A 54,782-nucleotide genomic window follows, 5' to 3' on the forward strand; every position below is an offset into this window, starting at 1 on the left:
GACCCCGCCAATCTGATCAAAGACCGGCCAGCGCCACACGCGGGTAGATGGCACGCCAGTTGCTCAGGGCGGCTGCCTGTTGCGTTGTTTGGTTGCGTTGGTGGGGTGGTCCCGTCCCGAGCCGCACCGGGAGCGAGCCACACCCGAGGGGTTGGGTCAAGTCGACGAAAAGCGTGTCGACTTGACCCAACCCCTCGGGCGCGGCAAGGGCCTAGGTACGTCTCGTGACGGGACCACCCCACCCGGCCCGTTCGGGAAAAGCGGCTCGGCTTCGCCTTCGCGTTCCTCAACCTCTCCTGGTCGCGTTCGTCTACGGGGTTCAGAGGGTGAAATGGTCTTGTCCGTGGGTGCCCTACAGCACATTGAGACGGTCAGCAGCTAACGTCTCCCTGTGGCAGATGACCTGAGTACCACCATTGCCGAGGCCGCTCGCTTACTGGCTGGCGCTCGTGATGTGACTTTGCTGAGTCACATCAACCCCGACGCGGACACGCTCGGGAGTGCGTTGGCGGTGGGGCTCGCGTTGCACCGGCGTGGGGTTGCCGTGCGGGTGGCGTTCGGGGAGCCCGAGGCTGTGCCTGAGTCGCTCAAGGCGTTGGACACCGCTGGGCTGCTCGTCCACCGCGACGAGGTGCCGCGTGAGCCTGAGTTGCTCGTTGTCATGGACACGGGGAGTTTGCAGCGGCTCGGGCCGTTGCAGGACCGGGTCGGCAGCTGTCGTGGGCCCGTCATCGTCATTGACCATCACGTGTCGAACACGCGGTACGGGACGTTGCACTGCATCGATGAGCACGCTGAGGCCACGGCGTTGATCGCGTTGAAGTTGCTCGATGAGATGGACGTTGAGGTCGACGAGCCGATCGCGCGGTGCATTTATGCCGGGTTGGTGACTGACACCGGGGGCTTTCGGAAGGCTGGGCCTGCTGCGCACGAGACGGCGGCGCGGTTGTTGGCCACTGGGGTGGACGCGTATGCCGTCGCCAGGCCGTTGATGGACGCGCACCCGTTTGCGTATTTGGGCATGTTGTCGCGTGTGTTGGCCAAGGCTGAGCTCGATCAGGACGCGGCGCACGGGTTGGGGCTTGTGCACGCGGTGGTGGGGCTGGATGACGCGCGTGATGTGCGTAGTGAGGAGGTGGAGAGCGTGATCGATGTTGTGCGCTCTGCCTCTGAGGCTGAGGTTGCGGCCGTGTTGAAGGAGTTGCGGCCTGGGTTCTGGTCGGTGTCGTTGCGGGCCGTGAGCAGGGTCGATGTTCGTGAGGTGGCGCAGGTGCTCGGGGGCGGTGGGCATCGGTTGGCGGCCGGGTTCACGTTCGACGGGGCCGCGGAGCAGGTCGTTGCCGCGCTCAAGGGCGCGTTGGAGCGGGTGGAGTCATGACACGGACTGGGAGCCCGCGGCTGCTGCGGGAGATCAACGACCGGGCGGCTATCGAGACGTTGCTGCGCAGCGGGGCGATGACGCGCGCGGAGTTGGAGGAGGTCATCGGCCTCTCCAAGCCTGCGACCGCGCAGTTGCTGGCGCGGCTTGAAGAAGACGGCATGGTTGTTCGCACCGGGCTGCGTGGTGGTGGGCGTGGGCCGCGGGCTCAGATGTGGGCCGTCAACGGGGGCGTTGGGCACGTTGCGGCGGTGGCGTTGACGCCGGATCTGATCGATGTGGCCATTGCTGACATCACCGGATCGTTGCTGGCTGAGCACAGTGCGCCGATGCCCAAGGACAACACGCTGCAGGTGTTCCGGGAGACCGTGCAGAAGGCGTCGGCGCTGGCAGGGCTGCGTCTGGACGCCCTGTCGCACGTCGTGGTCGGTACGCCTGGCGCGGTCGACCCGGCTACCGGGCACCTCGGCTTCGCGCCGCACCTGCCTGGGCTTGTGGATGTCGACCTGCCTGCGACGTTGCGGGAGTTGCTGGGCACGTCGGTGTCGATCGAGAACGACATCAACCTCGCCGCGCTGGAGGAGATGAGCTCCGGCAAGGCGGTCGGGGTGCGGAACTTCGTGCTGTTCTGGCCCGCGGACGAGATCGGGTCGGCGGTGGTCGTCAACGGCGTGCTGCTGCGCGGTGTCACGGGTGGCGCGGGCGAGATCGACTCGATGCAGGTGCCGGGTGGGCGGTACGGCGACCAGGTCGACAGTGACGCGATCGTGTTGCTGGCGGCGTCGCACGGGATCACGGCGTCTTCGGGGCTGGAGGCCGTCGCGCACGCTTTGACGGTGGGGACCGACGGGCGCGCGTTTTTGTCAGACCTCGCTCGTAGGATTGCTTTGGGGTTGGCGAACGTCGTCTGCGTGCTCGACCCGGAGTTGGTGCTGCTGTCGGGCGGTGTCGCGCAGGCGGGCGGTGAGACGTTGTGCGAGCTCGTGTCGGTCGAGCTGCTGAAGCTGGTGGTGCCGCGCACGCCGGTGCAGCTCGCGCAGATCACGGCTAATCCTGTGCGGTCGGGGGCCCTGCACTCGGCGCTGGCGGTGGCGCGCGAGCGGGTGTTCGGGCTGCCTCAGCGCGCGTAGGCGCGGGGTCGAGTGGGCGTCGTCACCGGTCATGGCGGCGGCTGACCACATAGGTTCGTCGTGTGGAGGATCGGGTTCCCGCGCGGCGGGTGATCGGGTTGGCTGTGCCGGCGCTGGGTGTGCTGGCGGCTGAGCCGTTGTACGTGCTCGTGGACACCGCTGTGGTCGGGCACCTCGGGGCGTTGCCGCTGGCCGGGCTGGCGTTGGGTGGCGTGCTGCTGACGCAGGTGTCCACGCAGCTGACGTTCCTGTCGTACGGCACGACGGCGCGCACGGCTCGGCTCCACGGTGCGGGCAGGCGTCGGGACGCGGTCGAAGAAGGCGTGCAGGCGACGTGGCTGGCGTTGGTCGCTGGTGTGCTCGTGGTGTTGCTCGGGCAGGTGTTCGCGCGGCCGCTGGCGGAGGTGCTCGCTGGTCGCGGTGCGGTCGCTGACGCGGCGGTGGAGTGGGTGCGCATCGCGTTGTTCGGCGCGCCGTTCATCCTCGTCACGATGGCCGGCAACGGGTGGATGCGTGGCGTTCAGGACACGCGGCGGCCGTTGAAGTACATCCTGATCGGCAACGGGATCAGTGCGGTGCTGTGTCCGGCGCTCGTGTACGGCGCGGGGTGGGGGCTGGAAGGGTCGGCCATCGCCAACGTCGTCGCGCAGGTGTTGTCCGCCGGGTTGTTCTTCAGGGCGTTGTTCGCTGAGCACGTGCCGCTCACGCCGCATTGGGGTGCCATGCGCGCGCAGCTCGGCATGGGGCGGGATTTGGTGCTGCGCAGCCTGGCGTTCCAGGCGTGCTTCATCAGTGCGGCGTCGGTGGCGGCGCGGACGTCCGTTGCGGCCGTGGGTGCGCATCAGGTCGTGTTGCAGCTGTGGACGTTCCTGGCGCTGGTGCTCGACTCGCTGGCGATCGCGGCGCAGTCGCTCGTCGGGGCGGCGCTCGGTGCCTCGAACCGGCGGCAGGCCGAGAAACTCGCGTGGCAGGTCACGCGGTACGGGCTGGTGTTCGGGATCGGGCTCGGCGTGGTTTTTGCCGCGCTGGCAACGGTTTTGCCGCAGGCGTTCACGTCGGACGCCGGTGTGCTCGATGAGATTCCGAACGCGTGGTGGTTCTTCGTTGCGCTGCAGCCGATCGCGGGCGTGGTGTTCGCGTTGGACGGGGTGTTGCTGGGCGCGGGGGACGTGAAGTTCATGCGGACGGCGACTCTCGTGTCGGCGGTGGTCGGGTTCCTGCCGCTGGTGTGGGCCGCGTACGCGTTCGGGTGGGGGCTGGCGGGGATCTGGAGCGGACTGTCGGCGTTCATGGTGTTGCGGCTGGTGGCGGTCGTGTGGCGCACGCGGTCGGGGGACTGGGCCGTCGAAGGCGCCATCAGGTAGCCCGAACGGCCGCTGTGTCCGACCTCACGGCATGAAATCGTTACCAAGAAGGTTGTTTAGGCGATGTAACTAATGTCTGCCCGCCTCCGACCTGGGGAGAGTGCCGTCTTGCCGTCGGTCGATCGCGCCACCCGAATCTCGTGGCTGATCTGGACCACCGCCGTCTTCGTCTACTTCGCCGCCGTCTTCCACCGCACCACGCTGGGCGTGGCCGGGCTGGAAGCGAGTGAGCGGTTCGGGCTCGGACCTGCGCAGCTCGGTGTGTTCACCGTGTTGCAGATCGGTGTCTACGCCCTCATGCAGATCCCCACGGGGCTGCTCGTGGACCGGTTCGGTCCGCGCAAGATTCTCACCGTAGCCGCGTTGCTCATGGGCACCGGCCAGCTGCTCTTCGCCGTCGCCGACTCGTACGCCCTGGGCCTCACCGCGCGGGCCGTGCTGGGCATGGGCGACGCGATGACGTTCATCAGCGTGATCCGGATCGTCGCGGCGCACTTCCCGCCGCGCCAGTACTCGCTGGTCGTCGCTGTCACGGCCGCGCTCGGCGGTGTCGGCAACCTGGTCGCCACCGTGCCGTTGACGCTCATGCTCGGCTCGATCGGGTGGACGTGGGCGTTCCTCATCGCGGGTGGCGTCACGGCTTTGTACTCCGCCGTCGCCTTCGCGAGGGTCCGCGACGTGCCCGCCGGCTTCACCGCACCCAAGCCGGAATCCGTGCCGCTCAAGCAGATCTGGCCCAAGGTGCGGCAGGCGTGGAGCGTGCCGGGTACCCGGCTCGGGTTCTGGGCGCACTTCAGCACCATGTCGACGCCGGCCGTGCTCGGGCTGTTGTGGGGGTACCCGTACCTCGTGCAGGCGCAGGGCATGTCGGCCAACGCGGCGTCATCCACCCTCGGCCTGTTGGTCATCGGTGCGATCGTGGCGAGTCCGATCGTCGGTGCGTTGTTCTCGCGCAACCCCGAGTGGCGCATGCCGATCGCGGGCTGGTTCCTGGCGTTCGCGTTCACCGGCTGGGGTGTGCTGCTGCTGTGGCCCGGCGGGCACGTGCCGGTGCCGGTCATCGCGGTCGTGTTCCTCGTGCTGACCGTGGGCGGGCCGATCTCCGGCGTCGCGTTCGCGCTCGCCCGTGACTACAACCCGTCGCACCGCCAGTCGACGGCGAGCGGGCTGGTCAACGTCGGCGGCTTCCTCGCCGTCACGGTGGCCGCGCTCGGTGTCGGCGTGCTGCTGGACCTGCTGGAGAACGTGCTGGCCCCGCAGGCGGCGTTCCGGATCGCGTTGAGCTTCTGCGTGATCGTGCTGGCGCTGGGCGGCTGGCGGATGCTCGTGTGGTGGCGGCGCGCGCGTGCTGCCGTGTTCGCGGCGGAGGAGCGTGGTGAGACGGTGCCGGTGCAGTTGCGGCGCCGCCGTTGGGACGCTCTGCGCGTCGCTTAGGATTTGCCGCCGTGAAACCCTCTGTTGCACCGGGCCTGGTCGTCGTCGACAAGCCGGACGGCATGACCTCGCACGACGTGGTGGCGCGTGTGCGCAGGATCCTCGGCACCCGCAAGGTCGGGCACGCCGGCACGCTGGACCCGATGGCGACCGGCGTGCTCGTGCTCGGCATCGAACGAGCGACCAAACTTCTCGGCCACCTCGCGCTCGACAGCAAGGCGTACCTCGCGACGATCGTGCTCGGCGCGTCCACCACCACGGACGACGCCGAGGGCGAGGTGCTGTCCACTGAGGACGCCTCACACGTCGGCGACGACGCGATCGCCGCCGAGGTGGCGAAGCTGACCGGGCCGATCCAGCAGGTGCCTTCCGCCGTGTCCGCGGTGAAGATCGACGGCAAGCGCGCTTACGCGCGGGTGCGTGCGGGCGAGCAAGTCGAAATCCCCGCACGGCCGGTCACCGTGCATCGGTTCGATGTGCTGTTCACGCGCCGTGAGGACAAGACGATCCTGCTCGACGTGATGGTCGAGTGCTCCTCCGGCACTTACGTGCGCGCGTTGGCCCGCGACCTTGGCGCCGCGCTCGGCGTCGGCGGCCACCTGGGTGCGTTGCGGCGCACCAGGGTCGGCCCGTTCGACCTCCGCGTCGCCAAAACGCTGGAGCAGCTGGAGGAGACGCCCGGTCTGTCGCTGGACCTGGACGCCGCGGTCGCGACGGCGTTCCCGCGGCGCGAGATCGACCCGCAAGAGGCGTCAGCGCTTTCGCACGGGCAGAGGCTGCGGCCAGGCGGGATCGAGGGCACCTACGGGGTGTTCGGGCCGGACGGGCACGTCATCGCGCTGGCGAAGGACGAGGACGACGCCTGCAAACCAGTGGTGGTGCTGAGCCCCGCTGGCTAGCTTCGGCGCATGCCCGACTTCGACCCGGCCGAGCTGCGGCGTCAGGTGCTCGCCGTGCTTGACGGTGAGCCCGGCAACGAGCCCGGCTACTTCGCGATCAAAGCGATCCTGGTCGCGCACCGCGAAGCTGTCGTGCCCGACGAGGCGCTGATCGAGGTGCTGACGAAGCTCATGCTCGATCTCCGCGCGCAGGGCCGCGAGGACGACGACGACCTGATTGCCGACGTGCTGGACTTCCTCACAGGATGGTGAACGGACGCGGCGCCACCCCAAGTCGTAGGCTGATCACCGTGCAACGCTGGCGCGGACTAGATCACCTTCCTGGCGGCTGGGGCCGCTGCGTGGTCACCATCGGCGTGTTCGACGGTGTCCACAAAGGCCATCAGGCCCTCATCGGCCGCGCCGTGCAGCTCGCGCAGCAGCGCGGGCTGCCGAGTGTGCTGATGACCTTCGACCCGCACCCGTCCGAGGTCGTGCGGCCGGGCAGTCACCCGGCCCAGCTCACGACGCTGCGCAGGCGGGCCGAGCTGGTCGAGGAGCTCGGGGTCGACCACTTCGTCGTGGTGCCGTTCAGCCTCGAAACCTCCCGCATGCCGAGTGACGAGTTCGTGCACGAGGTGCTCGTCGAGAAGCTGCACGCGGCCGCTGTCGTAGTAGGTGAGAACTTCACCTTCGGGCACAAGGCGTTGGGTAACGTCGCGATGCTGCGCCAGCTCGGGCAGCGGTTCGGATTCGTGACCGAGGGGGCTGATCTGGTGTCCGCTGACGAGGTGACCTACTCGTCGACCTACATCCGCGCGTGCATCGACGCCGGCGACGTCAAAGCCGCCGCGGAGGCGTTGGGCCGGCCGCACCGGCTCGAGGGCATCGTCGTCAAGGGCGACGGGCGCGGGAAGGACCTGGGGTTCCCGACGGCCAACCTGTCCACGCCGAAGTTCGCGGCTGTTCCGGCTGACGGTATTTATGCGTGCTGGTACACCGACGCGAAGGGTAAGAAGCTCAAGGCCGCGGTGAGCGTCGGGACGAACCCCACGTTCTCCGGGCGGGAGCGGCGCGTCGAGGCGTTCGTGCTGGACGTGGACGAGGACTACTACGGGCAGCGCGTGGCGGTGGACTTCGTCGAACGGCTGCGTGAGATGGAGAAGTTCGACTCCGTTGAGGCACTTCTCGAACAGATGCATCGAGATGTAGACCGAACGAGGGAACTGCTGACCGAGTCGTGACCGTCAGATTGGGCGAAGCGGGCGTGGGGGCGTCCGCAGGCTGGCAGGATGCTGGTCGGAGTGCGGGCTACGAGAGAGGTCGAGGTGGAGGACCACAAGATCGTTCAGCGCAACCTCGCGCTACAGCGGGAGTGGTACGGGGAGCCCCTGGGTGACCGAGTGCGCCGGTTGGTCGTGGCCTTCAACGTGTCGCAGGCTCAGCTCGCGGATGTGCTGGGGATCAGCGCGCCGATGCTCAGCCAGGTGATGAGCGGCCGCCGGGCCAAGATCGGCAACCCGGCCGTGCTGGCGCGAATGATCATGCTGGAGCGCAAGGTGCTCACGCCCGACGTGGCGACCGGTGCTCCCGAGGCACTGCAGCGGGCGCTCGACGACGTGCGCGAGTCCAAGCCGACGGTGTCGCGCGACTCGCTGCCGGTCAACGGCGACGAGAGCGTCGCATACCCGGTGCTGCGCCGTGTGGCCGACCGCACTGAGCTCCAGCAGGCCGCGGACATGCTGCACGAGGACTTCCCGGCGATCGCCGAACTGTTCCGCCGCGCGATTCGGGCCGCCAGCCGGTGAAGTTCTTCACCGCCCTGTTCCCACCCCAGCACGTGATCGACGAGCTCGACGCCGTGCTCGACCGCACACACGACCTCGACTGGACGAAACCGGAGAAGTGGCACATCACGTTGTGCTTCCACGGTGAAACCGCAGATGAGGAACGTTTCAAAGCGCTCGAAGGGTATGAAGCGCCCGAAATCCGGCTGAAGAACTTCGGCGACTTCCGCGGCAAGATCCTGTGGGCGGGAATCGACGGCGACTTAAATGAGTTGGCAAGGGCAGCGGGTGCGAACGACAATTGGCGAGCGCACCTCACAGTGGCGTACGGGTACCAGGGCCAGCCGATGCCGGCCTTCCTGAGCAGCCAGTGGCAGCCTTCCGAAGCGGTGCTCGTGAGCAGCGCCGATGGTGCCTACACACCCGTCGCACGGGTGGGGTTGCGCACGTCAGCGCGCCGCTGACCACCGTGCCTGATAGCCTTCGCAGTTGGGTCTGGCTGCGGTCCGTGGCGGCCAGTACCGGCTACCCCGGCCAGCAATTCGGCGGGCGTGGGGCCGCACGGACCTGAACGAAGTAGGAGAAGTACCTAGTGGCACTGTCCACGGAGCAGAAGAAGTCCATCCTCGGTGAGTACGGTCTGCACGACAGCGACACCGGCTCGACCGAGGCGCAGGTGGCCCTGCTGAGCAAGCGCATCGCTGACCTCACGGAGCACCTCAAGCAGCACAAGCACGACCACCACTCCCGCCGTGGTCTTCTGCTGATGGTCGGCCGTCGCCGCCGTCTGCTGAACTACCTGACCAAGGTGGACATCAACCGCTACCGCGCGCTGATCCAGCGCCTCGGTCTGCGCAGGTGATACTTGCCGAGGGGGAGTGACCGGCCGGTCACTCCCCCTCGGCAAGTATCACCTGCGCAGACCGAGGCGCTGGATCAGCGCGCGGTAGCGGTTGATGTCCACCTTGGTCAGGTAGTTCAGCAGACGGCGGCGACGGCCGACCATCAGCAGAAGACCACGGCGGGAGTGGTGGTCGTGCTTGTGCTGCTTGAGGTGCTCCGTGAGGNGCTGCAAAGAGGAACAAAACAGGGCCCGCATCGCGCGAAGCAGTTATCGCCGGTCCTCGGTAGTGGCCCTCTGGTGGAAAACGCCCCAGGGGACTTCGATCGAAGACCGGCCTCGTCAAGACGCGTGTGCGGTGTCCAAAAGACGAGGAGTAACAAGTAAATGACGGACATCGAGGTCCACGAGGCGACTGCCGTTATCGACAACGGCAAGTTCGGCTCGCGCACGATCCGCTTCGAGACCGGGCGCCTCGCGCGTCAGGCCGCCGGCAGCGTGGTCGCGTACCTGGACGACGACACGATGCTGCTCAGCGCCACCACGGCGTCGAAGCAGCCCAAGGAGCACTTCGACTTCTTCCCCCTCACGGTGGACGTCGAGGAGCGCATGTACGCCGCGGGCCGCATCCCCGGCTCGTTCTTCCGGCGTGAGGGCCGTCCGAGCACGGACGCGATTCTCACGTGCCGCCTGATCGACCGTCCGCTGCGCCCGTCCTTCGTGGACGGTCTGCGCAACGAGATCCAGGTCGTCATCACGGTCATGAGCCTGAACCCGGCCGACCTGTACGACGTCGTGGCGATCAACGCCGCGTCCGCGTCCACGCAGCTCGCCGGCCTGCCGTTCTCCGGCCCGATCGGTGGCGTCCGCGTCGCTCTGATCGAGGGCCAGTGGGTGGCGTTCCCGACCCACGAGCAGCTCGAGAAGGCCGTGTTCGACATGGTCGTCGCGGGTCGTGTGGTCGAGTCCGGCGACGTCGCGATCATGATGGTCGAGGCCGAGGCCACCGAGAACGTGATCGACCTGATCGGCGAGGGCGCCGTCGCCCCCACCGAGGAGGTCGTGGCCGCGGGTCTCGAGGCCGCCAAGCCGTTCATCAAGGTCCTCTGCGAGGCGCAGGCGCAGCTCGCGCAGGTCGCCGCCAAGGAGACCGGTGAGTACCCGACGTACCCGGCCTACCAGGCCGACGCGTTCGAGGCCGTCGAGTCCGCCGCTTCCGGTGAGCTCGCCCAGGCGCTGACCATCGCGGGCAAGCACGAGCGCGAGGACAAGCTCGACGAGATCAAGGCCGCCACGCTGGACAAGCTGGCCGAGCAGTTCGAGGGTCGCGAGAAGGAGGTCGGCGCCGCGTTCCGCTCGCTGACCAAGAAGCTCGTGCGCCAGCGGATCCTGCGCGACAAGGTCCGCATCGACGGCCGTGGCCTCACGGACATCCGCGACCTCGGTGCCGAGGTGGCCGTGATCCCGAGGACGCACGGTTCGGCGCTGTTCGAGCGCGGCGAGACCCAGATCCTGGGTGTCACCACGCTGAACATGCTGCGCATGGAGCAGCAGATCGACTCGCTGTCTCCCGAGACGCACAAGCGCTACCTGCACCACTACAACTTCCCGCCCTACTCGACCGGTGAGACCGGCCGCGTGGGCTCGCCGAAGCGCCGCGAGATCGGCCACGGCGCGCTTGCCGAGCGCGCCCTGATGCCGGTTCTGCCGAAGCGTGACGAGTTCCCGTACGCGATCCGTCAGGTGTCCGAGGCCCTCGGCTCCAACGGCTCGACCTCGATGGGCTCGGTCTGCGCGTCGACGCTGTCGCTGCTCAACGCCGGTGTCCCGCTGAAGGCCCCGGTCTCCGGCATCGCGATGGGCCTCGTGTCCGACGAGGTCGACGGCGAGACCCGCTACGTGGCGCTGACCGACATCCTCGGTGCCGAGGACGCGTTCGGCGACATGGACTTCAAGGTCGCGGGCACCAAGGAGTTCGTGACGGCGCTGCAGCTCGACACGAAGCTCGACGGCATCCCGTCCGAGGTGCTGGCGGCGGCGCTGGGCCAGGCCCGCGACGCGCGCTACACCATCCTGGAGGTCATGGCCGAGGCCATCGCCGACCCGGACGAGATGAGCGCCTACGCTCCGCGCGTCACGTCGGTCAAGATCCCGACTGACAAGATCGGCGAGGTCATCGGCCCGAAGGGCAAGATGATCAACTCGATCACCGAGCAGACCGGTGCCGACATCTCCATCGAGGACGACGGCACGATCTACGTCGGTGCGGCGGACGGCCCGTCGGCCGAGGCCGCGATCGGCATGATCAACGCGATCGCGAACCCGCAGCTGCCGAAGGTCGGCGAGCGCTTCCTGGGCACCGTGGTGAAGACCGCGGCGTTCGGCGCGTTCGTCTCGCTGCTGCCCGGCAAGGACGGCCTCGTCCACATCTCGAAGCTGGGCAACGGCAAGCGCATCGCGAAGGTGGAGGACGTCGTCAAGGTCGGCGACAAGCTCCGCGTCGAGATCGCCGACATCGACCAGCGCGGCAAGATCAGCCTCGTCGTCGTGAACGAGGACGCCGACGCTGCGAAGCCGGCTGACGCCCCGGAGGCCGTCGAGGCCACCGAGGCTGCTGAGGCGGCTCCCGCGCAGTGAGTGCGACAGACAACGTGACGGCCGCGGGTGCATCCACCCGCGGCCGTCCGCGTACCGGAAGGCTGGGGCACCTCCAGCGGCCGGGCAGCACGCGGGTGCTCGAGATGTCCGCGGGGTCCGAGGTGCGGCGCAGCATGCTGCCCTCCGGCCTGCGGGTCATCACCGAGCGCATCCCGAGCGTGCGGTCCGCGTCGGTCGGCCTGTGGGTGCAGATCGGGTCCCGTGACGAACGGCCCGAGGTGGCGGGTGCCGCGCACTACCTGGAACACCTGCTGTTCAAGGGAACCGCGCGACGCACCGCGGCGGCGATCGCCGAGGAGATCGACGCGGTCGGTGGCGAGCTGAACGCGTTCACCGCCAAGGAGCACACCTGCTACTACGCGCACGTGCTGGACGAGGACCTGCCGCTGGCGGTGGATCTGGTGTCCGACGTGGTGTTCGAGGCGATCTGCGGTCCGCGTGACTTCGAGACCGAACGCGGTGTCGTGCTCGAAGAGATCGCGATGCGCGACGACGACCCCGAGGACCTGCTGCACGACGCGTTCATCGAGGCGATGTTCGGCGGGCATGCGTTGGGGCGCCCCGTTCTCGGCACCGAGAAGTCCATTCAGGACATGGAACGGGACGCGCTCTACTCGTTCTACAAGAAGCGCTACACGTTGCCGCGCATGGTCTTCTCCGTCGCGGGCAACATCGAGCACGCGCAGGTGATGCGCCTGGTGCGCAAGTCGATCGGTGACCGGCTGTCGCGGGAGGGCAGCGCGGTCGCACCTCGTGCGGGCAGGGCGCGCATCGCGGACGCCCGCAAGCTGGTGCTGCACACCGACGACACCGAGCAGGCGCACATGATGCTCGGCATGAAGGGCCTGGACCGCCACGACGAACGCCGGTTCGCGCTGAACGTCCTGAACGCGGCGATCGGTGGCGGCATGAGCTCCCGGTTGTTCCAGGAGGTTCGCGAGCGGCGGGGCCTGGCGTACCAGGTGTACTCGTCCGTCGGCCTGTACGCGGACACCGGCACGTTCGCCGTCTACGCGGGCTGCCAGCCGGACCGGCTGGGCGAGACCGCCGGCGTGATCCGCGAGGTGCTGGTGGACGTGGCACGCGGCGGGCTCTCCGACGCGGAGGTCGCGCGCGGCAAGGGACAGCTGCGCGGCGCTCTCGTGCTCGGCCTGGAGGACACCAGCTCCCGGATGTCGCGCATCGGCAAGAGCGAACTGAACTACGGCGATCACCTGAGCGTGGAAGCGACGCTGGCTCGGATCGACCAGGTGTCGGCCGAGGAAGTGGCGCTGCTCGCACGTGATCTGCTGCGCCGACCGGTCGCCGCGGCGGTGGTCGGCCCCTACGATCACGCCGACGATCTGCCGGACCAGGTACACGAGGTGATTGCATGATTCGCGTCGGAGTTCTCGGCGCGCGGGGCCGCATGGGTTCCGAGGTGGTCCGCGCGGTCGAGGCCGCCAAGGACATGGAGGTCGTGGCGGCGATCGACGCCGACGACCCGCTGTCCGCGCTAGTCGATGCGGGCGCTCAGGTCGTCGTCGACTTCACGCACCCCGACGTGGTGATGGGGAACCTGGAGTTCTGCATCGCGGCCGGAATCCATTGCGTGGTCGGCACTTCCGGCTTCGACCAGTCGCGTTTGGACGCAGTGGCGCGCATGTTGGAGTCGCAGCCGTCCGTCGGTGTGCTGATCGCGCCGAACTTCGGCATCGGCGCCGTCCTGCTGATGCGCTTCTCGGAGATCGCCGCCCGCTACTACGAGTCGGCGGAGATCATCGAGCTGCACCACCCGCGCAAGGCCGACGCGCCTTCGGGAACGGCCGCGCACACCGCCCGCCTGATCGCGGCGGCGCGCTCCGGCATGGACCCGATGCCCGACGCGACCACGCAGGAGGAGCCGGGCGCGCGCGGTGCTCTCGTCGACGGCGTGCGGGTCCACTCGCTGCGGATCTCCGGGATGATCGCGCACCAGGAGGTCGTTTTCGGTGGCGAGAGCGAGACTTTGACGATCCGTCAGGACTCGCTGCACCGGACGTCGTTCATGCCGGGCGTGGTCCTGGGCGTGCGGGAGATCGTCTCGCGGCCCGGTCTGGCCGTCGGTCTCGACAAGTACCTGGACCTGTGAAGATCCGGGTCACCGTCGCGCTGCTGATCGCGGCGCTGGCGGTCTACTTCGTCCTGCTCGCCGGCCGCGCGGTGGCGTTGCTGCAGACCGGTTCGCTGGTCGGCGTGCTGCTCGGCGTGGGCGTGCTGATCCTGCCGTTGCTCGGCGTCTGGCTGGTGTACTCCAACCTGCGGTTCGGGTGGGAGACGGAGAAGATGGCCCGCGAGCTCGACGCCGACGGGCTGCTGCCGGACGTCTCCCACCTGCCCCGGCGGCCGTCCGGGCGGGTGGATCGGGACGCTGCGGACTCCTGGTTCGAGGAACGGCGGGCCGAGGTCGAAGCCGCGCCGGAGGACTGGCGCGCGTGGTTCCGGCTCGCGTACGCCTACGACATCGCGGGGGACCGGGGACGGGCGCGCGAGACGATGCGGAAGGCCATCCAGCTGCACTCCTGATCTTGTCGGGGGTGCTGAGTACGTTGAGATGTAGGGGTTCCCGGTTCGAGGGGACCCCTGCGTCAGCGTTTTCAAAGCCTTTCGAGGGCCTCGTGCAGAGGCCGCATCGTGGGGTACGCCTACTGCGCTTCGCTGTCCGGATCGGAGCCCGCCACCAGCCCCGAACTCGGCGATCGACAACCGGCGGACCTGTCGAGGGCTCCCGCCATGACCGCACAGGGGCGACGGCGACCGTCAGCCCGTCTGAACAGAACCCACCTGAGGCGCAACGCCCCGGCGTCGAGTTGAGTCGCCGATCTTGTCGGGGGTGCTGAGCACGTTGAGGTGTAGGGGTTCCCAGCTCGGGGGACCCCTGCGTCAGCGCGCCCGCGCAAGGTCATCGGCGCGTCTGCGAGCACCACCGACTCGTGAGCGAATCGCCGCTAGCGTGGCTTGATGAGCGAGGAAGCCCCGGCGTGGGCGTATGAGCTGGCGGAGATCCGTCCACACGACCCGCGATGGACCGCCCGAGCCGAAGCGGAACGCGCGAAGCTGACCGTCCTCCTCGGACCGTGGCTGGTCGAAGGCATCGAGCACATCGGATCGACCGCCGTCCCCGGACTCGCCGCCAAACCGATCGTCGACCTGATGGCCTCGGTGACAGACCTGGACACCGTCGTCACCGCGGCATCCGAACGCCTCGCCGACGACGGCTGGTCTTTCGTGCCTCCAGTCCTCGACGGACGGCCGTGGCGGCGCTTCTACGTGAAGCCGGACTCCACACAACAGCGACGTGAAGCGCACCTGCACCTCATCCAGGCGCAGCACCCGCGGTGGACCGACCAGATCAGGTTCCGCGACGCGCTGATCGGCGATGTCGGACTCGCGCGACAGTATGAGGACCTGAAGCGCGGCCTGTCCCACGCCAGCGGGCACGACCGCGAGGCGTACACGGAGGGCAAGGCGGCCTTCGTCGCGAACGTGCTGGGCAAACCATCCACAGCGGCCGATTGACAAAAAAGCTTTGAACGTTCAAACTCGTTTTTGCGATGAGAGACGTGATCTACCTGGACCGGATGGAGCAGGCCGAGACCCTGCTCAAGCCGCAGCGCGTGGAGGTGCTGCGGCAGCTCGCCGCGCCGCGCTCGTGCACCGAGGTCGCCGAGGTGCTGGACCAGACGCCGCAACGCGTGCACTACCACGTCAAACAGCTGGTCAAGGCCGGTCTGGCCACCCAGGTCGCCGAGCGCAAGGTGCGCGGCGTCCACGAGGGCCTCTACCAGGCGGTGGCGCGCAGCTACTGGCTCTCGCCACGGCTGGTGGGGCGGATCGGGTCGCGTGACGAGCTGGTGCTCGGGCACCTGGTCGACCTGGCCGAGCAGATCCAGGTCGACGTGGCGGCACTGGATCGGAGCACCGAGCTGCCGTCCGTTGGCGTGTCCGGCGAGATTCGCGTGCGGCCGGAGGACCGGCAGCGGTTCCTGGCCGAGCTGCAGACGACGTTGCAGGACCTCTTCACCCGATACGGCGGCGCGGAGGGGGATGCGTTCCGCATCGCGCTGGCCTGCTACCCGAAGGGAGACGACCGATGAGCACGGGAATCGTCCGCGTGCGCACCAAGGCCACGGAAGAGCGCGTCTACCAGGCGCTGACCAGCGGTGCCGAGCTGGAGGTCTGGCTCTCCGAGCGCGCTCACGTCAATCTTGCGCAGGGGGAGTTCGAGTTCTGGGGCCGATATACGCCCGAGGGGGAGCGCGGGCGGCAGAAGCTGCTCGGCGTGAGCGAGTCGTCGGTGCAGTTCTCGTGGTTCCTGCACGGCAAGGACTACACGGTCGAGCTCGGCGTGGAGAAACGCGGCGACGAGACGGTGATCGCCGTGACGCAGTCGCCGTATCCGGCGTGGGGCGAGGGCCCCACCGACGAGATGCGCGCGGGTGTCGTCCAGACGTTCTGGCCGTTGGTGCTGGCGAACCTGGTCGAGCACGTCGAGGGCAGGCCGGTCTTCGGATTCTGCGACTTCACGACGCCCGTGCAGCGGTTCGAAACCGACATCGCCGCGCCGGCCGCGAGCATCATGACGGCGCTGCTCGACGTGGACGTGTTCGCGCGGTGGTTCGGTGCGCGCATCGAACTCGAACCGGAGGTCGGCGGCCGCTGGTCGATGGGGACCTTTGCCGAGGACCCGAACCCGGCCAAGATCGTCGCGCTGGACGACAGCCGGTTCGCGATCGAGTTCCCGGACGGCATGTTGTCGTCGTGGGAGCTGGCCGAGTCGGACGGGAAGACGCACCTGACGTTCGTGCAGAGCGGGTTCGACGCGACCGAGCCGCCGTACGGCTCGTGGATGGGCTGGCTCAGCGGGTTCGCGGACATGAAGCGGATGCTGGAGCTGTCCGAATGGCGTCCGATGTGGCATTCGTTCGAAATCCCCGGTTTGCCCGATGGAGTTCTCGTACTTGAATAATCGGGTGCCATATGGCGGGTGAGAGCCAGATCATCCGGTTCTCACCCGTTTGCGCCTGGCTTTCGTCGGCGAACGATCGATACCGTCGGACACGTGCTTGATTCAGCCCGAGTCACTGTTGCCGCGCTCGTGATCGCCTTCTCCGTGACGGCGTCGATCGTCTGGTCGTAACTAGAACCAGGCCATGACCATGGCTGGTGAGGCCGCGAGGAAGCTGAACCTGGCGAAGCGGCCCACCATGCCGGTCACGACGAACAACCAGGTGGACATGCCCGCGAGGCCCGCGAGGACGCTCGTCGCCATGAACGGCGGCAGGCCCACCAGCGAGCTCACCGCGTGGGTGCCGGCCATCCAGTTCGGGTGCGCCTTGCACTTCACGTGGACCCAGCCGTACCAGCGGTGAATGCGCGTGCCGGGGCCGAACCAGCGCTGGAACCGCGAGGGCTTGGCGCCCTCCTTCTTCTTGCGGTGCAACCACTTCGGCAGCTGGATGTCGCCGCGCGCAGCGTAGAAGTACAGCAGCTTGCCCAGCACCTGGCCGACGGCCACGACCAGGCCGATAATCCAGAACGAAACACTCGGCCAGTTCGTGCAGAGTCCCAGGACGAACGCTTCGATGCTGATGAACGGGACCAAGGATGAGCCGAGCGCGACCCCGAAGGTGAGGCCAACAAGGGCGAGCACCCGGCCGAGGCTACACAGGTCTCAGGATTCGAGTCGGACAGCCAACGGCCCGGACATCCGGACTTCGCGCAACGGACGCCCGCCTGCGTCCAACGTGCGTACCGTGCCGTCACCCGTCCAGCCGAGTCGTTCGTAGAAGTTCCGCGACGCCTTGTCGGCCTCCGGCACCCACGCGATGCCACGCGTCGCACCGCCTTCTTTCAACCGCCTGGTGGCCTCCGCGACGAGCCGCGTGCCGTGTCCGCGCCGCCCCCACCGCGGTTCCACGAGGACGCTGAGCAGCGCGGTAGTCGCCGCATCCGCTGGCAGCGAACCGTCCGCTTTGGCCACTTCCTCGTCCGGAGCTTTGCTCGCCACAACGAAACCAACCGTCCAGTCGCCTTCGGTGGCTTTGAGCACCGCACCGCTTTGGACAGCAAGCGCCCACGCGTCGTCGGCATCGAGCGTGTCGAGCACGTCCTGCGGCAACAGCTGCGCGTAAGCGAGCCGCCAGGTCTCCCGATGGATGCGGATGATCTCCGAAAGGTCAGCAGCGGTGGCGATGTGCACGCCGGCGTCGGCCATAACCGCACCTTATCGACGCCGTGTCCGAGAATTGTCAGGGGTGCGTGGCAGCATCGGGAACGTGCAGACGATGAGTGCGGACGTGGCCCGGCGAATCGCGCTGGGCGCGCAGGGTTTCACCGACCTGAGGCCAGCGGCAGCCACGCGCAGGCACCTGCAACGGGTGCTCTCGCGCGTGCAGCTGCTGCAGATCGACTCCGTGAACGTGGCCGTGCGCGCGCACTACATGCCGCTGTTCTCCCGCCTGGGCTCCTACGACTCCGCGCTGCTGGACGACGCCGCGTGGTCGCACTCCGCCCGCAAGCCCCGCATGCTGGTGGAAACCTGGGCGCACGAGGCGTCCCTCGTGCCCGTCCTCGACTGGCCGCTGTTCCACTCAGGCGCCAAGAAACGCGGTTGGTGGCAGAACTACCAGACCATCCTCGAACGCTCGCCCCAACTGGTCGACGAGATCCTGGCCGCGATCAAGGAACTAGGCCCGATAGGCGCCGGCGCCCTGGAAAAGGCACTGATCGGCGAGGCGGGCCGCGCGAAGGGCCCGTGGTGGGACTGGTCCGAGGTCAAACGCGTGTGCGAGGTCCTGTTCGGCGTGGGCGTGCTGACCACCGGCACCCGCCGCAGCTTCGAACGCCTCTACGACCTCACCGAGCGCGTCATCCCACCAGCCGTCCTGGCCCAGAAGTGGACCCCGGAGGAGGGCGCCCGCGAACTGATCACCAGGTCCGCCGTCGCCCTGGGCGTGGCCACCGAACCAGACCTGCGCGACTACTACCGCCTTGACCCGCGCCGCTCGCAAGCAGCCGTGGCCTCCCTGGTCGAGGACGGCGTGCTCGAACCGGTGACGGTCGAGGGCTGGCGCGGCGTCGGCTACCGGCACACGTCCGCCACCGCACCCCGCCGCGTCCTCGGCCGGGCGCTGCTGTGCCCGTTCGACCCGCTGATCTGGGAACGCGCCCGCACCGAGCGCATCTTCGGCTTCCGCTACCGCATCGAGATCTACGTGCCGGAGCCGCGGCGCGTGCACGGCTACTACGTGTTCCCGTTCCTGCTGGACGGCCAGCTGGTCGCGCGCGTGGACATCAAGGCCGACCGCGCGGCCGGCGTGTTGCGCGTGCAGTCGGCGTTCGCGGAGGAGGGCGTCGACCGCGGCCGGGTGGCGGCGGAGCTGGCCGGGGAGCTCAAGCACATGGCGGAGTGGCTGGCGCTGGAGGACGTGCTCGTGGTGCAGAAGGGGGACCTGGCGGCGGAGCTGGCGGTCGAGGTGGCCAGCGCCTGAGCGGGTAGGCCCACCTGGCGGTGGCCTGCGGCGGGCAGAGGCGGGCGAGCTGTGAGGGCTGGCTGCGGTGGGTTGGCTGCGGTGGGTTGGCTGCGGTGGGCTGACTGAGGCTGGCGGACTGAGGCCGAGATGGCGTGCGCCGGGCGGGGCCCGGGTTGGGTCAGCCTGCGGAAGGGCCGGGCTGGGCTGTGGCACGGCTGGAGCTGGGCTGTGGCGCGCGGGCTGTGGCGGGGATGGCCTGCGCGCAGGGTCGGGCTCAGGCTGGGTCGACCTGGGGCTGGGCCAACCTGGGGCTGGGCTGCGGCACAACTGTGGCTGGCTGTGGCACGGCTGCGGCTGGCGGGCTTGCGTAGAGCGGTCGGCATCAGCCTTGTTCGAGCTCGCAGCCCAGGTCAGCCCGGCTCGAGCTCGGTAGCCCACGTCGGTTGGGTTCGGCTGGGGGGAGGCCGCGTCGGTTGGGGTTTGGGTGGAGCGGACAGATGACGGCTGACAGATATTGAAATCTGTCAGTTGATGGGGCATGGTGGAGCTCATCGAGAGATGAGGAGTTCGTCATGCAGAGGCGCCAGCTCGGAGCCACCGGCCCGCTCGTGTCCGCCATCGGGCTGGGCTGCATGGGCATGTCCAACGCCTATGGGCCGGCCGACCGTGACGAGAGCATCGCGACGATTCACGCGGCGATGGACGCGGGTGTCACGTTGCTCGACACAGGGGACTTTTACGGGATGGGGCACAACGAGCTGCTGATCAGTGAGGCGATCAAGGGCCGCCGCGACGAGGTGCAGCTCAGCGTCAAGTTCGGCGGGATGCGGGATGCCGATGGGGCGTTCGTCGGGTTCGACACGAGGCCGCAAGCGGTAGCCAACTTCTTGGCGTACTCGCTTCAGAGGCTCGGCACGGACTACGTGGACGTGTACCGGCCCGCGCGGCTCGACCCGAGCGTGCCGATCGAGGAGACGATCGGGGGGATCAAGGAGCAGATCGACAAGGGGCGCGTGAAGCACATCGGGCTGAGTGAGGTTGGGGCGGAGACGATCAGGAGGGCGCACGCGGTGCACCCGATCGTTGACCTGCAGATCGAGTACGGGCTGCTGGAGCGCGGCGTCGAGAGGGAGATTCTGCAGACCACCCGTGAGCTCGGCATTGGCATCACGGCGTATGGGGTGTTGTCGCGCGGACTGATCTCGTCCACGCCGCTCACGATCGGGGACAGCGACTGGCGCGGGCACACGCCCCGGTTCCAGGGCGACAACCTTGAGCGCAACCGGCAGTTGGTTCAGAAGTTGAACGAGATCGCGAACAGCAAGGGCGTCACTGTGGCGCAGTTGGCGATCGCGTGGGTGAAAGAACGCGGGGAGGACGTGGTGCCTCTCGTGGGCACGACGAAGCGTGCGAGGCTGAGCGAGGCGGTTGAAGCCGTTGACGTGACGTTCAGCGAGCGGGAATTGCGTGAGATCGAGGCTGTTGTTCCTGTTGGGGCCGCGGCTGGCACGCGGTACGCCGCGGAGCAGATGGCCCTGTTGGACAGCGAGAGGTGAGATGAAGTGGCGGAGGTGTTGACCGCTGAGGCGATCCTCGTGGCTACCGAAGAGGTGCTGCGGCGGTACGGGCCGGCCAAGGCGACGGTGGTCGACGTCGCCAAGGCGCTCGGGGTCAGCCATGGCAGCGTCTACCGCCACTTTGCCACCAAGGCCGCGCTCAGGGAGGCCGTGACGCGGCGGTGGCTTGACGCGATACACGTGGAGATGGCGTCGGTCATCAACCCAGAAGGCAGTGCGGCCGAAAACCTCAAAGCGTGGTTGCAGCACCTGTTCGACAAGAAGCGGCTGTCGCACACCGACGAGCCGGAGTTGTTCGCGACGTTCCGGGTGCTGGTCAGTGAGAGTTGTGCGATTCCCGAGTACCACGTCGGGCACCTCGTGGGGCAGGTCGCGCGCATCATCCGCGCGGGAGTGGATACCCAGGAGTTCGTGACCGACGACGTTGAGAAGACAGCGCAGGCGGTGTGGGACGCGACCGACAGGTTCCACCACCCGGCTCACGCCAATGAGTGGGGGGATCCTCACATTCAGGACGCGTTCGACGCCGTCGTCTCACTGGTCATCGCTGGACTGCGGTACAACCGAGTACCGAGTGCCGCAGGCGATGCTTGAGGGTCACGGAGGTGAGCGGTGCCGCCTGACGAGTGGATCGATCTGCTGGGAGCGCCAGAACGGCGTCCTGACCCGGTTGACTGGGACGCGGTCAAGGCGCGGGCGGGCACAGCGCTTCCCGGCGATTACGTGCACCTCGCGGAGGCCTATCCACCGCTGGTCGTAGGCGGTTACGTCCGGATCCTGCACCCCACGGCGCGCGCCGGGTTCATGAACTGGATGTCGCAGGCGCCCAAGCTGCTGAGAACACTCCGCAGACAACCAGGCCTGCGGGTGCACCCCGATTCACCAGGACTGTTGCCGTGGGGCACGACGCTCAACGGCGACCACTGCCTCTGGTACACGCAGGGCGAGCCGGACGAGTGGACCGTGGTGATCACCGATCTGCGGCAGAGCTGGTCGTTCGACGGCAGCTTCTCCAGCTTCATCAGGAAGTTCCTGACCGGCGAGATCCGCTGCCCGATCTTCCCGGACGACGTCCCCGGCGGCTCCAAACCGTTCCAGGAGCCCTAGCCGGGGGACGTTTCCTCCGACCCCCGGTCAGCTTGCGGCGGCGGTCACCAGTGCGTTGCCACTGCCCGTTCGGCCCGTGACCGTCAGCGAGGCGTCGCCCAGCGGTTCGGCGGACACGTCGAAGTCGCTGCGGGCGTTGCCTGACGTGGACACCAGGTCGATGCGGGCGAGCGTGCCCTGGCGGATGCCGACCCGGATGTTGCCGGAGCCGGTGCCGAGCTGGATCTCGCCGGAGGCCGCGTCGGCCACGGTGAGGTCGCCGCTGCCGGTGCGGACCTGGACGTTGCCCTGCACGGCGCCCAGCCACACGTCGCCGGTGCCCGTGATCAACGTGGTGGTGCCGCCCACCGACGACACCTCGACGTCACCGCTGCCGGTCTTGGCCTTCAGCGACGCGAGCATCGTGCCCAGGCGCACCGTTCCCGCGCCCGAGTTCACCTTGGCCTCGCCGGTCGCCCGATCCGCGGAGACGCTGCCCGTGCCGGTGTTCAGGTCGAGGCGACCCGCACCGCCCGTCACGATGACGTCAGCCGCACCGGTCCGTGACGTCACGTGCGACCCCACGGGCGCCGTCACGACGACGGAGAGCGGCACCGCGCGCAACGGGAGCGCCTTCGACGACTCGATGCGCAAACGGTTGCCCAGCAGTTCGACGCGTGCCTCGCGCACGGCGTCTTCGGGGCCCGCCGGCGAAGCGGTCTTGTCGGGACCGAACTGACCGCTCACCCAGCTCAGCACGCTGGACAGGCCCTCGGTCCACGAGTTGCCCGCGGTCGGGTCGTGCCGGACCTCGACGTGCACGCCGGGCCCGTCGGCCAAATGCACTTGCACGCGGCCGCTGAGCAGTGAGATGTCGATCTCGGCGACGCCCGCGAACTCGAAGCTCTGCTGACGCACCACACCTGTCGGTTCGGTCATCCCGCTCACCCCTGCACCCATCCGCGGACGCGCGACCCCGAGCCGCCGCCTCCGCTCCACCCCTTGTGCTGATGCTTGTGCTTGCCGTGCACCGACCCCTGCACCGCCTGCTGGATGAACGAGTTCAGCGACACGCCCTGAGCGGCCGCGGCGGCCTCGGCCTTCGACTTGAGCTCGTTGATCATGCGCAGGGTGATGCGGCTGATGTCACCGGTGGCGTCACCGAGCGGCATCTCCTGGCGCGGGGCCGGCTCCGGCTCCGGTTCGGCGGATCCGGTGACGACGACCTGGACGTCCCGGCCGGCCAGCCGAACCTCCACGACCTGGCCGTCCAGGGAGGCGGTGACCTCCGCGGCCAGGTCCGACAGTGCGTTCATGATTGCCAGTCGCGCGGCTGGCTCGAGCGCTGCGGACAACGCGGCGGCCGTTCGACGGGTGTTCTCGTCCCCCGCAGATGCGGCCGTCGCCAGGTCCTCGCGCAGTGACGCGATGTACGGCGACAGATCCATGACACCACTATGACGTCACAAGTGGCGTCGTGCAACCGCCAAGTCATGTCACCGCTAATGTCCGGGCCATGCCGAGAGTGCGGTTGGTGGCGAAAACCGAGTTCATCCCACCGGACGACGTGCCGTGGAGCACCGACGCGGACGGTGGCGCGGCGCTGGTCGAGTTCGCCGGGCGAGCGTGCTACCAGTCGTGGGACCGCTCGAACCCCATGACGAACACCAACGCGACGTTCCTGCACCACCTGCTCGACGTCGGGCACCTCGCCGCGTTCGAGCACGGCAGCGCGACGCTGTACCTGACCGAACTGCCCCGGTCGCTCACCCACGAGCTGATCCGGCACCGGCACTTCTCGTACTCGCAGCTCTCCCAGCGCACCGACCCGACCGACGTCGTCGAACCCGGCCTCATCAAGAACGACCCGGAGCTGCACGCGCGGTTCGTCGCAGCGACCCAGGCGAGCCTCAAGGCGTACGAGGAGCTGGTGCAGAGCCTCGAAAAGACCGTCAACGGGCGGCGCGCGCGTGAAGTCGCACGATCGGTGCTGCCCAACGCCACGGGCACGGAGATCGTCGTGACGGGCAACTACCGGTCGTGGCGGCACTTCATCGCGATGCGCGCGACCGAGCACATCAACGTCGAACTGCGCGAGCTCGCCGTCGCCTGCCTGCGCGAACTGACGAAGGCTGCGCCGAACGCGTTCGCGGACTTCGTCATCTCGACACTCCCGGACGGCACAGAAGTTGCTTCCAGCCCACTGGTGGTTGAAGGCTGACGCCCATGAAGCGGCTCATCGTGGACGTCCGCCCCGGCGAGTACAGCGTCACGCGCCTGGCGCCCGACGCCCCGGTCCCCACCGGGCTGCTCGAACTCACCGACGTGCTGGTCTCCGTCACCAGGACCCCGGACGAGGTGTCGATCATCGCGCCCTCGTCGTTCGAGCTGGCCTCGGAGAGCGCCGAGAAGGGCTGGCGGCTGCTCACCGTGCGCGGGCCGCTGGAGTTCACGCTCACCGGCATCATGGCGGCGCTCGCGGGTGAGCTGGCGGCGGCGGGCGTGTCGTTGTTCGCGCTGTCCACATACGACACGGACCACCTGCTCGTGAAGCACACGGACCTCGGTCGTGCCGTGCTGGCTTTGCGTGCCGCAGGTCACGAACTGGTAGTAGCACCGGAAGCCTAGGAACCGATCACCCATGTGGCGGGTCTGAAGTACCGTCAACGCCCCCCGGTTCCGAGGTCGTAGGAGCGCACGTTGCACGGACAGGCTGTCGAACCACGCGTCATCGCGGGCCGGTACGCCCTGGTGGCGGAGCTCGGCCGCGGTGGCATGGGCATTGTGTGGCGTGCTCAGGACCGCCACATCGGGCGCTTCGTCGCGATCAAGGAACTGCACCTGCCCGACGGCATCGCGTTCGAGGAACGCCGTGTGCTCGAAGAGCGCGCTCTGCGTGAGGCACGCACCGCGGGCAAGCTCAACGACCCCGCCGTCGTGACGGTGTACGACGCGATCAACGAGAACGGCCTGACGTACATCATCATGGAGCTGGTCGAGGCGGCGACGCTGTCGACGTTGATCAGCACCCACGGCCCGATGCCGCAGAACCAGGTCGTGTCGATCGCGCTGCAGGCGTTGTCCGCGCTGGAGACCGCGCACGCGGCCGGGATCGTGCACCGCGACGTCAAGCCCGGCAACCTGATGGTCCGCCCGGACGGCAAGGTCAAGCTCACCGACTTCGGCATCGCCCAGGCCGTCGACGACCCGCGCCTGACGACCAGCGGCAGCCTCATCGGCTCGCCCGCGTACATGGCGCCGGAACGCATCCACGGCCACGAGGCGGGCCCCGCATCCGACCTGTGGGCGCTCGGCGCGACCCTGTGCTATGCCGTCGAGGGCTGGAGCCCGTTCGAACGCTCCTCCACGGCCTCGACGCTGCACGCGATCATGAGCGAGACGCCGCGCCTCACCCGCGCGACCGGCGTTCTGAGTGCCGTCATCACCGGTCTGCTGATCGCCGACCCGAACGCCCGGCTGTCCGGCCCGCAGGCCCGCGCCATGCTCGGCAGCATCGGCAACCAGCCGACGCCGCCCACCGGCATTCCGCCGGCTCAGACGCAGCAGTACCAGCAGGCTCCGGCCGTTGATCCCGCGAAGAAGAAGCGCAACCGCATCATCGCGTTGGTCGGTGCCGTCGTCATCGCCGCGGCGGCGTTCACGGGCGGCATCTACGCGCACAGCTGGTTCACGGCGACGGGCGGTGGTGGCAGCAGCGCGCTGACGTACGGCGAGGGCGGCGACGTGCCGGTGTTCGCGTTGTACGAGAACTCTTGTGGCAACGGCGAGGTCGCGCCGACCAAGCAGCTCGACTCGGACAGCCGCGAGGAGTGCGACAAGCCGCACGACTTCGAGGTGTTCGACGTGGTCAACACGCTGCCCGTCGAGTCGAGCCTGCCCGACGCCGCCTATCCCGGCCTGGACACGTTGAAGTCGCTCGGCCTCACCCGCTGCGAGATGACGCTGAACTCGACGTGGATCAAGGACAACGACAAGGTCAAGCTCACCGTCCTGGTGCCCAGCCAGGCCATGTGGCAGAAGGACAAGAACGGCAACGCCGAGCGCAAGATCTTCTGCGTCGGCGGCAACAAGGACGGCAGCAAGCTCAATAACACCATGAGCGCGAAGAAGAACAACTAGCCTGCCACCCGTGAAGAAGAGGATCGTCTCCGTCCTGCTGGCCCTCGGCTGCGTGGCAGCTCTGCCCGCCTGTTCCAGCAACGAGGACAAGTTCGTCTCCGAGCTCAAGGCCGCCGGCTTCAGCAACCCCGGCGAGCCCAGCACGGAGAAGGAGAAGAAGTCCAAGAAGGTCGGCAAGCGCACGATCAAGTCCTCGTCGAGCACCATCGAGGTGGTCGTGCGGGTGAAGGGATGCGACCTGGAGATGGCCAAGATCTCCGGGCAGTCCGGCTACTGGCTGGACGAGCTGCACGTCAACGGGCAGGAACCGGACTGGCCGAACTACCCGGAGAACCTGAACCGCGAGCAGGTCGTGAAGCTCCTGGCCGACAGCTCGACCAAGCCGGCCGGCTTCAAGGAGTGCTACAAGCCGAACGAGGCCTGAGCCGGCGGTGTGGTGCAATGGCGGGGTGAGTCTCGCCCGCGCTGAGCGCAAGGCGCTCGTCGACCTGATGACCGAGCTCGGCCCGGACGCGCCGACGTTGTGCGGCACCTGGTCGACCAAGGACCTCGCCGCACACCTCGCGATCCGCGAGCGCCGCCCCGACACCTCGCCGGGCATCGTGCTGCCGGTCTTCTCCAAGTGGACCGAGAAGGTCCAGGAGGACTACACGCACAAGGCGTGGAGCGAGCTCCTGGACCTCGTGCGCACGCCGCCGTTCTGGATCGCACCGGTCGACGACCTGATCAACACCGGTGAGTACTTCGTGCACCACGAGGACGTGCGCCGCGCACAGCCCGACTGGGAGCCACGGCCGTACGACGTTCGCCGGGAGAAGGTGCTGTGGAAGCTGCTGCCCTTCACCGCGCGCACGACGTTCCGGTCGTCGCCCGTGGGCGTCACCCTGGTGCGGCCTGACGGCGAGCACGTCGTCGCCAAGCCGGGCGCGAACGGCGTGGTGATCACGGGCGAGGTGTCGGAGCTGGTGATGCTCGCGTTCGGGCGGGATCAGGTGCGGGTGGAGTACAGCGGTGACGCCGACGCGGTCGAACGCGTGCGGTCGTTGAACCGAAGTGTGTGAACTCGGGTAGTTTCTGCGCATGCCCGGAAGCCCGTACGCAGCGCCGAACCGCCCGTTCGGCCGCGTTCTCACCGCTATGGTCACGCCGTTCGACGCCCGTGGCGAGGTCGATCTCGCCAAGGCCCAGGAACTGGCGAAACACCTGGTGGACCTGGGCAACGACGGCCTGGTCGTGAACGGCACGACCGGCGAGAGCCCGACGACGACGGATCGGGAGAAGGCCGCGCTGATCACGGCCGTCGTGGAGGCCGTGGGCGACCGTGCGACCGTGGTCGCCGGTGCGGGCACCTATGACACCGCGCACAGCGTTCACCTGGTGCAGCAGGCCGCGAAGGCCGGAGCGCACGGTGTGCTGGTGGTGACGCCGTACTACTCACGACCGCCGCAGGAAGGCCTGCTGGCGCATTTCACCGCCGTCGCCGACGCGTCGGAAGTGCCGGTGATGCTGTACGACATCCCGCCGCGCGCCGTCGTGCCGATCGAGGTCGACACGCTCCTGCGCCTGGCGGAGCACCCGCGGATCCTCGCCGTGAAGGACGCCAAGGGCGACCTGCACGCGGGCAGCCGGGTGATCGCGAGCACCGATCTCGCCTACTACTCGGGAGACGACCCGCTGAACCTGCCGTGGCTGTCCGTGGGCGCGGTCGGGTTCGTGAGCGTGATCGGCCACCTCGCGGCCGACCGCCTGCGGGATCTCATTGATGCGTATGAAGCCGGAGACGTGGCCCGGGCTAAAGAAATCCACGAGTCGCTGCTGCCGCTGCTGCGACCCTTCCGCCGGGTTCCCGGCGTGACGTACACGAAGGCTGCGCTGCGCCTGCGCGGACTGGACGTGGGTGACCCCCGTCTGCCGCTGGTGCCAGCCGCCGCCGAAGACATCGAGGCCATCGCGGCCGAACTGGGAGTCAACGCGTGACCCACTCGACCGAACTGCCGCCCCCACTGCCGGAAGGCGGCCTCCGCGTCGTCGCACTCGGCGGAATTGGCGAGGTCGGCCGCAACATGACCGTTTTCGAGCACGCCGGCAGGCTGCTCGTGGTCGACTGCGGCGTTCTGTTCCCCGAAGACGATCAACCGGGCGTGGACCTGATCCTGCCCGACTTCCGCGCCATCGAGGACCGGCTCGACGACATCGAGGCCATCGTCCTGACGCACGGCCACGAGGACCACATCGGCGCGGTCCCGTTCCTGCTGAAGCTCCGTCCCGACCTGCCGGTCGTGGGCTCCCGCTTCACGCTGGCGCTGCTCGCCGCGAAGTGCCGCGAGCACCGGCAGAACCCGCAGCTCGTGGAGGTCCGCGAAGGTCAGCGTTCTACCTTCGGACCGTTCGAGCTGGAGTTCTTCGCGGTCAACCACTCGATCCCGGACGCGCTCGCCGTCGCGATCCGCACCTCCGCGGGTCTGGTGCTGCACACCGGTGACATCAAGCTGGACCAGCTGCCGTTGGACGGCCGCCTGACCGACCTGGCCGGGTTCTCCCGGCTCGGCGACGAGGGCGTGGACCTGTTCCTGGTCGACTCGACCAACGCCGAGGTGCCCGGTTTTGTGGTGCCGGAGCGCGAGATCGGCCCGGTGCTGGAGAACGTCATCCGCAAGGCGTCGCAGCGCGTCATCGTGGCGTGCTTCGCCTCGCACGTGCACCGCGTGCAGCAGGTGCTCGACGTGGCCGTGCAGTACAAGCGGAAGGTCGCCTTCGTCGGTCGCTCGATGGTGCGCAACATGGGCATCGCGGCCGAGCTGGGCTTCCTGAACGTGCCGGACGGCCTGTTCGTCGACCTCGACGTGGCGATGCGGATGGAGGAGGACGAGGTCCTCTTCGTGTCGACGGGTTCGCAGGGCGAGCCGCTGTCGGCGTTGTCGCGCATGGCCCGCGGCGAGCACCGGCAGATCTCGATCCGCGCCGGCGACACGGTGATCCTCGCGTCGTCGCTGATCCCCGGCAACGAGAACGCGGTCTTCAACGTGGTCAACGGTCTGGCCAAGCTCGGCGCGACCGTGGTGCACCAGGGCAACGCCAAGGTCCACGTCTCCGGCCACTCGCCGGCCGGCGAGCTTCTGTTCCTCTACAACGCTGTGCGGCCCTCGAACGTGATGCCGGTGCACGGCGAGTGGCGGCACCTGCGCGCGAACGCGGCTCTCGCGGTGGCGACCGGTGTCGCCGAGGACCACGTCGTGATCGCCGAGGACGGCGTCGTGGTGGACCTGATCGACGGCAAGGCGGCCGTGTCCGGACGTGTTGTCGTGGGCCATGTCTACGTCGACGGGCTGTCCGTCGGTGACGTGGGCGAGTCGACGTTGTCCGACCGGCTGGTGCTGGGTGAGGGCGGCTTCATCTCGATCTCGGTCGCCATCGACACGACGACCGGGCGCGCGGTGACGGCGCCGACGATCTCCGGGCGCGGCTTCTCCGACGACCCCAAGGCGCTGGAAGCCGTGGTGCCGCTGGTGGAGATGGAACTGGCGCGGACGGAGGCCGAGGGCATCTCGGACACGCACCGCGTGGCGCAGGCCGTACGGCGCGTTGTCGGGCGCTGGGTGGCCGAGACCTACCGGCGCCGGCCGATGATCGTCCCCACCGTCATCCCGGTCTGATCACTCGATCGTGACCCCGCTGTGATCTGCGGCCCCCTCGTCCGCTAAGGTTTGATCCCAGACCATGGACGAGGGGGTCGCCTCATGGCCGATGATGTCGTCTTCAACCCACCGGGCAAAGAAGACATTCTCCTTCCACCGATCTTCACCTGGTCGCGGCCGCTGGGGCTGCCGTTCGACCTGGCGGTGACCAAGCCGCAGGTGCTGCTGGTCCTGTCGGTGGTGATCATCCTGTCCTTCTTCCTGATCACCACCAGGAACCTGAAGATCATCCCGTCGCGCTGGCAGTTCGCCGCCGAGTCGGTCTACGACTTCGGCCGCAACACCATTGCGCGAGAACAGATCGGCGCGAAGGAGTTCGCGCCGTACGTGCCGCTGATCGTCAGCATCTTCTGCTTCGTGCTGGTGAACAACCTCTACGGGCTGATACCGCTCGTGCAGTTCCCGACGTTCACCCACAGCGGGTTCCCGTTCGCGGTGGCGCTGATCATCATCTTCCCGCTCTACCACTTCGTGGGCATCAGGAAGTTCGGGCTGCGCGGCTACCTGCGCAACCAGTTCATCATCCCGGGCGTGCCTAAACCGGTGCTGTGGGGTCTGCTGATCCCGACCGAGGTCATCCTGAAGTTCTTCTTCGACCCGGTGAACCTCGCGATCCGGGTGTTCGCGGCGATGTTCGCGGGCCACCTGCTGGTGCTGGTGTTCACGCTCGGCAGCGAGTTCCTGTTGCTGCAGGCGCCGATCTGGCTCAAGCCGGTGTCGGCGATCGGGTTCGCGCTCGCGATCGCGCTGTACCTGCTGGAGGCGTTGGTGCAGGTGTTGCAGGCCTACATCTTCGCGTTGCTGTCAGCGCACTTCATCGGCCGTGCGTTGGCCGAACAGCACTAGGGGCGCTGGCACACCAGGTGCAGCGACTCCTCTGGCGTGGCGCCGGGGAACGACGGCGTGAAGACCGGCCGGCTCCGGCGCACCACGCGCAGACCGACGTTGCCGAGGTGCTCCTCGAACTTGTCCTCGGAGAACGAGGACACCTCGATCTCCTGGCCCATCCACGGCAGCCGCACCTGCTCGACGTCGATCGCCACGGTCGCGAGGAAGAAGTGGCCGCCGGGGCGCAGCCACGTCGAGACGCGGCCGAGGGTCTGGATGATCTCGGCCTGCGGCATCTGCAGCAGTGAGAAGACGGCGCAGACGACGTCCCAAGAACCCGCTGGCGATTCGAAGTCGCGGATGTCGATCTTGTGGAACGTGGCTTCGGGGACCTGTTCGGTGGCGAGGTCGACCATCACCGGGGACACGTCGAGGCCGGTGACCTTCATGCCCGCCTTGGCGAGCGTGCGGGCCACGGGGACGCCGGTGCCGCAACCGATGTCGAGCACTCGGGAGCCGGAGGGCTGTGTGGCCGCGAACCAGGCCAAGGTGCCGTGCAGTGCGGGCTGGTGCGACCAAGCGCGTTGGTATTCCAGTCCGAGCGTGTCGAAGACATCGGCCGCGTTCATTCTTCGCCCCCTCATTTCGGCCCAATCCACCTGATGTGAAGTGTGGAGAAGCTCTCTGCACGGACTCTGGATGGCTTCTGGACGAAATCTGACGGTAGGTTGCTAGGTGACTGCGGACAGCGACGAAGTGAGACACAGGGTGCAGAACGAGTTGCGCGTCAGCCTGCTGGGCGCGCTCGCGGCGACGGTGGACGGCCAGGAGCTCACCCTGGGGCCGCCGCGCCAGAGAGCTGTGCTCGCTGTCCTCGCGTTGCGTGCGAACCACGTCGTGTCGCGCAGCGAGTTGATCGACGCGGTCTGGGGTGACGAGCCGCCGGCCAGCGCGGACAACGGCATCCACACCTATGTCGCCGGGCTGCGGCGCCTCTTCGAGCCCGGCCGGGCCTCGCGCGCGCCGAGCTCGGTGCTGCTCTCGACGGACGCTGGATACTTGCTGCGGCTCCCATCCGGTGCGAGCGATGTCGGGCTGTTCCGCACCCATCTGGACGAGGCCGGGCGGTTGCGGTCGCAGCCGGCGGAGGCCATCAGCGCGTTCGACGCCGCTCTGGGGTTGTGGCGCGGCATCGCTCTGGACGGCGTGCCGGGGCCGTTCGCCGCGGTGGAACGCGCGCGCCTTGCCGAACTCCGGCTCACGGCCGTGGAGCAGCGGGCGGCGTTGATGCTGTCCGTTGGGCGTGAGACCGAGGTGGCGGGGGAGCTCACGACGTTGGTCAGTGCGCATCCGCTGCGAGAGCGGTTGCACGGGCTGTTGATGTCCGCGCTGTACCGCGGGGGCAGGCAGGCCGAGGCGTTAGCGGTCTACACGGACTTACGCCGCCTGCTGATCGAAGAACTGGGCATCGAGCCCGGTCCCGAACTCCGCCAGCTCCACGAACAACTGCTCGTCGGCCGGCACGACCCGCAGCCAGAGCCCGCCGCTCCCGCGCTCGTCCCGGTCCAGCTGCCGCACGAGGTCCGCGACTTCACCGGCCGTGCAAAGGAACTCGCCAAGCTCGCCGAAGTCGTTCCGCACGATCATTCGCCCGTTCTCGTCGCGATCACCGGCACCGGTGGGGTCGGCAAGACCGCGCTCGCCGTCCGGTTCGCGCACCAGGTGGCCGCCAGGTTCCCCGACGGGCAGCTGCACGTCGACCTGCGCGGGTTCGACGCGTCCTCACCGCCGGTGCAGCCGGCCGCCGCGTTGCACCAGCTGCTGCAGAGCCTGGGCGTTCCGGCTGAACGGATTCCCGACGACCTGCCCGCGAAGTCCGCTCTGTACCGAAGTGTGCTGGCGGGCAAGCGGGTTCTGGTGCTGCTCGACAACGCGCGGCTCGCCGAACAGGTCCGGCCGTTGTTGCCCGGCCGTTCGTCGTCGATGGTGCTCGTGACGTCGCGCAACCACCTCGGCGGGCTCGTGGCGCGGGACGGCGCGCACTCGGTGACGCTGTCGACGCTGACGCGCGACGAAGGCTTGGCGCTGCTGACTTCGGCCGTCGGGGCCGATCGTGTCGCCGCCGAACCCGCGGCCGCCGCGAAGCTCGTCGAACTGTGCGGGCATCTGCCGCTGGCGGTGCGGATCGCCGCGGAACGTGTGGTCACGCGGCCACATCTGACGTTGACGGACCTGGCGAACGACCTCGCCGACGAGCGCGACCGGTTGAACGTGCTGGCGACCGGCGACGACGAGGACACGGCCGTGCGCGCGGCGTTCTCGTGGTCGTACCTGGCGCTCAAACCCGATGCGGCGCGCATGTTCCGGCTCATCGGCCTGCATCCGGGTGCCGAGATCAGCCTTCCTGCCGTCGCCGCACTGGCCGGCGTGCCGGTGTCACGCGCGCGGACGCTGGTCGACGTGCTGGCGGGCGGGCACATGATCGAGGAGGTCGCGCGCGCCCGGTTCCGGCTGCACGACCTGCTTCGCTTGTACGCCACCGAACTCAGCGCCACCGAGGAGTCGTCCGACGGGCGTGCCGAGGCGGTGACACGGCTGCTGCGGTGGTACTTCGACACCGCGAACGCCGCCGGCACCGTCATCGCACCGCCGGACCACCCGTCGTTCCTGCTGCCGCCACTGTCCACTCAGGACTTCACCTCGCACGACGAGGCGTTCACCTGGTGCCGCACGGAATCCTCGAACCTGCTGGCGGTCACCCGCCTCGCGGAGGACCACCACTCGCCCACGGCGTGGCAGATCCCGGTCGCGCTGTGGAACTACTTCATCGTCTCCAGCGCGCTGGACGAGTGGACCCGCACGTACCGCGTCGCCGAACGCACCGCGGCCCGCGACGGCAACCAGGGCGCTCGCGCGTGGGCGGTGCACGGCCAAGGCCTGGCTGCCTTCCGCGGCCAGCGGTTCGCCGACGCGTTGGAACTCTTCGACCGCGCGCTGGCGATCCGCAGCGAGATCGGTGACGCCGTCGGTGCCGCGTGGAGCCTCACGGGCCTCGGCATGGCGTACGGGGGCCTGCGCCAGTTCGACCTGGCCGTGGACCGCTTCGGTGAGGCCCTTCAACGCCACGCCGAGGCCAGCTCGTGGTTCGGCGAGGCCGGCACGCGGTTGTTCCTCAGCGACATCCTGCGCTCGGCCGGTCAGTACGAGGCCTCGTTGGCGTCGGCGCAGACGGCGTTCGACCTGATGGACTCGCACGACGCCGTGCACGGCAAGGCGATGGCGCTGGTCAGCATCGGCTGGGCGCAGTTCCGCCTGGGACAACGCATCGAGTCGCGTGAGTCGTTCCGGCACGCGTTGGCGTTCCTGCGGGTGCTCGGTGACCGCAAGTCGCTCGCGGAGGCGTTGCACGGGCTGGGGGAGGCGAGCGCCGGCCAGCCCGAGGTCGCGCGGACGCACCTGTTGGAAGCGTTGACGATCTACGAGGACTACGACCACCCGTTGACGCCAGAAGTGCGGGCACGGCTGCACGAGTTGGCATAGAACTACTTCGTGCACTTCGTAGAACTCGGTGCGGGCACTCCGGTGCTCGCGATTCACGGCTGGACCCCTGACCACCGCCTGATGCTGGGCTGCCTGGAACCGTTCTTCGCGACCAGGCCCGGCTACCGGCGCCTGTACCCCGACCTGCCGGCGATGGGGAAGTCGCCGGCGGACGGCATCGACTCCACTGACGACGTCCTTGCGGCACTGGAGAAGTTCGTCGACACCCAGATCGACGGGCCGTTCCTGGTGATCGGCGAGTCGTACGGCGGCTACCTCGGGCGTGCGCTGGCCCACCGCCGCCCCGGCCAGGTGGCCGGGCTGGCGTTGATCTGCCCGACCGGCACGAAGGTCCGGGCGGCTGACCGGACGGTGCCGCCGTTCGAGCTCCGCCGGTCTGACGGCGTCGAGCTGGATCCGGGCCTGGCCGCGCAGTTCGACGGGATGGCCGTGGTGCGGACGGCCGAGACGGCGAGACGGTTCGCGGCCGAGATCCTCCCCGGTCTGCAGGCCGCCGATCGCGACGCGATGGCGCGGATCTCCGAGCGGTGGGAGCTTTCGGCCGGTCCGGAGCTGGGGACCTACGGCAAACCGGCGCTGATCCTGACCGGGCGCCAGGACAACGTCACCGGCTACGAGGACGTCTACGCGTTGCTGCCGCACTACCCGTACGCGTCGTTCGCCGTGCTGGACACCGCGGGGCACAACCTGCAGATCGAACAGCCGGTGCTCTTCAACGCGCTCATGGGGGAGTGGCTGGACCGGGTTGCTCAGTCAGGGTGATCCCTGATGCGCTTCGCCCTGATGCGTAGGCAAGCTACATGTCATGGCGAAGCGCGCGAGAACGTTGGTGGTGTGGCTGCACGTCGTGACCTCGGTCGGCTGGCTCAGCCAGGCCGTGGCACTGCTGGCGTTGCTGCTCTACGGCCTGAAGACGGGTGACGTCAGCGCCTTCAGGATGGCGCGCGTGCTCGACCACCAGGTGCTCGCGTTCATGGGGGCGGCCAGCGCGTTCACCGGCATGATGCTCAGCGCCACGACGCCGTGGGGCTACTTCCGGCACTGGTGGGTGCTCGGGAAGTTCTCGATCACCGTGGTGCAGCTCTACGTCGGCATCTTCATCCTCAGCGACAACCTCGAAGCGGCCGCGTACGGGCACGTCAGCGTGTGGATGCCGATCGGGACCGGGCTCATGATCAGCGCGTTCTCGTTCCAGACCTGGCTCAGCGTCGCGAAACCCTGGGGGCGCACGCCGTGGGCGGACCCGAAGGTCAAGCTGCCCGCGGCGAGCACCAAGGCGTTCGTGCTGACGCTTGTGATCCCGGCGGCCGACTTCGCGATCGGGATCTGCACGAGCAGTCCGGCGCCGTTCCTGATGCTGGTCACCGTGATCGCGTACTCGATCAGGCGGGCCGCCAGGGGGAGGAACCGGTCGTCGGCCGCGTCGGGTCGTGGAAGCGCGGAGCGTCGGGCTCGTCGAGACGCAGCGGCACCAAGCCCTCGGTGATCGCGGTCATGATCCGCTCGTGCGCGCGGCGGGCGTCGCCCATCGTCGACTCGGAGAGGTCCGACAGCTCGACCGGCTTGCCGAAGTGGACCTTGAACACCGGGCGGCGGCGGACCGCCATCAGCCACGACTTGAGGTACGGCCAGAAGTCCGCCCATCCGCCGACGCGCAGGTTGCCCCAGTACACGGCCTCGTGGGCGCCCCACTGGCTGATCGGGATCACCGGGATGCCGCCGCCCAGCGCCATCCTGGCCACGCCGGTCTTGCCGCGCTCCGGCCACATGCCGGGGTCCAGCGTGATCTTGCCCTCGGGGTAGACGGCGATCGGGTCGCCGCCCTTCTGCAACGCCTCGACGGCGCGGTGCATGGCCTCGCCGACGTTCGCGGACGCCCGGTCGACGCGCAGGTGACCACAGGCCTTCAGCGCCGGGCCCATGATCGGTGCGTCGAGCAGGCCACCGGCGAGCATGAAGCGCGGGTTGATGCCGATCTTGCGGCACGCGGCGATGAGCACGAACGGGTCGAGGTTGCCGATGTGGTTGGAAGCCAGCAGCAACGGCTTGCCGAGCAGCTCCGGCGGGACGTCCCCGGACACCTCGAGCTTGCCTGTCAGCGCGACGAAGCCCCGGTCGATCGCCATGAGCACGCGCCAGAAGAGCGGTGTGGACACGCGGGGCAGCGTACGGCGTGTCGGAACGACTCCGTGCCGGATCCGGGGAACCATGAGCTTTCGCACGCGTCCCAGTTGCAAACGGGGCTGGTGAGACGCGAGGGACTACCTTATAGACATGGCCGGGCGTACAGGGACTTCACGCAAGACCACGTCACGCGGCAAAGCACCTGCGAAGCCGCGGGCGCGATCCACCGCGTCCAAAAAGCCCGCTCCGCGCAAGAGCGGTGGCGCCATCAGCGCCGTGTGGGGCGGCATCGGACGTGGCGTCGGCACGGTGGTGCGTGCGATCACCGGGACCAAGGGCCTCGATCCCGAACACCGGCGGGACGGCATCGGGCTGTTCCTCATCGCGCTCGCGTTCATCACCGGCGCGGGTGTGTGGTGGCAGGCGGGCGGTCCGGTCGGCCAGTGGGTCGACATCGCCGTGCGCAGCTCGGTCGGGTTCCCGGCGGTGATCGTTCCGGTTGTGCTGCTCGGCATCGGCGTGACGCTGATGCGCACGGACCCGAAGCCGGAGGAGCGGTTCCGGCTCGTCGTCGGCGGAGTTCTGATCGGCATCGGTGTGCTGGGCATGTTCCACCTCATCGGCGGCCTGCCGATGGATCCGCTGGAACGGCGGGACGCGGGTGGGGCACTGGGCTTCCTCGCCGGAGGGTTCCTCGCGCAGGGCCTCACGCCGTGGGTGGCCGGCCCGTTGCTCGTGCTGATCTTCGTCTTCGGGTTGCTCTGCGTGCTGCACTGGCCTGTTCGTGAGGTGCCGCAACGACTCAAGGCGCTCGTGCATCGCGAACGGCCGGAGGAACCGGGCGAGGAGACCGAGGAAGAGGAACCGAAGCCGGTTCGCCTGCGCCGTCCGTCCCGCCGTCGCCAGGCCGCCGCGCCCGTCGAGGAGGAGACGCAGGCCGAGCTGCCGCTGGAAGAACCTTCTGAACCCGCCCCGGCGAAGCCCGCCGCCAAGGATTCCAAGAAGGCTCCGGCGATGGCCGTGCGGGCGGTCGAGGGCAGCTACCAGCTGCCGCCGCCGAACGTGCTGAAGGACGGCGACGCGCCGAAGACCCGCAGCAAGGCCAACGACCAGATGATCGAGGCCATCACCGGCGTGCTGGACCAGTTCTCGATCGACGCCCAGGTCACCGGCTTCACCCGCGGCCCGACGGTCACTCGCTACGAGGTCGAGCTCGGCCCCGGCGTGAAGGTCGAGAAGATCACCGCGCTGACCAAGAACATCGCGTACGCGGTGGCGACGGACAACGTGCGGCTGCTGGCCCCGATCCCCGGCAAGTCCGCGGTCGGCATCGAGGTGCCGAACAGCGACCGCGAGATGGTGCGCCTCGGCGACGTGCTGCGCGCGCCGTCGACGTTGAAGGACACGCACCCGATGGTGATCGGCCTCGGCAAGGACATCGAGGGCCACATGGTCACCGCGAACCTGACGAAGATGCCGCACCTGCTGGTCGCGGGCTCCACGGGTTCCGGCAAGTCGTCGTTCGTGAACTCGATGCTGGTGTCGCTGCTGGCCCGCGCGACGCCCGACGAGGTCCGGATGATCCTCATCGACCCGAAGATGGTCGAGCTGACGCCGTACGAGGGCATCCCGCACCTGATCACGCCGATCATCACGCAGCCGAAGAAGGCCGCGGCGGCGCTGGCGTGGCTCGTCGAGGAGATGGAGCAGCGCTACCAGGACATGCAGGTCAACCGGGTGCGCCACGTCGACGACTTCAACCGCAAGGTGAAGTCCGGCGAGATCACCGCGCCGCCGGGATCCGAACGCGAGTACCGGCCGTACCCGTACATCATGGCGATCGTCGACGAGCTCGCCGACCTGATGATGACCGCACCGCGCGACGTCGAGGACGCGATCGTCCGCATCACGCAGAAGGCGCGTGCGGCGGGCATCCACCTCGTTCTGGCGACGCAGCGGCCGTCCGTCGACGTCGTCACCGGCCTGATCAAGACGAACGTGCCGTCACGGCTGGCGTTCGCGACGTCGTCGTTGACCGACTCCCGCGTGATCCTGGACCAGCCGGGCGCCGAGAAGCTGATCGGCATGGGCGACGCCCTGTACCTGCCGATGGGCGCCTCGAAGCCGGTGCGCATCCAGGGCGCGTTCGTGGGCGACGAGGAGATCTCCTCGATCGTCGAGTTCACCAAGAACCAGGCGCAGCCCGAGTACACCGACGGTGTCACGGCGGCCAAGGCGGCGGAGAAGAAGGAGGTCGACGCCGACATCGGCGACGACCTGGAGCTTCTCGTGCAGGCGACCGAGCTGATCGTGACGTCGCAGTTCGGGTCGACCTCGATGCTGCAGCGCAAGTTGCGCGTCGGGTTCGCGAAGGCGGGGCGCCTCATGGACCTGCTGGAGACCCGCGGCGTGGTCGGGCCGTCCGAGGGCTCGAAGGCACGTGAGGTGCTGATCAAGCCGGACGAGCTCGAGTCCGTGATCTACCTGATGCGCGGAGGCGGCCCCGCCGGCGACGAGGAGTAGCTACTTCAGGCCGGCCTGCTGGATGCTCGTCGCGGTCGACGAAGCCGTGCCACCGAACTCCCGCACCGCCTTGTAGTACAGGTCGGCGGTCCGCTTGCACGCCCAGTTGCCGTCGCACTGGTAGTACATGTCGGACTTGAAGCGGTTGTCGATGCGCAGCCGGTTCGCCTCGCTGAACCGCGACTGCCGCTTGAAGTTGCGGTAGCCGAAGTCGTGCCGGTGGCAGGCCGGCAGGAACTTGAACCCGAAGGGGTTGTCCGGCGAGTACGAACAGCCGTCCGACGACCAGTCGAGCTGGCCGGCGTAGGGCTGTTGAGCGCGCAGTGTTGTGAACTGGGACAGAGTCTTGCTGAAGACGTACTCGTCGGTCACCGCGACGATGTCCACGGCTACTGCGGGGGCAGCCGTGAAGATCAGGGCCAAGGACGCGGTGGCACCCACGAATGCCGAACGCAGGGTCTTCGACATGGCGAGCTCCTCGGAATGTGAGCAGGGTCTCGCCAAGTTGTAGCGGGTGATCGACTGTCCTCGGTAGACACGATCTGATGAACGTCAGGTGATCATGTGACCGCACGCTATCGCTGTGGCCACGCGAAGTTCGCGCGGTAGGCCGAGTGAGTGAAGCATCTCGTTGTCCGCTACTCCGCCGAGCAGACAGCCGCCGAGTTTCTGCTCCGCCAAACGGAGGCAGATGCTCTGTGCGGCGGCGCCGACCTCGATCAGGCCGAACCTGCCCGCTCGCTCTCCGTACTTCTCGAACGCCTCGTTGTCTTTCAACACCAGCACGATCGCGAGCGGCGGAACTTCAGGCGTGCCGAGGATCTCGGCCAGGTTCGCGGGTGCCGGGCCGATGTCCTGCAGCGCGTGCCGGCCGATGTCGTAGCGGACCGCCCGGCCGTTCACGAACGCGTAGCAGCGCAACGGGTTGAGCCCGCCGGCGGACGGGAAGCTGTGGTCGCCCAGCGCGCCGAGGACTGTGCCGAGTTGCCTGTCGGTCAACGGTTTCGGCGCGAACTCCCGCGTGCTCTTGCGGGCCTGGAACAGCTTCTGCAGCCGGTCGTGCGGGCGTGGCAGCGGAACAGGCGGGGAAGGCAGCTCCAGCGGGTCGATCAACGCCTGCTGCGGGCGGAAGTCGCGCAGCTGCTCGCCGAGCCTGCGCTGGTGCAGCGGGGAGAACCGGCTCGCGGCCCAGAAGTCGTTGAACATCGCCTACCCCAGCGGATGCGGTGCGGGATTGGGGAACACGCCCGGTGAGGCGTGCGGGTAGCGCCAGCTCAGCTCCCGCGCGCGGCCGCCGAGGTCGGGCCAGCGGTGGTCGCTGTGCAGCGGCGCGAGGTCGGGGGAGAGCACGCGGACGCAGTGCAGTCCGACGGCCGACAGCTCCGGCGTGGTCAGCTCGCGGTAGGCGAGCCGGATGCCGCGGCCGGTGAGGGCGTGCACCAGTTCGGTGAGTTCTTCTTCAGCGCCAACGGCTGCGGAGTCGGGCGGTGGGTCGGTCTCGATGCCGTTCCACCACGGCAGCGCGTCCCACTCGTCGGGTCGCGTCGCGTAGTAGACGGCGTGCTTGTCGAAGTCGGTGGCCTCGTCGACGGGCTGGTCGCCGTTGCGCGCCAGCCACACCTCGATGAACACCGTGCCCTGCACCCACTCCTCGTACGCCTTCTGCAGCGCTTCGGCCACGGTGGCGCGGCAGGCGAGGCCGAGGGTGGGCCGCGGCTTGCCTGCGATCGGCAGCGAGCCGGCGACCGCGATCACCGGGTGCGGGCTGTAGTCCGGCGTGAGGTCGAACGCCTGGGCGCCGTGCGGCAGGTCGGCGGCGAACCGTTGCGGTGCAATGGAATGCAGCCAGGTTGTGGTCAACGCGTCGCGCTCGACCAGTTCCTGGGTGGCGCGCAGCAGAGCTCGCGTGGTCGACGGACCGGCCGCGAGACCGGAGGAGGTCGCGGGCAGGCCGTACCGGACGTCGAGGCTGACGAGCCCGGCCGGCACGCGGATCGGTTCGTTGTCCGGCAACGTCCACGCCCGCGTGTAGCGGGTGTCGACGTAACCCTTGCGGTAGCGGTAGTTCGGGTGCACGCGCTGCTCGACCGTGTGCAGGCTGAAGTGCTCCAACGGCCAGCACGGGCCGTCGGTCACGATCTCCAACGGCGACCGCGCGGCAGCGTGGCGTTCGAGTGCCTCGGCGACAGCGGCGACCTTGCTCGTGCCGCCGGAAGTGCCACCGGTCGCGAACGGCTCGGGCACCGCGGCCCAGCCCTCGATGTCCACATCGGACAGACTGTGCGGCACGGGTTGCAGTTGCGACACCACACCCTGCCGCCAGCCGACCGCGCGCTCGACCAGCGCCTCCGCGACGGTCTTCACCGCTTCCCCCGGTAGTGCCGGAAGATCCAGCACCCGAACGCGAGCGCCCCGCCGACGTAGATCGTTCCGATGACGGCGACGTGCGTGGCCTGCGCGAGCGGCCCCAGCGTCAGCAGCACGACGACGGGCTCGAGACACCACAGCAGGGCCCATCCGAGCAACCGCACCGCGCTCATGAACGGCTTCGGTGACTGGGCGATGGCCCCGGTCGCGAGCGCCCACACCAGTGCGAGGAGGAACCCGCCGACCCAGAAAGCCCAGTGCAGTTCGAAGATCGCGCCCATCGTGACGAACGGCAGCACGACGACGAGGAGCGGGTAGATCGCGGCGGGCAGGACCAGCAGGCTGCGCGGGCGTTCGAGCTCCTTGGTGTCCTCGTACAGCGCGGCCGGGATGTGCACGGCCGCGCCGACCGAGGAAACCGCGCAACAGCAACAACAGCAGCAACAGGTGGGCGTCGCCGCGTTGGCCGCGGCAGCACCGGGTGAGAACTGGTCAGGTAACCGAACCGCTGTCGTCATGATTCCCCCAAGGCAAGGACACGCGCCCGACCGAGAGCGCGGGGCAGATCTCGCAGTCGGCGGCGGGCAGCACGCTCTCGCGCGTCGTCGTGAACTCGTCGAGGTTGACGGTCACGACCGCGTCGAGCAGCGCCAGCGAGCCGTTGCGGATGTTGTGGATTGCTTGCATGGCAAGTGAAATCGGGAAGTCGTGCTTCGTCGCTCCCGGATGCGGAGGAGGCGGCGGATCCCCCCACCGCCGCCCCGCCCGCACCGCGAGGCACGCCAGGCACGCGCCCGCGCCGGGCACCACGAAGGGCCCGATCGCGGCCGTGTGGTGGTACGCGAGGTCCAGCAACAGGTGCGGAACCTTCGTCTCGCGCGCCACCTCGACCAGGTCGAGCAACGTGCCGGTGGTCCGCACAACGAGCAAGAGGTCCGGATTCTCGTTGTGCGGCAACAGCTCTGCCAGCCCGGCGGGTGCCTCCCCGACGACGAGCGTGCCGACCCCCATCGGCGTGCGCACGTCTGTTGGCAACCCGGCCGGGCGGAGAGCGCCCAGGGTCCTCAGCTGGGCCACGTGCCGGCGAACCGGTTCCCCCAACCGGCTTTCGTCGACCGTTCGAGTCACTCCCCTCAAAACTGGCTCGAACAGTCCTGCCAGCGCCACGGCCACCGCCCTGGGCAGGTCTGGAATCAGGTACGCGAGGTCCGCCCCCGCGTAGACGACAAGTCCTTCGTCTCTCACTTGTGCGTGCCAAGCGGGATCAGCGACCAGGCTCATCCTCGTCCCCCCTCGCCAGGAAACACTCGATCTCCTGCTCGCTCGGCAGTTCGCCCGCCGGATCCATGAGGTTCTCCGCGATCGGCGGCAACGGCTGCTCCGCCCACGCGGGCTGGAACTCGTCGCTGGGCAGCAACCCGTGCCGTGACGCGAACTCCTCGGCCGCGTCCCGGATCGACTCCCGCAGCGTCCCCACCACCGCGGTCTCCGCCGTGTAGGTCAGCTCGACCAGCAACGCCCTCACGTTCTCGAGCTGGTTGTCGTCACCGGCCTTGCGTGCGAGCTCCGGCCAGAACTCCCGCTCGAACAACCGCACGAAGTCGCTCGCGATCGCATCGGTCGCCGTGCGCAGGCGCGTGAAGCTGTCCATGACGTCATCGCTGGGCACCCTGAGGCCGGCAAGCCTGCCGCCCGCTTCGAGTGCCCAGCGACGCGCGTGCGGCCAGCCGTACTTCCACCGCACCAAGCCCAACCGCATAGCCCGGAGGAGGAGTCGCGGTTGGACGTCTCCCATCGGAATCAGGTGCTTGATGTCGCGCACCTTGATCCGAACCCAGTCGTCGGGCCCCTCGGTCTCGCCCATGCCGAGAACCGCGGCGACCGACTCGCCCTTTTCCCGTGCCGTGATCAGCTCAGCGATCGCCGGCAGCGAGAACCCCCGCTGCTGCAACCGCTGCACCAACGTCAACCGCTCGACGTGCGAGGCGTCGTAGTACGCCACGCGCCCCTGCCGTCTCGGCGCATGCAGCACACCCTTCGTCTGGTACATGCGAATGGTGCTGCTGGGCAGGCCGATCCGGGCAGCGAGCTCGTCGACGGTGAGCGATTCGGGCACGCTGATGATCCTGGCGTGCCCGGGTTAGTCGAGTCAAGACTCTTCGAGTAATTACTCGAAGAGTTACAACTCCAGGAGCATCCGGCTGTTGCCGAGCGTGTTCGGCTTCACGTAGCTGAGGTCGAGGAACTCGGCGACGCCCTCGTCCACCGATCGCATGATCTCCTCGTAGACCTCGGGGCTCACCGGCGTGCCCTCGATCTCCACGAACCCGTGCTTGCCGAAGAACCGCGTCTCGAAGGTGAGCACGAAGATGCGCGCGAGCTGCAGCTCCTTCGCCGTCGCGATGAGCTGCGCCACGATCCGGTGACCGACGCCCCTGCCCAGGGCCATGGGGGAGACGGCGACTGACCTGATCTCGGCCAGGTCCTCCCACATCACGTGCAGGGCGCCGCAGCCGAGCAGCTCGCCGTTCTCCTCGGCGACCCAGAACTCCTGGACCGCCTCGTACAGCGTGACCAGGGGTTTGGCCAGCAGGACCTTGCCCGCGTACCCGTCGATCAGCGCCCTGATGGCGCGCACGTCGCTGGTGCGGGCACGCCGCACGACTACCCCACTGGTCACGATCGTCAAGTATGAGCTTCGCTCCCGTGAGGCCTGCGGGCAGAGGTCACGGCGGCTGCTCCTCGCCATCGTTCGGGGGCGGATCGGTTGGCGGCGGTACGAGGGACGGCCATTGTGGGGCGTTCAGCAACAGGCGGAGTACCTCGAGGCCTTGGGTGCGCTGATCCTTCGAAGGAGCGTCGAGGGCGTGGCCGACGGCTTTCGTCTCGAGGTGCGCGCGGCGCCTAGCCGGGGCAGACCGCACCCACTCGCGGAGGGTCAGCGCCAGCTCCATCCACACCCGTCGAGTGAGCAATGCGACTACGGCAAGAAGCGCTGGTGTCGTATAGCCGGATTTCAACGCTTCGATCAGCAGCTGTTCAATGCCCCGCATGCCTGCTCCTGTCTCATGGCGTGGGAGCAGGACTGCATCGCCCAGCGGCGAGTGCGTCTCCTCCGACGAACGGCTAGATCTGCGCGCCGACCGACCAATGAGGTAGGAGCGGCTTCAGAGGAGTTATGGTCGCCTCGTCCTGTGGTGCTGGCCTACGTCCTGACGAATGTCGTGTGAGCGGCCCCGTTGCTGTTCGCTGTGCGAACCCCGGCAGCGCGATTCCTGCCTCGGGACCTGGGGCGGTTACGCTGAGCGCCGTGTCTTCTCCCACCACTCCGCGACGCGTGTCGCTGCTGACCCTGGGCTGCGCCCGCAACGAGGTCGACTCCGAAGAGCTCGCCGGGCGCCTCGGCGAGGGCGGCTGGGAGCTGGTGGACGAGGACGCGGACGTCGTCGTCGTCAACACTTGCGGCTTTGTCGAGCAGGCCAAGAAGGACTCCGTCGACACGCTGCTGGCGGCGTCCGACACCGGCGCCAAGGTCGTCGCGGTCGGGTGCATGGCCGAGCGGTACGGCAAGGAGCTCGCGGACAGCCTGCCCGAGGCGGCGGCCGTGCTCGGGTTCGACCAGTACAACGACCTGGCCGAGCGCCTCAACGACGTGCTGCACGGCAAGCAGATCGAGTCGCACGTGCCGGTGGACCGGCGCACGCTGCTGCCGATCACGCCGGTGAAGCGCCAGGAGGCCGTGGCCGACGTGCAGGTGCCCGGTCACGCCTGGGGCCCCGGCAAGGTCCAGCGCAAGCGGCTCGACGACGCCCCCGTGGCGCCGTTGAAGATCGCGTCCGGCTGCGACCGCCGGTGCAGCTTCTGCGCCATCCCGAGCTTCCGCGGCGCGTTCGTGTCGCGGCACCCGGACGAGATCGTGTCCGAGGCGATGTGGCTCGCCGAGAACGGCGTCAAGGAGCTGTTCCTCGTCAGCGAGAACAGCACCAGTTACGGCAAGGACCTGCCGCGTGAGCAGGGTGCGCTGGAGCAGCTGCTGCCGCGCCTCGCGAGCATTCCCGGCGTCGAACGGGTCAGGGTCAGCTACCTGCAGCCGGCCGAGACCAAGCCCAGCCTCGTCGCCGCCATCGCGAAGACCGAGAAGGTCGCGAACTACTTCGACATGTCGTTCCAGCACTCCAGCGAGAACGTGCTGCGCCGCATGCGCCGGTTCGGTGACACCGACAGCTTCCTCAAGCTCGTGTGGCAGATCCGCGAGCACGCTCCCGAGGCCGGCATCCGCAGCAACTTCATCGTGGGCTTCCCCGGCGAGACCGAGGAGGACCTGCAGGAGCTGGAGCGGTTCCTCACCGAGGCGCGGCTCGACGCGGTCGGCATCTTCGGGTACTCCGACGAGGACGGCACGGAGGCCGAGGACCTCGACGGCAAGCTCGACGCGGACACCATCGCGGAGCGGGTGCAGCGCATCGGCAACCTCGTCGAGGAGCTGACCAGCCAGCGCGCCGAGGACCGGGTCGGCAGCGAGGTGGTCGTGCTCATCGAGCACGAGGAGGACGACGAGAGCGACTGCGTCGGCCGGGCCGAGCACCAGGCTCCCGAGGTCGACGGCGAGTGCATCGTGCTCGAGGCCGAGGGCCTCAAGCGCGGCGACTTCGTGCGGTGCCGGGTGGTCGACTCCGAGGGTGTCGACCTGATCGTCGAGGTGCTCCCGACATGACAGAGGCCAGGAAGGTCCCGCTGCTCAACGTCGCCAACATCCTCACGATGGCGCGCCTGGCACTGGTTCCGGTCTTCCTGTTCTCCCTGTTCGAAGCAGGCGGTTTCGACACCACCTGGCGCCTCATCGCGTTCGGGATCTTCGCCGTCGCGAGCTTCACCGACCACATCGACGGCACGCTGGCCCGCAAGCACGGGCTGATCACCGACTTCGGCAAGATCGCCGACCCGATCGCGGACAAGGCGCTGACCGGGTCCGCGCTGGTCGGGCTGAGCATCCTCGACGTGCTGCCGTGGTGGATCACGATCGTCATCGCCGTGCGCGAGGTGGGCGTGACGCTGCTGCGGTTCTGGGTGATCCGCTACGGCGTGATCCCGGCCAGCCGCGGCGGCAAGGCCAAGACGATGGCCCAGATCATCGCCATCGGCCTGTTCGTGCTCCCGCAGAACGACGTGCTGGAGATCATCGCGTGGGTGATCATGGCCGTCGCGCTGATCCTCACGGTCGTCACGGGAATCGACTACGTCATCCGTGCGTTCAAGTTGAAGGCAAGGGCAGGTCGCGCCGTCGCATGACCAACGTCGTCGAGCTGCTCAAAGCGAGGCATCAAACCGTCGCCACGGCCGAGTCGCTGACCGCGGGTCTGCTGTGCGCGACGATCGTCGACACACCGGGGGCGAGTGCCGTGGTCCGCGGTGGGTTGATCGTCTACGCGACCGAGCTCAAGCACGAGCTCGCGGGCGTGGATCAGCAGTTGCTCGACGAGCACGGCGCCGTGCACCCCGACGTTGCGATCCAACTGGCCGAGGGAGCCCGGAACCGGTGCAAATCGGACTGGGGGATCGGACTGACCGGGGTCGCAGGCCCTGATCCGCAAGACGGAGTTGCTCCAGGCACGGTCCACATCGGCTTGAGCGGGCCTGGAGTGTCCACAGTGCGGAGCATCACGGTGAGTGGCGACCGGAAAGCGGTGCGTTTCACAGCCGTGGAAAAAGCGCTGGTCCTGCTGTCGGAATACCTGCTGATGACCGTGGACGGGAACAAACGATGACTCCGCGTTCGTTCGCCCTTGGCGGACGTGTTCGGAAGTCACTGCCCGTTGTCGGTGTCGATCGGTAACGTAGGGACACGGCCGGCCGGAAGGAGGCGCGCGATGACCGTGCTGCTACGCGAGGCGATCGGTGATCGACTTCGCCATGCCCGCACCAACCAACGCCGCACGCTGCGCGAGGTCTCTCGGACCGCCCGCGTGAGCCTGGGGTACCTGTCCGAGGTGGAGCGCGGCCGCAAAGAGGCGTCCAGCGAGCTCCTCGCGGCCATTTGTGACGCGTTAGAACTGCCGCTTTCCGAGTTGCTGCACCACGTCGCCTCCGACATCGGCGCCGTCTCGCAGACGCCGGACACGGTGCCGGACACCGTTCCCGACGGTCGTTCGGAGCGCGGCAAGCTCGAGGGTGGCCGCGTGCTGCCGTCCACGCTCTCGGACGACCTGTCCGACCTGCGCCTGCAGCCGATGCTCAGTCACCGGCTCACGAGCAAGATCGGCGAGCCGCCCAAGGCTGTTGTGGCTGCGTGATCCCACTGTCGTTCTCGACCCCGTTCGCCTCGTGGCGAACGGGGTCGCTGGCATTCGGGCGAGCTGAGAACCCCCTGAGACCGCCTGTGGCCCCCGCCACGTGACGGTGTGCAACAAGAGCGGGCCTTCGCACGTTCAACTGGCAACGACGGCAGCACGCTGAACGCCAGGCAACGGGTTGGCCACAGCACGCTGGGTCACCGCGTCCCGGGACGCGGGTGCGGGCAGGATTGGACGCCGTTAGGCGTGTATTCCAAAGTCCCGGGGTAGGTCAGGGTCAACCCGGATATCTCCCCGTGTCGGTGGATACGCCGACGCACAATTGAGACGATGGATCCAACACCGGCACCGAGAAGGCAGGCGTAGGAGATGGCCAGTCCGTTCGTGAAGTTCTGGAAGTACCTCATGGCGGCGTTCTCGTCCAAGATCGACGAGCACGCTGACCCGAAGGTGCAGATCCAGCAGGCCATCGAGGAGGCGCAGCGTCAGCACCAGGCGCTCTCTCAGCAGGCCGCGGCCGTGATCGGCAACCAGCGGCAGCTGGAGATGAAGCTGAACCGCCAGCTGGGCGACGTGGAGAAGCTGCAGGCCTCCGCACGTCAGGCGCTCGTGCTCGCGGACGAGGCGCGCTCGAAGGGCGACGAGCAGAAGGCGACCCAGTTCGAGAACGCCGCGCAGGGCTTCGCCACCCAGCTCGTCACCGCCGAGCAGGGCATCGAGGACCTCAAGACGCTGCACGACCAGTCGCTGCAGGCCGCGGCACAGGCCAAGCAGGCGGTCGAGCGCAACTCGATGATGCTGCAGCAGAAGCTGGCCGAGCGCACCAAGCTCCTCAGCCAGCTGGAGCAGGCCAAGATGCAGGAGCAGGTCTCCGCGTCGTTGAACCAGATGAGCGAGCTCGCCGCGCCGGGCAACGTACCGTCGTTGGAAGAGGTTCGCGACAAGATCGAGAAGCGCTACTCGACCGCGCTCGGATCCGCCGAGCTCGCCCAGAACTCGGTTCAGGGCCGCATGCTCGAGGTGCAGGCCTCGACCACGCAGCTCGCGGGTTCGTCGCGCCTGGAGCAGATCCGCGCGTCCATGCACGGTGGCCAGGCAGCCACGCCGCCGCAGGTCACCGCGGGCAACAGCGCCGCCGCGCAGATCCAGGCCGAGATCGCGCAGCGCGTCCAGCAGGAGCAGAAGACCACGCAGCAGCAGGTCCCGCCGGCTCAGAACTGAGCGGGGCAGGAGGAGTCAGCAGGTGATCATGGAGCCCTGGAGAAACCGTCCCAACAACGAGATCGTCCGCAAGGTCGTCAACGAGTTGGGTGCGTCGCTCCAGGGCCACCCGCTGGCCGAACAGGCGCGGTACCGCCTGCAGAAGTGGAACGACCCCCGCGCGAAGCTGGAGCGCAAGCGCAAGCGCACGAACGCCGTGCTGACGTTCTGGCTGGCGTTGATCACGATCTTCGGCACGCTCGCCGTCTTCGGCTTCACCGGCGTCCTCGGCACGTGGGCGACTGTCTCCGGCACGATCGGTGCGGCGCTGCCCGGCCTGCTCGCCGTCCGCAGCGGGTTCAAGCTGCGTGAGCTCAGCGCCGCGAGGCAACGGCTGGAGCTGGCCCCGCCGCCACCGCCCCGGCCGCCGCTGCCCGCACACATCTCCGCCGCGCGCGTCCCGATGGAGAAGCTGCACAGCGCCGAGGACGCGATGAACCAGCTCCTCGTCCAGCTCGACTCGCCCGCGCTCACGTCGATGCCGACCGAGTCCGTCCAGCACGCCCGGCAGACCGCCCAGGAGGCCTCCTCGGCCATCCGCGCGGTGTCCGCGCAGCTCCAGGCCGTGGAACGCGCACGGGACAATGCGCCGCATCTGGAGCGTGCGCCGTTGGTCGAGGGCGTGCGGGTGCTCAGGATCCAACTGGCGGACGGCGTGGACCGCTACTGTGCGCTGGTGGCCGAAGCCGGGAAGGCGCTGGCGGCGAGCACGCAGTTCCAGGACCCGCGTTCGGTGCTGGACGACGCCACCGACCACCTGGCCGGTCTCGCGTCTGCGATGCGAGATGTCTCAGGCTATTCAGCGTACTGACTGTGACGCTGCGTAGTCGCGTACCGCTATTCGACGGTTCCCCCTGGAGATCTTTACGGCAATCGTGTGATTATCAGACCGTTATCTAGCCGTAGTCACTACATGGCGTGGCAGGATTCCGGGGCCGGTCTGCGGGAAGTCCGGCTGGGTTGCCGGGAGGCAGTGCGTTGGCGTTGTGGACCGTGCACGGGGACGGTCGGATCACCGACAGTGAAACCGTCGCACCGCAGGAGCGGGTGAGCTGGCCGCTCACCATCGGGTTCGGAGTGCAGCACCTGGTCGCCATGTTCGGCGCGACCGTGCTCGTGCCCACCGCCACCGGGCTCCCCGTCGCCACCACGTTGTTGTTCTCCGGTCTGGGCACACTGCTGTTCCTGGTGATCACCAAGAACCGGGTCCCGAGCTACCTCGGCTCCTCTTTCGCCTTCGTGGCGCCTCTCGTGGCCGCCCGCGAACAGGGCATCGCCGCCCAGCTCGGTGGCGTCGTCGCCGCGGGTCTCCTGGTGATCGTCGTGGGCATCGCGGTCAAGGCGCTGGGCGTGCGGCTGCTGGAGTCGGTCATGCCGCCGGTCGTCAGCGGCGCCGTCGTGATCATCATCGGCCTGAACCTCTCGCACCAGGCCACCTCGAACTTCGCCAAGCAGCCCGTGCTGGCCGCTGTCACGACCGTGGTGATCCTGCTGGCCGGTGTGCTGGGTCGCGGCCTGCTGTTCCGGTTCTCGATCCTGCTGGGCTTCATGGCGGTCTGGATGGGCGGCCTGGCGTTCGGCGCCGTGCCGTCGGAGAAGATCACCGCGCTGCGCGAGGCGGCGTGGGTGGGTGTGCCGCAGCTGCACCAGCCGGAGCTGCGACCGTCCGTCGTGCTGCTGATGCTGCCGGTGGTGATCGTGCTGGTGGCCGAGGTCGTGGGCCATGTGAAGGCCGTCGCGGCGCTGACCGGCCGCAACCTGGACGGCAGCGCGGGTGATGCGATCATCGCCAACGGCCTGTCCACCGCGTTGTCGGGTCTTGGTGGTGGCGTCGGGACGACGACGTACTCCGAGAACATCGGCGTCATGGCCGTGACTCGCGTCTACACGACGGCGGCGTTCGCGTTCGCGGGCGTGTTCGCAGCAGCGCTGGCGTTCTCCCCGAAGGCCATCGCGCTGTTCGGCACCATCCCCAACGGCGTGCTGGGCGGCTGCACGCTGGTGCTCTACGGCCTGATCGTGCTGATCGGCGTCCGCATCTGGATGGACCGCGGCGTCGACCTGACGAACCCGGCGAACGCGTTGGTCGGTGGCGCCGCGCTGGTGGCCGGCGTCGGTGACCTGACCATCGAGATCGGCGACCTGTCGATGGGCGGCATGGTCTGGGGTTCACTCCTCGTCGTGATCCTGCATCCGGTGATGCGCTGGCTGCGGGCTGCACGGCGTAACTAGTCGTTACACCATTGTGTGGTTTTCGTCCCTCCACTTCGGACCGATCCCAGTTCCGGTCCACGGAGGGAGTTCCGTCATGGTCGCCGCGTACTACGTGGTGTTGTTCCTGGCCTGCGCCATCATCGCGGGCAGTCTTCTCGCGTCCCGCATTCTCCTGCTGCGCCACCGCCGATGACGTCGCTCGCGTGGCTGATGGTGCCGCTCGCGATGATCGGTGTCGTGCGGGTGTGCGTCGTTCTGGTGGCGGCCGACCTCTACGACCTGTCATTGCACCGCTGGCGCCCGTTGCCTTACGCGCCAACGGTTTGGGTCGTCATTCCGGCGTACAACGAGGAGCTGTGCGCCGCTCGCGCAGTTCAGTCTGTTTTGGACAGTGACTACCCCGATGTCTCGGTGATCGTCGTCGACGACGGTTCCACGGACGGCACGGTGGCGTCGTTGCGCGGCTTCGGCTCGCGCGTTCAGGTTGTGTCGCAACCGAATGCGGGCAAGGCGGCGGCGATCAACACCGGTATGCGTCTCGTCGGCGACGGCCTGGTGATGGTGCTCGACGCGGACTCGACGTTGTCCGCCTCCGCTGTCTCGCGGATGGTCGCGCACTTCGCTGATCCGCTCGTGCTCGCCGCCGCGGCGAACGTGAAGATCGCTGCACCGCGTGGCGTGCTGGGGTGGGTGCAGCGCCTGGAGTACGCGGTGGTGCACCGGCTGAAGCAGGGCTACACGGTGTTCAACTGCGAGTACGTGATCGGCGGCGTCGGCTCGATGTTCCGCACCTCGATCGTGCGCGCGTGCGGCTACTTCGACACCGACACGATGACCGAGGACATCGACTTCTCCATGAAGATCCTGTCCGTGCGCGGCAACTACGACTGGCGCATCATCTTCGCCGCCGACGCCATCGCGTACACCCAGGCCGTGCCGTCACTGTCCGGCCTGCTCCGCCAACGCTTCCGGTGGAAGTTCGGCCGCTTGCAGGCGTTCTACAAACACCGCTCGCTCTTCTTCGGCAACTCTTGCTCGCGCCTTCTCTCGTGGCTGCACCTGCCGTACACGGCCGCAGGGGAGGTGCTCGTGCTGTTCGAGCCGTTGTTCGTGTACGTCGTCGTCAGCGCCACGTTCCAGACCGGCTGGTTCACCGGCATCCTCTTGCTGTGCGCCGTCTACACCGGTGTCGCGGTGTTCACGGTCGTTGGAGATCTGACCGAACCGTGGCGTGCGAAGCTGCGGTTGCTGGCGTTGGCCCCGTTGGCCTATCCGCTGCTGATGGTGATCGTGTTCGTCGATCTCGTGGCTGTGCTGCGCTCGCTGTTCACCGTGCTGCGCGGCTACCGTCCGGCCGGCCGCTGGGAACACGTCGAGCGCACGCTCACCTCAGTGCCCGGTTGATCCGGGAGACGAGCCCCGGCCCCTCGTAGATGAACCCGGTGTAGATCTGCACGAGGCTCGCGCCGGCGTCGATCATGCGCTTGGCGTCGTCCGCGGTCGCGATGCCTCCGACCCCGATGACCGGCAGCTCGCTGTTCTTGGTGATGAACCGGACGACGTCGTTGGCGCGCTGAGTGAGCGGCCGGCCGCTGAGTCCGCCGGTTTCGGTGCGGTGCGCGCTCGTGAGGCCCTCACGGCTGAGAGTGGTGTTCGTGGCGATGAGGCCCTTGATGCCGTTGTCCAGGCACACCTGGATGACCTCTTCGATCGCGTCGTCGGTGAGGTCCGGCGCGATCTTGACGAGCATCGGCTTGTCCGTGGCCGCGGTGAGGGCCTGCACGAGCTCGGTGAGCGCGCCCTTGTCCTGCAGGCTGCGCAGACCGGGCGTGTTCGGCGAGCTGACGTTGATCGCGTAGTAGTCGCCGTGGTTCTTCAACGCGTCGAGCGAGTTCAGGTAGTCCTGCACGGCGTCCTCGACCGGCGTGATCTTGGACTTGCCGAGGCTGATGCCCAGCGGCGCCTTGAGCGTGGTCTGGTCGAGCTTGGCCGCCAGCGCCTGAGCTCCGGCGTTGTTGAAGCCCATCCGGTTGATGATCGCCTCGTCCTCGCGGAGGCGGAACAGCCGCGGCTTGGGGTTGCCCGGCTGCGCGTGCCAGGTGACGGTGCCGACCTCGACGAACCCGAACCCGAGCGCGGCCCAGGCGGGCAGCGCGCGGCCGTCCTTGTCCAGCCCGGCCGCGAGCCCGACGGGGTTGGGGAAGCGGACCCCGAACACGGTGCGCGGGTTGTTCTGGTTGCGCGCGAACTTCGCCAACGGGCTGAGGCGCGCCATGACGTTGAGCGTGGTCTCGTGGACCCGCTCCGCGTCGCCGCCGTGCATGTTGAACAACGCCCTGCGAACCACCTGCTTGTAAACCACGCGCCCACCCTATAACGCCAGCTCAGGGTGGGCGCGCGGCACTCTCTAGTTCCCGACCTCGGCCAGGCAGTCCGGCGCAGGGTCGCGGTGCGGCCCGGTGAACCCGAGCCCGGTCCCGCGGTTCGGCATGGTCGAGATGCCCAGCAGGATCTTGTACCCGGCCGGGACGTCGCCGGGGAACATCGTCACCTTGCCGTCCTCGGTGATGCGCGGCAGCTTGTAGTCGTCGAGGAGATCCATCTTGCTCTCGTCGAGAGGAGCGCAGTCACGCGACATCGGCACTGCCTTCGCGCCGATGCCGTACTCGCGCAGCTTGGCGTTGGCCGCGTCGACCCCTTTGATGTCCCGGATGGTCAACGTGACGCTGCCGTCGGCGTTCTTGGTGACCGCCCACGCCTCCTGCCCGGTGTTCGCGGTGATCGCCACCGTGGCCGCTCCGGCGATGGCGAGCGCTCCGGCCGCCGCCAGCAGCGGCCTCACGTTGCGCCGGCGCTGCTGCGGCACGTCCTCCAGCGAGTGCCCGTGCTCGCGCATCAGGTCGTCCAGCAGGTTGTCCTTGAAGCTCATCGGTCTCCCCCTCCCACAGCCAGGTCGCGGACCTTGCCGCGCGCCCGGAAAAGCCTGATCCGCAGCGCGCCGGACGACATGCCCAGCGCAATCGCCGCGTCTTTCGGTGTCATGCCGACCAGATCGACCAGTTCGATCACCTCGCGGTCGACGTCGGACAACACCGTCATCGCCGCGATCAGCTCACGGCCCGCCCGTTCCGCGTCGATGCGCGTGACCAGGTCGGTGATCTCGTCGGTGTCGAGCGTGCGGTGGCCGTGGATCCGCGCCACCACGTCACGGCCGCGCGTGACGGCCTCGCAGTGCTGTGCGAACACCCGTCGAGCGATGCCGAGCACCCAGCCGCGGGCGGTGCCGCGGGACGGGTCGAAGGTGCCGAACGACGTGATGGCGGCGACGAACGTGTCCGCGGTGAGGTCCGCGGCGGTCTGCGGGTCGGCGGTGCGGCGGGCGAAGTAGGCCATCACCACGTCGAACTCAGACTCGTAGATCTCCTCGAACGCGCGCGCCGCGCGGGTTGGAGATGGTGGTGGTGGTGGGTGTCGTGGGGCTGTCATCGGCTGACTCACGCTAATGGTTGCCGACTTCCAGCAACGCCGTTACGCCTGGGGGCGTCATAGAGGGCATGGGGGATCTTGTCGAAGCAGCCCGTGCCCTGCTCACGGACGGTACAACGCCGGAAGAGGTGTTCGTCGCGCTGGCCGTGGAGAAGCATCGGCACTACGAGGTGGCATTGGCCGTGTGCGTCGCCGTGGGCAACTCGAAGGTCGACGCCATCGAGCGCCTGACCGCCGACGACGAGTTCTGGACCGATGACACCTTGGGCGACGCCGCCAGGAGGGCGCGGGTGCTCCAGGCCGCCGGCGTGTTCGAGCTGCGCTAGCTGGGCTTCGGCACCTTGATCGTCGCCTGCTCGTCCAGCGGCATCGTCGGCTTGGTCCGGAACGTCACCGGCAACGTCCGCAACCCTCGGCTGCCCAGCGACACCCGCCAGATCGGAGACTTGGTGGCGTCCAGCGCCAGCCCGGCGCAGCGCGACAGCAGCGTCCGGAACGCCACCTCGCCCTCCAGCCTGGCCAGCGGCGCGCCGAGGCAGAAGTGCATGCCGTGGCCGAACGCCAGGTGCTGGCGGTCCGCCCGTTCGATGTTGAGCTGGTCCGCCCGCGGGTACCGGTTGCTGTCGTGTTCGGCCGAGGCCAGCGACAGCAGCACGACGTCGCCGGCC

61 protein-coding genes (1 of these 61 running past the window's edge) are annotated in these 54,782 nt (G+C 68.3%); 42 read left to right on the plus strand and 19 right to left on the minus strand.

The window, feature by feature from the left end:
- Positions 1 to 391 precede the first annotated feature (391 nt).
- From LFM09_RS37990 to rpsO (LFM09_RS38035), 10 genes are all read left to right on the plus strand, one after another.
- Positions 392 to 1,378: a DHH family phosphoesterase gene (locus tag LFM09_RS37990; RefSeq protein ID WP_414101455.1), complete on the plus strand. Its 987-nt coding sequence runs from the start codon at positions 392 to 394 to the stop codon at positions 1,376 to 1,378.
- Positions 1,375 to 2,508: an ROK family protein gene (locus tag LFM09_RS37995; RefSeq protein WP_414101457.1), complete on the plus strand. Its 1,134-nt coding sequence runs from the start codon at positions 1,375 to 1,377 to the stop codon at positions 2,506 to 2,508. Before LFM09_RS37990 ends, LFM09_RS37995 begins: the two co-directional genes overlap by 4 nt.
- Positions 2,509 to 2,570: 62 nt before the next feature.
- Positions 2,571 to 3,872, plus strand: coding sequence for an MATE family efflux transporter (locus LFM09_RS38000; protein WP_414101459.1), 1,302 nt, complete (start codon positions 2,571 to 2,573; stop codon positions 3,870 to 3,872).
- Between the two features lie 72 nt (positions 3,873 to 3,944).
- Positions 3,945 to 5,306 carry an MFS transporter gene (locus LFM09_RS38005; RefSeq protein ID WP_414101460.1) on the plus strand — a complete coding sequence of 454 codons (1,362 nt, stop codon included), beginning with the start codon at positions 3,945 to 3,947 and terminating at the stop codon, positions 5,304 to 5,306.
- Between the two features lie 11 nt (positions 5,307 to 5,317).
- The gene (gene truB, locus LFM09_RS38010) at positions 5,318 to 6,205 is read left to right on the plus strand and encodes a tRNA pseudouridine(55) synthase TruB (protein ID WP_414101461.1); all 888 of its coding nucleotides are present in this window, start codon (positions 5,318 to 5,320) and stop codon (positions 6,203 to 6,205) included.
- 9 nt (positions 6,206 to 6,214) lie between these two features.
- On the plus strand, positions 6,215 to 6,457 hold the full coding sequence (locus LFM09_RS38015) for a hypothetical protein (protein WP_414101462.1): 243 nt from the start codon (positions 6,215 to 6,217) through the stop codon (positions 6,455 to 6,457).
- A 38-nt stretch (positions 6,458 to 6,495) separates the two neighbouring features.
- Entirely contained in the window at positions 6,496 to 7,428 is a 933-nt protein-coding gene (locus tag LFM09_RS38020) for a bifunctional riboflavin kinase/FAD synthetase (RefSeq protein WP_414101463.1), read from the plus strand.
- 84 nt (positions 7,429 to 7,512) lie between these two features.
- Positions 7,513 to 7,992, plus strand: a complete 480-nt coding sequence (locus LFM09_RS38025; protein WP_414101571.1) for a helix-turn-helix domain-containing protein — start codon at positions 7,513 to 7,515, stop codon at positions 7,990 to 7,992.
- On the plus strand, positions 7,989 to 8,435 hold the full coding sequence (locus tag LFM09_RS38030) for a 2'-5' RNA ligase family protein (RefSeq protein ID WP_414101464.1): 447 nt from the start codon (positions 7,989 to 7,991) through the stop codon (positions 8,433 to 8,435). Before LFM09_RS38025 ends, LFM09_RS38030 begins: the two co-directional genes overlap by 4 nt.
- Positions 8,436 to 8,563: 128 nt before the next feature.
- Positions 8,564 to 8,833 (plus strand): 30S ribosomal protein S15, encoded by a 270-nt coding sequence (rpsO, locus tag LFM09_RS38035; RefSeq protein WP_030471762.1) that lies wholly within the window; start codon positions 8,564 to 8,566, stop codon positions 8,831 to 8,833.
- Between the two features lie 48 nt (positions 8,834 to 8,881).
- Here the strand turns inward: rpsO (LFM09_RS38035) and rpsO (LFM09_RS38040) are convergent, their stop codons facing one another.
- Positions 8,882 to 9,070, minus strand: a complete 189-nt coding sequence (rpsO, locus tag LFM09_RS38040) for a 30S ribosomal protein S15 (protein ID WP_414101465.1) — start codon at positions 9,068 to 9,070, stop codon at positions 8,882 to 8,884.
- A gap of 129 nt (positions 9,071 to 9,199) precedes the next feature.
- On the opposite strand from rpsO (LFM09_RS38040), the gene LFM09_RS38045 reads away from it, so the two are divergent.
- The 7 genes from LFM09_RS38045 (at position 9,200) to LFM09_RS38075 (ending at position 16,457) form a co-directional block, all read left to right on the plus strand.
- Complete coding sequence (locus LFM09_RS38045; RefSeq protein WP_414101466.1) at positions 9,200 to 11,449, plus strand: polyribonucleotide nucleotidyltransferase; 2,250 nt, start codon at positions 9,200 to 9,202, stop codon at positions 11,447 to 11,449.
- A 104-nt stretch (positions 11,450 to 11,553) separates the two neighbouring features.
- Positions 11,554 to 12,846, plus strand: a complete 1,293-nt coding sequence (locus tag LFM09_RS38050) for a M16 family metallopeptidase (protein ID WP_414101467.1) — start codon at positions 11,554 to 11,556, stop codon at positions 12,844 to 12,846.
- Positions 12,843 to 13,580 carry a 4-hydroxy-tetrahydrodipicolinate reductase gene (dapB, locus tag LFM09_RS38055; protein ID WP_414101468.1) on the plus strand — a complete coding sequence of 246 codons (738 nt, stop codon included), beginning with the start codon at positions 12,843 to 12,845 and terminating at the stop codon, positions 13,578 to 13,580. Before LFM09_RS38050 ends, dapB begins: the two co-directional genes overlap by 4 nt.
- Complete coding sequence (locus LFM09_RS38060; protein ID WP_414101469.1) at positions 13,577 to 14,014, plus strand: hypothetical protein; 438 nt, start codon at positions 13,577 to 13,579, stop codon at positions 14,012 to 14,014. Before dapB ends, LFM09_RS38060 begins: the two co-directional genes overlap by 4 nt.
- Before the next feature lie 435 nt (positions 14,015 to 14,449).
- Complete coding sequence (locus LFM09_RS38065; protein ID WP_414101470.1) at positions 14,450 to 15,007, plus strand: GrpB family protein; 558 nt, start codon at positions 14,450 to 14,452, stop codon at positions 15,005 to 15,007.
- A 35-nt stretch (positions 15,008 to 15,042) separates the two neighbouring features.
- On the plus strand, positions 15,043 to 15,585 hold the full coding sequence (locus tag LFM09_RS38070; RefSeq protein WP_414101471.1) for a helix-turn-helix domain-containing protein: 543 nt from the start codon (positions 15,043 to 15,045) through the stop codon (positions 15,583 to 15,585).
- The gene (locus LFM09_RS38075) at positions 15,582 to 16,457 is read left to right on the plus strand and encodes an SRPBCC family protein (RefSeq protein WP_414101472.1); all 876 of its coding nucleotides are present in this window, start codon (positions 15,582 to 15,584) and stop codon (positions 16,455 to 16,457) included. The genes LFM09_RS38070 and LFM09_RS38075 overlap by 4 nt, the downstream gene beginning before the upstream one ends.
- A 171-nt stretch (positions 16,458 to 16,628) precedes the next feature.
- Here the strand turns inward: LFM09_RS38075 and LFM09_RS38080 are convergent, their stop codons facing one another.
- Positions 16,629 to 17,141 (minus strand): hypothetical protein, encoded by a 513-nt coding sequence (locus LFM09_RS38080; protein WP_414101473.1) that lies wholly within the window; start codon positions 17,139 to 17,141, stop codon positions 16,629 to 16,631.
- 21 nt (positions 17,142 to 17,162) lie between these two features.
- Positions 17,163 to 17,705, minus strand: a complete 543-nt coding sequence (locus LFM09_RS38085; protein ID WP_414101474.1) for an N-acetyltransferase family protein — start codon at positions 17,703 to 17,705, stop codon at positions 17,163 to 17,165.
- A gap of 70 nt (positions 17,706 to 17,775) precedes the next feature.
- On the opposite strand from LFM09_RS38085, the gene LFM09_RS38090 reads away from it, so the two are divergent.
- The 4 genes from LFM09_RS38090 (at position 17,776) to LFM09_RS38105 (ending at position 21,647) form a co-directional block, all read left to right on the plus strand.
- Positions 17,776 to 18,981 (plus strand): winged helix-turn-helix domain-containing protein, encoded by a 1,206-nt coding sequence (locus LFM09_RS38090; protein ID WP_414101475.1) that lies wholly within the window; start codon positions 17,776 to 17,778, stop codon positions 18,979 to 18,981.
- Between the two features lie 554 nt (positions 18,982 to 19,535).
- On the plus strand, positions 19,536 to 20,519 hold the full coding sequence (locus LFM09_RS38095) for an aldo/keto reductase (protein ID WP_414101476.1): 984 nt from the start codon (positions 19,536 to 19,538) through the stop codon (positions 20,517 to 20,519).
- A 6-nt stretch (positions 20,520 to 20,525) separates the two neighbouring features.
- The gene (locus tag LFM09_RS38100) at positions 20,526 to 21,134 is read left to right on the plus strand and encodes a TetR family transcriptional regulator (protein ID WP_414101477.1); all 609 of its coding nucleotides are present in this window, start codon (positions 20,526 to 20,528) and stop codon (positions 21,132 to 21,134) included.
- An 18-nt stretch (positions 21,135 to 21,152) separates the two neighbouring features.
- The gene (locus tag LFM09_RS38105) at positions 21,153 to 21,647 is read left to right on the plus strand and encodes a hypothetical protein (protein ID WP_414101478.1); all 495 of its coding nucleotides are present in this window, start codon (positions 21,153 to 21,155) and stop codon (positions 21,645 to 21,647) included.
- 27 nt (positions 21,648 to 21,674) lie between these two features.
- On the opposite strand, the gene LFM09_RS38110 is transcribed toward LFM09_RS38105, so the two are convergent.
- Both LFM09_RS38110 and LFM09_RS38115 read right to left on the minus strand, forming a co-directional pair.
- Positions 21,675 to 22,565: a DUF4097 family beta strand repeat-containing protein gene (locus LFM09_RS38110; RefSeq protein ID WP_414101479.1), complete on the minus strand. Its 891-nt coding sequence runs from the start codon at positions 22,563 to 22,565 to the stop codon at positions 21,675 to 21,677.
- A gap of 5 nt (positions 22,566 to 22,570) precedes the next feature.
- Complete coding sequence (locus tag LFM09_RS38115; RefSeq protein WP_414101480.1) at positions 22,571 to 23,074, minus strand: toxin-antitoxin system HicB family antitoxin; 504 nt, start codon at positions 23,072 to 23,074, stop codon at positions 22,571 to 22,573.
- Between the two features lie 68 nt (positions 23,075 to 23,142).
- Between LFM09_RS38115 and thyX the strand changes: the two genes are divergently transcribed.
- The 8 genes from thyX to atpB all read left to right on the plus strand — a co-directional run bounded on the left by thyX (position 23,143) and on the right by atpB (position 30,307).
- Positions 23,143 to 23,847 carry an FAD-dependent thymidylate synthase gene (gene thyX, locus LFM09_RS38120; RefSeq protein ID WP_414101481.1) on the plus strand — a complete coding sequence of 235 codons (705 nt, stop codon included), beginning with the start codon at positions 23,143 to 23,145 and terminating at the stop codon, positions 23,845 to 23,847.
- 5 nt (positions 23,848 to 23,852) lie between these two features.
- A complete protein-coding gene (locus tag LFM09_RS38125) occupies positions 23,853 to 24,254 on the plus strand; it encodes an ACT domain-containing protein (protein WP_414101482.1) in 402 nt (133 codons plus the stop codon).
- Positions 24,255 to 24,326: 72 nt separating this feature from the next.
- Positions 24,327 to 25,766: a protein kinase domain-containing protein gene (locus LFM09_RS38130; RefSeq protein WP_414101483.1), complete on the plus strand. Its 1,440-nt coding sequence runs from the start codon at positions 24,327 to 24,329 to the stop codon at positions 25,764 to 25,766.
- 10 nt (positions 25,767 to 25,776) lie between these two features.
- Positions 25,777 to 26,190, plus strand: coding sequence for a hypothetical protein (locus LFM09_RS38135; RefSeq protein WP_414101485.1), 414 nt, complete (start codon positions 25,777 to 25,779; stop codon positions 26,188 to 26,190).
- Positions 26,191 to 26,215: 25 nt separating this feature from the next.
- Positions 26,216 to 26,827, plus strand: a complete 612-nt coding sequence (locus LFM09_RS38140; protein ID WP_414101486.1) for a TIGR03085 family metal-binding protein — start codon at positions 26,216 to 26,218, stop codon at positions 26,825 to 26,827.
- A 19-nt stretch (positions 26,828 to 26,846) separates the two neighbouring features.
- The gene (gene dapA / locus LFM09_RS38145) at positions 26,847 to 27,743 is read left to right on the plus strand and encodes a 4-hydroxy-tetrahydrodipicolinate synthase (RefSeq protein WP_414101487.1); all 897 of its coding nucleotides are present in this window, start codon (positions 26,847 to 26,849) and stop codon (positions 27,741 to 27,743) included.
- Positions 27,740 to 29,419, plus strand: a complete 1,680-nt coding sequence (locus LFM09_RS38150; RefSeq protein ID WP_414101488.1) for a ribonuclease J — start codon at positions 27,740 to 27,742, stop codon at positions 29,417 to 29,419. Before dapA ends, LFM09_RS38150 begins: the two co-directional genes overlap by 4 nt.
- An 84-nt stretch (positions 29,420 to 29,503) precedes the next feature.
- Positions 29,504 to 30,307 carry a F0F1 ATP synthase subunit A gene (gene atpB, locus LFM09_RS38155; protein WP_414101489.1) on the plus strand — a complete coding sequence of 268 codons (804 nt, stop codon included), beginning with the start codon at positions 29,504 to 29,506 and terminating at the stop codon, positions 30,305 to 30,307.
- Here atpB and LFM09_RS38160 read toward each other — a convergent pair.
- Positions 30,304 to 30,918, minus strand: a complete 615-nt coding sequence (locus LFM09_RS38160; protein ID WP_414101490.1) for a class I SAM-dependent methyltransferase — start codon at positions 30,916 to 30,918, stop codon at positions 30,304 to 30,306. The two genes, atpB and LFM09_RS38160, sit on opposite strands and share 4 nt — an antisense overlap.
- Before the next feature lie 139 nt (positions 30,919 to 31,057).
- On the opposite strand from LFM09_RS38160, the gene LFM09_RS38165 reads away from it, so the two are divergent.
- Genes LFM09_RS38165 through LFM09_RS38175 form a run of 3 tightly spaced genes read left to right on the plus strand, consistent with a single transcriptional unit; the run spans position 31,058 to position 35,336 of the window.
- The gene (locus LFM09_RS38165; protein WP_414101491.1) at positions 31,058 to 33,829 is read left to right on the plus strand and encodes a BTAD domain-containing putative transcriptional regulator; all 2,772 of its coding nucleotides are present in this window, start codon (positions 31,058 to 31,060) and stop codon (positions 33,827 to 33,829) included.
- Between the two features lie 9 nt (positions 33,830 to 33,838).
- Entirely contained in the window at positions 33,839 to 34,612 is a 774-nt protein-coding gene (locus LFM09_RS38170) for an alpha/beta fold hydrolase (protein WP_414101492.1), read from the plus strand.
- A 43-nt stretch (positions 34,613 to 34,655) separates the two neighbouring features.
- Entirely contained in the window at positions 34,656 to 35,336 is a 681-nt protein-coding gene (locus tag LFM09_RS38175) for a hypothetical protein (RefSeq protein WP_414101493.1), read from the plus strand.
- Here the strand turns inward: LFM09_RS38175 and LFM09_RS38180 are convergent.
- Positions 35,233 to 35,976 carry a lysophospholipid acyltransferase family protein gene (locus LFM09_RS38180; protein WP_414101572.1) on the minus strand — a complete coding sequence of 248 codons (744 nt, stop codon included), beginning with the start codon at positions 35,974 to 35,976 and terminating at the stop codon, positions 35,233 to 35,235. The genes LFM09_RS38175 and LFM09_RS38180 overlap by 104 nt on opposite strands.
- 148 nt (positions 35,977 to 36,124) lie before the next feature.
- On the opposite strand from LFM09_RS38180, the gene LFM09_RS38185 reads away from it, so the two are divergent.
- On the plus strand, positions 36,125 to 38,497 hold the full coding sequence (locus LFM09_RS38185) for a DNA translocase FtsK (protein ID WP_414101495.1): 2,373 nt from the start codon (positions 36,125 to 36,127) through the stop codon (positions 38,495 to 38,497).
- Here LFM09_RS38185 and LFM09_RS38190 read toward each other — a convergent pair whose 3' ends face one another.
- The 8 genes from LFM09_RS38190 to LFM09_RS38225 all read right to left on the minus strand — a co-directional run bounded on the left by LFM09_RS38190 (position 38,498) and on the right by LFM09_RS38225 (position 43,917).
- Positions 38,498 to 38,965, minus strand: coding sequence for a phospholipase (locus LFM09_RS38190; RefSeq protein ID WP_414101496.1), 468 nt, complete (start codon positions 38,963 to 38,965; stop codon positions 38,498 to 38,500).
- Positions 38,966 to 39,049: 84 nt separating this feature from the next.
- Positions 39,050 to 39,703, minus strand: a complete 654-nt coding sequence (locus LFM09_RS38195) for a nitroreductase family protein (protein ID WP_414101497.1) — start codon at positions 39,701 to 39,703, stop codon at positions 39,050 to 39,052.
- 3 nt (positions 39,704 to 39,706) lie between these two features.
- Positions 39,707 to 40,861 carry a YcaO-like family protein gene (locus LFM09_RS38200; RefSeq protein ID WP_414101498.1) on the minus strand — a complete coding sequence of 385 codons (1,155 nt, stop codon included), beginning with the start codon at positions 40,859 to 40,861 and terminating at the stop codon, positions 39,707 to 39,709.
- A complete protein-coding gene (locus LFM09_RS38205) occupies positions 40,858 to 41,382 on the minus strand; it encodes a hypothetical protein (protein WP_414101499.1) in 525 nt (174 codons plus the stop codon). The genes LFM09_RS38200 and LFM09_RS38205 overlap by 4 nt, the downstream gene beginning before the upstream one ends.
- On the minus strand, positions 41,357 to 42,109 hold the full coding sequence (locus LFM09_RS38210) for a hypothetical protein (protein ID WP_414101500.1): 753 nt from the start codon (positions 42,107 to 42,109) through the stop codon (positions 41,357 to 41,359). The genes LFM09_RS38205 and LFM09_RS38210 overlap by 26 nt, the downstream gene beginning before the upstream one ends.
- 19 nt (positions 42,110 to 42,128) lie before the next feature.
- Positions 42,129 to 42,980: a MerR family transcriptional regulator gene (locus LFM09_RS38215; protein WP_414101501.1), complete on the minus strand. Its 852-nt coding sequence runs from the start codon at positions 42,978 to 42,980 to the stop codon at positions 42,129 to 42,131.
- 63 nt (positions 42,981 to 43,043) lie between these two features.
- Positions 43,044 to 43,544 (minus strand): amino-acid N-acetyltransferase, encoded by a 501-nt coding sequence (locus LFM09_RS38220; protein WP_414101502.1) that lies wholly within the window; start codon positions 43,542 to 43,544, stop codon positions 43,044 to 43,046.
- Positions 43,545 to 43,590: 46 nt separating this feature from the next.
- Positions 43,591 to 43,917, minus strand: a complete 327-nt coding sequence (locus LFM09_RS38225; protein ID WP_414101503.1) for a hypothetical protein — start codon at positions 43,915 to 43,917, stop codon at positions 43,591 to 43,593.
- Positions 43,918 to 44,174: 257 nt separating this feature from the next.
- Between LFM09_RS38225 and rimO the strand changes: the two genes are divergently transcribed.
- The 8 genes from rimO (at position 44,175) to LFM09_RS38265 (ending at position 52,032) form a co-directional block, all read left to right on the plus strand.
- The gene (rimO, locus tag LFM09_RS38230) at positions 44,175 to 45,578 is read left to right on the plus strand and encodes a 30S ribosomal protein S12 methylthiotransferase RimO (RefSeq protein WP_414101504.1); all 1,404 of its coding nucleotides are present in this window, start codon (positions 44,175 to 44,177) and stop codon (positions 45,576 to 45,578) included.
- Positions 45,575 to 46,153 carry a CDP-diacylglycerol--glycerol-3-phosphate 3-phosphatidyltransferase gene (gene pgsA / locus LFM09_RS38235; protein WP_414101505.1) on the plus strand — a complete coding sequence of 193 codons (579 nt, stop codon included), beginning with the start codon at positions 45,575 to 45,577 and terminating at the stop codon, positions 46,151 to 46,153. Before rimO ends, pgsA begins: the two co-directional genes overlap by 4 nt.
- Positions 46,150 to 46,629 carry a CinA family protein gene (locus LFM09_RS38240; protein ID WP_414101506.1) on the plus strand — a complete coding sequence of 160 codons (480 nt, stop codon included), beginning with the start codon at positions 46,150 to 46,152 and terminating at the stop codon, positions 46,627 to 46,629. Before pgsA ends, LFM09_RS38240 begins: the two co-directional genes overlap by 4 nt.
- Before the next feature lie 102 nt (positions 46,630 to 46,731).
- Complete coding sequence (locus LFM09_RS38245) at positions 46,732 to 47,154, plus strand: helix-turn-helix domain-containing protein (RefSeq protein ID WP_414101507.1); 423 nt, start codon at positions 46,732 to 46,734, stop codon at positions 47,152 to 47,154.
- 369 nt (positions 47,155 to 47,523) lie between these two features.
- Entirely contained in the window at positions 47,524 to 48,375 is an 852-nt protein-coding gene (locus LFM09_RS38250) for a PspA/IM30 family protein (RefSeq protein WP_414101508.1), read from the plus strand.
- Positions 48,376 to 48,403: 28 nt separating this feature from the next.
- Entirely contained in the window at positions 48,404 to 49,225 is an 822-nt protein-coding gene (pspM, locus tag LFM09_RS38255) for a phage shock envelope stress response protein PspM (protein WP_414101509.1), read from the plus strand.
- Between the two features lie 182 nt (positions 49,226 to 49,407).
- Positions 49,408 to 50,646 carry a uracil-xanthine permease family protein gene (locus tag LFM09_RS38260; RefSeq protein ID WP_414101510.1) on the plus strand — a complete coding sequence of 413 codons (1,239 nt, stop codon included), beginning with the start codon at positions 49,408 to 49,410 and terminating at the stop codon, positions 50,644 to 50,646.
- 171 nt (positions 50,647 to 50,817) lie between these two features.
- Positions 50,818 to 52,032: a glycosyltransferase gene (locus tag LFM09_RS38265; RefSeq protein WP_414101511.1), complete on the plus strand. Its 1,215-nt coding sequence runs from the start codon at positions 50,818 to 50,820 to the stop codon at positions 52,030 to 52,032.
- Here the strand turns inward: LFM09_RS38265 and LFM09_RS38270 are convergent.
- Genes LFM09_RS38270 through LFM09_RS38280 form a run of 3 tightly spaced genes read right to left on the minus strand, consistent with a single transcriptional unit; the run spans position 52,013 to position 54,114 of the window.
- Complete coding sequence (locus tag LFM09_RS38270) at positions 52,013 to 52,990, minus strand: quinone-dependent dihydroorotate dehydrogenase (RefSeq protein WP_414101512.1); 978 nt, start codon at positions 52,988 to 52,990, stop codon at positions 52,013 to 52,015. The genes LFM09_RS38265 and LFM09_RS38270 overlap by 20 nt on opposite strands.
- Before the next feature lie 45 nt (positions 52,991 to 53,035).
- A complete protein-coding gene (locus LFM09_RS38275) occupies positions 53,036 to 53,557 on the minus strand; it encodes a hypothetical protein (protein WP_414101513.1) in 522 nt (173 codons plus the stop codon).
- Positions 53,554 to 54,114: an RNA polymerase sigma factor gene (locus LFM09_RS38280; protein ID WP_414101514.1), complete on the minus strand. Its 561-nt coding sequence runs from the start codon at positions 54,112 to 54,114 to the stop codon at positions 53,554 to 53,556. The genes LFM09_RS38275 and LFM09_RS38280 overlap by 4 nt, the downstream gene beginning before the upstream one ends.
- 68 nt (positions 54,115 to 54,182) lie before the next feature.
- On the opposite strand from LFM09_RS38280, the gene LFM09_RS38285 reads away from it, so the two are divergent.
- A complete protein-coding gene (locus LFM09_RS38285) occupies positions 54,183 to 54,440 on the plus strand; it encodes a hypothetical protein (RefSeq protein ID WP_414101515.1) in 258 nt (85 codons plus the stop codon).
- On the opposite strand, the gene LFM09_RS38290 is transcribed toward LFM09_RS38285, so the two are convergent.
- A protein-coding gene (locus tag LFM09_RS38290) for a cytochrome P450 family protein (protein WP_414101516.1) crosses the window boundary here: on the minus strand, positions 54,437 to 54,782 show its 3' end. The gene runs 905 nt beyond the window's last position; only the last 346 of its 1,251 coding nucleotides appear in the window; its start codon lies off the right edge, out of view; the stop codon is at positions 54,437 to 54,439. The genes LFM09_RS38285 and LFM09_RS38290 overlap by 4 nt on opposite strands.

Source organism: Lentzea alba (genome assembly GCF_047445655.1).
In the GTDB taxonomy this organism is placed as follows: Bacteria; Actinomycetota; Actinomycetes; order Mycobacteriales; family Pseudonocardiaceae; genus Lentzea; species Lentzea alba_A.

What these genes read in the sequence shown, in the direction of transcription:
- LFM09_RS38075 (WP_414101472.1), top strand. Translation starts at nt 15,582, where the DNA reads ATGAGCACGGGAATCGTCCGCGTGCGCACCAAGGCCACGGAAGAGCGC.
- pgsA (WP_414101505.1), top strand. Translation starts at nt 45,575, where the DNA reads ATGACAGAGGCCAGGAAGGTCCCGCTGCTCAACGTCGCCAACATCCTC.
- LFM09_RS38125 (WP_414101482.1), top strand. Translation starts at nt 23,853, where the DNA reads ATGAAGCGGCTCATCGTGGACGTCCGCCCCGGCGAGTACAGCGTCACG.
- LFM09_RS38175 (WP_414101493.1), top strand. Translation starts at nt 34,656, where the DNA reads ATGGCGAAGCGCGCGAGAACGTTGGTGGTGTGGCTGCACGTCGTGACC.
- LFM09_RS38275 (WP_414101513.1), bottom strand. Translation starts at nt 53,557, where the DNA reads ATGAGCTTCAAGGACAACCTGCTGGACGACCTGATGCGCGAGCACGGG.
- LFM09_RS38015 (WP_414101462.1), top strand. Translation starts at nt 6,215, where the DNA reads ATGCCCGACTTCGACCCGGCCGAGCTGCGGCGTCAGGTGCTCGCCGTG.
- LFM09_RS38180 (WP_414101572.1), bottom strand. Translation starts at nt 35,976, where the DNA reads ATGGCGATCGACCGGGGCTTCGTCGCGCTGACAGGCAAGCTCGAGGTG.
- LFM09_RS38065 (WP_414101470.1), top strand. Translation starts at nt 14,450, where the DNA reads ATGAGCGAGGAAGCCCCGGCGTGGGCGTATGAGCTGGCGGAGATCCGT.
- LFM09_RS38085 (WP_414101474.1), bottom strand. Translation starts at nt 17,705, where the DNA reads ATGGCCGACGCCGGCGTGCACATCGCCACCGCTGCTGACCTTTCGGAG.
- LFM09_RS38090 (WP_414101475.1), top strand. Translation starts at nt 17,776, where the DNA reads ATGAGTGCGGACGTGGCCCGGCGAATCGCGCTGGGCGCGCAGGGTTTC.
- LFM09_RS38195 (WP_414101497.1), bottom strand. Translation starts at nt 39,703, where the DNA reads ATGTTCAACGACTTCTGGGCCGCGAGCCGGTTCTCCCCGCTGCACCAG.
- LFM09_RS38050 (WP_414101467.1), top strand. Translation starts at nt 11,554, where the DNA reads ATGTCCGCGGGGTCCGAGGTGCGGCGCAGCATGCTGCCCTCCGGCCTG.
- dapA (WP_414101487.1), top strand. Translation starts at nt 26,847, where the DNA reads ATGCCCGGAAGCCCGTACGCAGCGCCGAACCGCCCGTTCGGCCGCGTT.
- LFM09_RS38005 (WP_414101460.1), top strand. Translation starts at nt 3,945, where the DNA reads ATGTCTGCCCGCCTCCGACCTGGGGAGAGTGCCGTCTTGCCGTCGGTC.
- LFM09_RS38110 (WP_414101479.1), bottom strand. Translation starts at nt 22,565, where the DNA reads ATGACCGAACCGACAGGTGTGGTGCGTCAGCAGAGCTTCGAGTTCGCG.
- LFM09_RS38190 (WP_414101496.1), bottom strand. Translation starts at nt 38,965, where the DNA reads ATGTCGAAGACCCTGCGTTCGGCATTCGTGGGTGCCACCGCGTCCTTG.
- LFM09_RS38240 (WP_414101506.1), top strand. Translation starts at nt 46,150, where the DNA reads ATGACCAACGTCGTCGAGCTGCTCAAAGCGAGGCATCAAACCGTCGCC.
- LFM09_RS38250 (WP_414101508.1), top strand. Translation starts at nt 47,524, where the DNA reads ATGGCCAGTCCGTTCGTGAAGTTCTGGAAGTACCTCATGGCGGCGTTC.
- atpB (WP_414101489.1), top strand. Translation starts at nt 29,504, where the DNA reads ATGGCCGATGATGTCGTCTTCAACCCACCGGGCAAAGAAGACATTCTC.
- LFM09_RS38045 (WP_414101466.1), top strand. Translation starts at nt 9,200, where the DNA reads ATGACGGACATCGAGGTCCACGAGGCGACTGCCGTTATCGACAACGGC.
- LFM09_RS38205 (WP_414101499.1), bottom strand. Translation starts at nt 41,382, where the DNA reads ATGACGACAGCGGTTCGGTTACCTGACCAGTTCTCACCCGGTGCTGCC.
- pspM (WP_414101509.1), top strand. Translation starts at nt 48,404, where the DNA reads ATGGAGCCCTGGAGAAACCGTCCCAACAACGAGATCGTCCGCAAGGTC.
- LFM09_RS38095 (WP_414101476.1), top strand. Translation starts at nt 19,536, where the DNA reads ATGCAGAGGCGCCAGCTCGGAGCCACCGGCCCGCTCGTGTCCGCCATC.
- LFM09_RS38160 (WP_414101490.1), bottom strand. Translation starts at nt 30,918, where the DNA reads ATGAACGCGGCCGATGTCTTCGACACGCTCGGACTGGAATACCAACGC.
- LFM09_RS38115 (WP_414101480.1), bottom strand. Translation starts at nt 23,074, where the DNA reads ATGGATCTGTCGCCGTACATCGCGTCACTGCGCGAGGACCTGGCGACG.
- LFM09_RS38245 (WP_414101507.1), top strand. Translation starts at nt 46,732, where the DNA reads ATGACCGTGCTGCTACGCGAGGCGATCGGTGATCGACTTCGCCATGCC.
- LFM09_RS38265 (WP_414101511.1), top strand. Translation starts at nt 50,818, where the DNA reads ATGACGTCGCTCGCGTGGCTGATGGTGCCGCTCGCGATGATCGGTGTC.
- LFM09_RS38285 (WP_414101515.1), top strand. Translation starts at nt 54,183, where the DNA reads ATGGGGGATCTTGTCGAAGCAGCCCGTGCCCTGCTCACGGACGGTACA.
- LFM09_RS37995 (WP_414101457.1), top strand. Translation starts at nt 1,375, where the DNA reads ATGACACGGACTGGGAGCCCGCGGCTGCTGCGGGAGATCAACGACCGG.
- dapB (WP_414101468.1), top strand. Translation starts at nt 12,843, where the DNA reads ATGATTCGCGTCGGAGTTCTCGGCGCGCGGGGCCGCATGGGTTCCGAG.
- LFM09_RS38280 (WP_414101514.1), bottom strand. Translation starts at nt 54,114, where the DNA reads ATGACAGCCCCACGACACCCACCACCACCACCATCTCCAACCCGCGCG.
- LFM09_RS38185 (WP_414101495.1), top strand. Translation starts at nt 36,125, where the DNA reads ATGGCCGGGCGTACAGGGACTTCACGCAAGACCACGTCACGCGGCAAA.
- LFM09_RS38070 (WP_414101471.1), top strand. Translation starts at nt 15,043, where the DNA reads ATGAGAGACGTGATCTACCTGGACCGGATGGAGCAGGCCGAGACCCTG.
- thyX (WP_414101481.1), top strand. Translation starts at nt 23,143, where the DNA reads ATGCCGAGAGTGCGGTTGGTGGCGAAAACCGAGTTCATCCCACCGGAC.
- LFM09_RS38225 (WP_414101503.1), bottom strand. Translation starts at nt 43,917, where the DNA reads ATGCGGGGCATTGAACAGCTGCTGATCGAAGCGTTGAAATCCGGCTAT.